The organism is Methylobacterium sp. Leaf465, assembly GCF_001424705.1.
Taxonomy (GTDB): domain Bacteria; phylum Pseudomonadota; class Alphaproteobacteria; order Rhizobiales; family Beijerinckiaceae; genus Methylobacterium.
Window position 1 is genome coordinate 55,086 of sequence record NZ_LMRA01000006.1, and the last position, 54,313, is coordinate 109,398.

The window sequence follows — 54,313 nt, forward strand, 5'->3', positions numbered from 1 at the left end:
GCGGCGGGCCGGCGAGGCGGCGGGAGAGGGTCGCCCGCAGGTTCATCAACCGGTGCGCCAGGGCGCCGATCGACAGGCCGAGGCGGTCGCCGCCGCGAACGGGGCGCGAAGGATCACGATGGGAGTAGGGGAGCCGTCCCGATGCGCGCATGATTGGCCGGATGTACTCAAAACGGGTCCGCCGCCGGGAGCGGCGCGGTTCAGCGCTGAGTTAGGGGCATCGTCGTTAACAGACGCTTGATTTGACCGCGCGACCGAGGCCCGATCGCCTGAACCGGGACCACCGAACCGCGCCCGTCGAACCCGGAGCCCCCTCGCCCGGCCCCTCGCCGGGCCCCTTGCTGGGCCCCTTGCTGGGCCCCTTGGCACGCCGCCGAACCCTTGCGCTGGAGGCGGATGGCGGCAGGGGTTAAGGTGCGGCGCGATCAGTCCGGAGCCCCGCCCCTTGCCCAGTCCCTCGGCGACCACGTCCGCCCCGGCCGATCCCGGCTTCCGCTCCCTCTACCGGCACGGCTTCGCCCGGGTCGCCGCCTGCACCACCCGCAGCCACCCGGCCGACCCGGCCCGCAACGCTGAAGGCATCCTCGCCCTCGCCCGGTCGTGCGACGAGGCCGGGGTCGCCGTGGCGGTGTTCCCGGAGCTCTGCGTCTCGGCCTACGCCATCGAGGACCTGTTCCTGCAGGTCACGGTGCTCGAGGCGGTGGAGGCGGCGGTGGCGCGCCTCGTGGCGGATTCGGCCGCGCTCCAGCCCGTCCTCGTCGTCGGCGCGCCCCTGCGCTGGGGCCACCGGCTCTACAACTGCGCCCTGGCCATCCACCGCGGCCGGCTCCTCGGGGTGATCCCGAAGAGCTTCCTGCCGACCTACCGGGAGTTCTACGAGAAGCGCCACTTCGCCTCCGGCGCCGGGATCGCGGGCGAGAGCATCCGGGTCGCCGGCCTGGAGGCGCCCTTCGGCACCGACCTGTTGTTCGCCGCCGCGGACGTGCCCAATCTGGTGCTCGGCGTCGAGGTCTGCGAGGACCTCTGGGTGCCCGCCTCCCCCGGCACCGACGCGGCCTTGGCCGGCGCCACCGTGCTCGCCAACCTGTCGGGCAGCCCGATCACGGTGGGCCGGGCGGACTCCCGCGCACTGCTGACGCGGGCCGCCTCGATGCGCTGCCTCTGCGCCTACGTCTACGCCGCCGCCGGCACCGGCGAATCCACCACCGACCTCTCCTGGGACGGGCAGACCAGCATCGACGAGAACGGGGAGCGCCTCGCCGAGGGGCCGCGCTTCGCGTCCGAGCCCGTGATGACCCTGGCCGACATCGATCTCGGCCGCCTCGCCCAGGAGCGGCTCCAGATGGGCAGCTTCGACGATTCGGGCCGTGCCGCGCCCCGCGGGCCGACCTATCGCCGGGTGGCCTTCCGGCTCGACCCGCCGGCCGGCGACCTCGGCCTGCGGCGCACGGTCGAGCGCTTCCCCTTCGTGCCCGCCGATCCGGCCCGCCTCGCCCAGGATTGCTACGAGGCCTACAACATCCAGGTGGCGGGCCTCGCCCAGCGCCTGGAGGCGACGGGGACGAAGAAGGTCGTCATCGGCGTCTCGGGCGGCCTCGATTCGACCCACGCCCTCATCGTCGCGGCCAAGGCCATGGATCGGCTCGGCCTCCCGCGAACAAACATCCTGGCCTACACCCTGCCGGGCTTCGCCACCTCGGAGGGCACCAAGACCAACGCCCACGCCCTGATGCGGGCGCTCGGCACCACCGCCCGCGAGATCGACATCCGCGAGGCCGCCACCGTGATGCTCACCGGGATGGACCACCCGTTCGGACGCGGCGAGCCGGTCTACGACGTCACCTTCGAGAACGTGCAGGCGGGCCTGCGCACCGACTACCTGTTTCGCCTCGCCAACCAGAACGGCGCCCTCGTGATCGGCACCGGCGACCTGTCGGAACTGGCGCTCGGCTGGTGCACCTACGGCGTCGGCGACCAGATGAGCCATTACGGCGTCAATGCCGGGGTGCCCAAGACCCTGATCCAGCACCTGATCCGCTGGGTCATCGCCTCGGGCCAGGTCGGGCCGGAGGTCGGCGTCACCCTGCGGGCGATCCTCGCCACCGAGATCTCGCCCGAGCTGGTCCCGGTGGACGCGGGCGCGACGCCGCAGAGCACGCAAGGGGTGATCGGCCCCTACGCGCTGCAGGATTTCAACCTGTCCTACACCCTGCGCTACGGCTTCCCGCCCGCGAAGATCGCCTTCCTGGCGCTGCACGCCTGGGGCGACGCGGGCACCGGGTCCTGGCCGCCGGACTTCCCGGACTCCGAGCGCGGCGCCTACGACCTGGGAGAGATCCGGCGCTGGCTCGCGGTCTTCCTGCAGCGCTTCTTCGGCTTCAGCCAGTTCAAGCGCTCCGCCCTGCCCAACGGCCCCAAGGTCTCGGCCGGGGGCTCCCTGTCGCCGCGCGGCGACTGGCGCGCGCCCTCCGATGGAAGCGCCCGGCCCTGGCTCGAAGACCTCGCCCGTAACGTTCCGGAGACCTGATCGACACAGTGCTGTCCGATTGCCCGCTTAGGGCGTAGCTTGGGTGGGCGAATCGGAGATTGACCGATGCAGAATTACAACGTTTTCTGCCTCAGGAGCATCGAGGGCCTGTGCTGCGCCGTGCCGGAGAGCCGCGCCGTGCCGCCCTTCCTCGGGAACGGCCGCTGGGCCTTCGGCGGCAAGCTCGCGGCGGTGGGCGACGCCCCGGCCGATTTCGACGACCGCGCGGCCGAGACCGCCGTGCGCTTCAACGGCTTCTACCTGTTCCAGACCATGGACAGCCGCTTCCATTGACCCGAAGGGAGAACGCGGCATCCGGTCCGCCGCCGCGCGCGCGCATCGCGGCGATCATTCCTTAAGGGGCGCCGTGCCAGGGTGCCCCGCATGGGACGCGGAGTCGGAGACCGCCCCAGGGTGGAGCAGCACGGCATGTCGGAGCATCGCAGGGAGTCGCGCCTGAGGACCTTCCTCAAGGGCCGGATCATCTTCAACAAGGGTGCCTCGACCATGGACTGCCTGGTCCGGGACCTGTCCGCCTCCGGCGCCCGGCTCGCCCTGACCGAGACCTCGACGCTGCCCGAGAGCTTCGATCTCTACATTCCGCAGAAGGACCGGACCTACCGCGCCACCCTGTGCTGGCGCCGGGCGGACGGCATCGGCATCACCTTCGTGGACGGGGCCGCGCCGGCGCCCGTGCCCGTGTCCGTGCCCGCCGCGGCTCCGCCCCCGGCGGACGAGGCCGCCGCGATGCTCGCCCTGGTGCGCCGGATCAGCGAACTCGAGGCCGAGAACGCCGCCCTGCGCCGGCTCCTCGCCAGCCCGCCGGTGAGCGGCGCCGCCTGACTCAGCCGGCCGCGAGGGCCGCCCGGATGCGGGCGGCGTGCTCCGCCAGGACCGCCCGGTCCGCCATGCCGCCCGTGTGGCGCTGAAGCGGCACGCCCTCGAAGCGCGGCACGATGTGGATGTGCAGGTGGAACACCGTCTGCCCGCCCGCCGGCTCGTTGTACTGGAACACCGTGAGCCCCTCGGCCGCGAAGGCCGCCTTCACCGCCCGGGCGACGCGCTGCACCGTCCGCGCCAGGGCCGCGAGGGCCTCCGGGTCGGCGTCGAGGAGGCCCCGCGCCGGGGCCTTGGGAATCACCAGGGTGTGGCCGTCCCCCTGGGGCATCACGTCCATGAACGCGAGGGTGTCGGCATCCTCGTAGACCCGCTCGGCGGGAATCTCCCCACGCAGGATCTTCGCGAAGACGTTGTCGGGATCATAGGCGGGCGTGACGGTCATGCGGCCGGCTCCGGTGAAGGTTCGACGGGGTCGGCGCGCACGATGCACAGGCCGACCAACCCCGTCCACCTCATCCCGGCCTCCTTCGTCCCAGACCTGGGCGGTCGCGCCGTGGGACCGCGCCGTTTCGGCGCTCACGGCGCTTCGCCCCCCGATCTCGCCGCACGGACGTCGCGTCGGACGCCTGCCGAAGGGCCGCTCCTTTGCAACCCAGGATCTTTCTTGCGCCTCCGCCGCAACGAATCGTTCGCACCCCCCTTGACCTTCCCACCATGGGAAGCCCCATCTACGCACCGGCTGCCGGTGCATCCCGCCGCGCGGCCGACCCGGCGGAGTTTCGAACCGCCTCCCGGGCCGGGTCACCCGTCGAGGAGCCCCAGATGTCGAGTCCCGCCCGGACGGCCACCCTGTTCCGCATGGTGATGCCGGAGCACACCTGCCCCTACGGCCTGAAGGCCAAGGACCTGCTCGAGCGCGAGAGCTTCGCGGTCGAGGACCGCTGGCTGACGACGCGGGAGGAGATCGACCGCTTCAAGGCCGAGCACGACGTGAAGACCACGCCGCAGACCTTCATCGCCGGCCAGCGCGTCGGCGGTTACGACGACCTGCGCCGGCACCTCGGCCGGTCCGTTCCGGACCCCCAGGCCACGACCTACACGCCCGTGATCGCGGTCTTCGCCATGACCGCGCTGATGGCGTCGGCCGCCAGCCACGCGGCCTTCGGCTCCCCCTTCACCGTGCGGGCGGCGGAATGGTTCATCGCCCTCAGCATGTGCGTGCTGGCGATCCTGAAGCTGCAGGACATCGAGCGCTTCTCGTCGATGTTCCTGGGCTACGACCTCCTGGCCAAGCGCTGGGTGCGCTACGCCTACGCCTATCCGTTCTGCGAGGCGCTGGCCGGGCTCCTGATGCTGGCCGGGGCCCTGTCCTGGCTCTCGATCCCGGTGGCGCTGTTCATCGGCACGGTGGGGGCGGTCTCGGTGTTCAAGGCGGTCTACATCGACAAGCGCGAACTGAAATGCGCCTGCGTCGGCGGATCGAGCAACGTGCCGCTCGGCTTCGTCTCGCTGACCGAGAACCTGATTATGGTCGGGATGGCCCTCTGGATGCTGGTGATGGCGTCCTGATCCTCCGGCCCCCCGATCCCTCGGTGGGGTGAGGCGTCGGCGGCTTGCCCCAGGAAGGGCCCGATGCGCGGAGCCGGGCCAGGGATCATTCCGCGCGGAACCGTCGGGGACGGAGAACCTTCCGAGGCTCCCGTGCGTTGGATGCGCTTCGCCCCAGCGGCAACGCTTGTCCGAACGCCGCGCCCTGGCGGCGGGTCGGGCCCGCGTCGCCGCAGGTCCGACCGATCCCCCCCGAGAGCATCGCCATCGCATGGCCCACGAGAGCACCAGCGCCATCTACACCGCGGCCGGGGCCAACCTCGCCATCGCGGCGGCCAAGTTCGTCGGCGCCTTCCTCACCGGCAGCTCGGCGATGCTGGCCGAGGGCGTCCACTCGGTGGTCGACACCACCAACCAGATCCTGCTCCTCATCGGCCTGAAGCGGTCGCAGCGTCCGGCCACGGCGAAGCACCCGTTCGGCTACGGCCGCGAGGTGTACTTCTACGCCTTCATCGTCGCGCTGTTCATCTTCCTCGGCGGCGGCGCCTTCGCGGTCTACGAGGGCATCCACAAGCTCCAGCACCCCGAGCCCTCGGTGGACGCCGTGGTCTGGGGCTACCCCGTCTCGGGCTTCTGGGTGAACGTGGCGATCCTGGGCTTCTCGGTGATGGCCGAGGGCTATTCCTGCTTCGTGGCCCTGAAGGCGTTCTGGGCGGAGAAGGGCCAGCGGCCGCCGCTCGCCGCCATCCGCCGGAGCAAGGACCCGGCCCTGTTCACCGTGCTGGCCGAGGACGTCGCCGCCCTGATGGGCCTCGTGGTGGCGCTGGCCGGCGTGATCCTGGCCCGGGTCCTCGACATGCCCGCCCTCGACGGCTGGTCCTCCATCGGCATCGGCCTGATCCTGATCGGGATGGCGGCCTTCCTGATGATCGAGACCCACGGCCTCCTCATCGGCGAGGCCGCCGACCCGGAGCTCGTGGCGGCGATCCGCGCCGTGGTGCGCGACGAGCCGGGCGTCCACCACGTCAACACCGTGCTGACCCAGCATCTCGGCCCGTCCGACGTCCTCGTGAACGTCAGCCTCGACATGGACGACGCCCTCAGCGCCGGTGCGATCGAGGCCATGGTCTCCCGGGTCGAGGCCCGGCTCAAGGCGCGCAGCCCCGACGTGACGCGGGTGTTCATCGAGGTCCAGGCCCGGGCGACCCCGGCCCCGGACGCCCTCGGCGCCGCCCCGGCCTCGGCCAACGCCTGACGGGGGACGTCAGCGGCCTTCTCGGCCGCCCCCGGTGATGGACCGGCGCCTTCGGGCCCGGAGCCGTGGCGCGCCTACGGCTCGACCGCGTAGGTGTCCGCCGTCACCTGGCGCAGAAACCGCTCTGCGATCTGGCCGATCAGGATGTCCGGCTTCACGCGGGCGAAATAGGCCCAATCCACCGCCGGCGACCAGATGAAGTGCACCTCCCGGAAGGTCTCGGCCAACATGACGACCAGGCTCGCGGCGGGAAAGTCCGCATAGGAATCGCCGACCAGCATCAACGTCCGGGGATCCGCGCGCGCACTGGAATTGCGATAGACGTGATGGATTCCCCGGTGCGAGGCGGTCTGCCGCGACTCGTACAGCAACGCCTTCGCGTTCGCGTAAACCCGCGTGGCCTCCGATTGCAGGCTGTAGAAGGTCCGATCTTCCGAGATCGCGGGCTCGAACTTCGATCCGAGATCACCGGCGGACCGCTCCTGGCGGCGCTCCCTGAGGTGGAAGTCGTCGACCGCCCTCGCCCGACAGGCCCGGCAGATCTGCCGATAGGCGATCTGGCAGCCCGCCAGCGTCCAGTGCGTATCCGTCCTCTGATACAGATCGCCGTCCGAGCGATGCGCGCGCAGGTGCGGAGACAGCTCGATATAGGATCGGCGCAGGATCGGATGGAACAGCAGCCCCCGGTGCAGGCGGTTGCAGAGAGACGATCGCGGATCGATCGACAGATCTCCGAGCTTATTGTCGTAGATGTAGATCTTTTCCGGCGCGATCATCGTGAAATACTCGCACCCTGCTTTTTTACAGGCACGATAGCGACGCGCGAAGACATCCCGCCAAGCTTGAAGCTGGATGTCGATGTGGGGATTTTTTCGGGTCTGGGCGAGGACCCTGTTGGTTCCGCCGACGAGAAAGAGCCATCCGTCGACACCGCGATGAACATCGTCCTCGGACATGGCTCGGGTCGGGCTTTCAGAACGTCGCGGGCACAGGATGGGTGGGAAGCCGGACGGCCGGGAGGCCCGCGGACCGCCCTCGACCGGCACGCCGCGCCCAGCGTCGAACGGCGACCCCGGCGTCGATCATTGCCAGCTCTTTCCGACGGCATGCCGAACGGCATCGGAAATCACCGTGTCGAACGCGACCATGTCCCGCGCGGCGTCGACCGATCTCAACAGGGCCGCGAGCGAGAGGACGTCCTCCGAAGGCTTCGGATGCGACATCGCGATGGGAGCGACCCCCAGGCGGTCGAGGAGCGCGGTATAATATTCGCTCGTGTAGTCGCTGTGCCCCACGACCTTGATCCGCGAGATGATCTCCATGGCGACGATGGAGTTGCCGGGCGCGAACGGGTCGCTCGGCGAGCGGGTTCCGAATTGCCGGCAGAGCGGGTTGTAGAGGAAGCGGTAGCACGGCTCGGGCAGCATCCGCAGGAAGCGCTTGATGTTTCGGCTGTTCGACAGATCGTACTCCGCCGCGAAGCGGACGGATTCCAGCATCCCGCCCAGGCGCCAGTTCTGCGCGGGGTCGTCCGTGATCGCCTTCTTCGACTGAAGCCACCGCATGCGGGCGGCCATTTCCTCGAAGGGGTCCTGGATGAGGACGCCGCTCACGCAATGGTCGTCCTGGAAGAACACCTCGTAGCGGGGAAAGATCACGGCCCCCGTGATGAGCGACGACGTCAGCCAGGGGCCCTGCATGATGCTCTGCACGACCTCTTCCGAAAGCCGGTCGACGTTGAAGTAGCTATACTGGAAGAGATCGAACAGGTTCTGTTCGACGAAGGTATTCTTCTGAACGGTCGTGGTGATGCTGATCAGCTTGGCCGGCAGGAAAACCTTCTCCCGAATGGACCGGTAGATCAGGATGTTCGTATCGGCATCGAAGATCTCGATCCGGTTCGCGGAAGCGAGCTCCGGCAATTCCTTCTCGGTGATCATGTAGACGCATTGACCGGTCGAGTGCCAGCCATTCGCGCGGATATTGTCGTCGGTGATCCAGGCCGACAGTTCCGCGGTCCGGCGCCCGTCGACGGAGACGAAAACCCTGCTGATCGCACGCGGATTGTCGGGCGCCAGCCAGAAGTGAATCCCTCCACTCACATCCTTGTTGACGAAAAATCTCATCGTTGGGTCCTAAGGAACACCCGCTCGGATCGCCCGGCCGGCAGGCCTGACACATGCCTGTACCAAGGAAGACACCGCGACCTTCCGAACCCTTCGCAGCGGACCGTCGCGCCGAGCCGGATGCCTGGGCAGGCCCGTCCGATCGATCGAGGGGCCCGGGCCCCGGGTCCCGCGGCCAGCACGAACGATCAACCGGACCCGTCGCCGGACGGCCACCCCGACCCGCCTCGGCATCGGGGGCCGCGTTCTCGCATACCCGGAATTCTTTCGTCCAGCGCCATCGGGTCTCACGGACCATCCGGGCGGCGGGCGCCCCGCTCAGGCGAGCTCGAGTTCGAGGGCGACGTCGGTCAGGTAATAGGCGATGCGGCGGCGCGCCTCCGGGTCGGTGCAGGCGACGCTGAAGCCGACGGTGAGGGTCTGGCCCGCGTAGCGACGCAGGACGGATTCCGCCATCAGGGCCGCCTCCCGCTCGGCCATCGCGGTCAGGACGCGGCGCCCGTCGCGGGTCTCCAGGGTCACGCGGTAGGTCTGGGCGTTCATCATGGATCAGTCCCTGCGAACGGGAACGGTGACACCGACCGGGTCCGCGTAACGGCCCGAGCAACGGCGGAGACGGCAAGACCGATCCACGCAGATCGATCACCGCAGACCGATCCACGGCGATGCAGACGGTGATGCAAGGTTCGAACCTCCGGCCGCGCCCCCGGTTCGCGGACTCTCGACCATGTGAACTCGGGGCGCGGCGCTCCGCGCCGAGACGGACGGGCCGGGGCCGCCCGGGCGGGCGAAGGCGGCCGGAACCGTCGCCGAGACCCCGGCATTACGCTTTTCCGCGCCGCTCCCGGCCTGCGGGGCAGGGCCCGGGCCGTGCGGGCGAACGGAGGTGAGCGCATGACGATGTCCCGATGGACGGCGTCCGGATTCGTGGCTTCGGCCCTGGTGGTGGCCTGCCTTTCGGCACCCGCCCGCGCACAGGCCGACGCAGGCTCCGGGGCGTCGCCCCCCACCAAGCCGCCCGTCCCCACCAAGACGCTGCTGCACGGCAATTACTGCGGGCCGGGCAACAACGCCCCGCTCGCACCCATCGACGCCCTCGACGCGGCCTGCGCCCGGCACGATGCCTGCACGCCGGATGAGGGCCTGCCCGCGCGGGCGTGCAACCTGCGCCTCCAGGCGGAGGCCGAGGGCGTCGCCCAGGATTCCCGGCAGCCCGCGCCGTTGCGGGCGCTGGCCGGCGTGGTCGCCTCGGGGGCCGCGATGATGCCCTTCGACCCGGCCCGGCCCACCCTCGCCCCCGCCCGGGTCCAGCCCGAGGGGCGCGCGCCCCTCGTGCGGGAGCCCTACCGGTCGGGAGACGATGACGGCGAGGCCGACGAGGCGGCCCCCGAGTAAGGGGCGCCGCCCGCGCCGGTGCCCCCGCAATGCCGGTTCAGGACGCCGCCTCGCGCGCCTCCATCCCGAGGGACCCGACGAGGAAGGCCCGGGCCCGGCTGACGCGGCTCTTCATGGTCCCGACCTGGCAGCCGATCAGCGCGGCGGCGGCCTCGTAGGTCATCCCCTGCGCCGCCACGAGCACCAGCGCCTCCCGCTGGGCGGGCGGCAGCTTGCCGAGATGCTGCCAGACCCGGCGCAGATCGCTGCTCGCCTCCTGCGCGGCCGGCGCCACGACCTTCGCGGCGAAGGCACCGTCCGCATCCTCGACCTCGCGCTTGCGCTTGCGGCACTCAGTGTAGAACTGGTTGCGCATGATGGTGCAGAGCCAGGCCTTCAGGTTGCTGCCGGGCTCGAAGCGGTGCCGGTTGGCCCAGGCCTTCAGCAGCGTCTCCTGCACGAGGTCGTCGGCCGCATTCGGCGCGACGGCGAGCGACAGCGCGAAGGCGCGCAGGCCGGGCAGGGCGTCGAGCAGCGCGGCGCGGAAGTCCGCGGCCGCGGGCGGGTGGACCTCCAGCCGGACGATCAGGTCGAGCAGGGCCGTCGGCGGCGCCTCGGCGAGAACCGCGGCGTAGAAGGCCTTCAGCTCGGATCCGAGATGCAGCCGCACCGCCTCCGGCATGGCCCGGCCCGGAGCCGCAGCGCCCGCCTCCCCGTTTGCCGATGCCGATCGCCCCGCGCCTGCAGCCATGTCGTGTCCCCACCTCTCCGAATCGCACCGCAGCCGGGACGATCCGGCAAGTCCGTCGGGAGCTTCTGGCATGACAAGGCTGAACGCCGGCTAACGAATTCTTTACCGGATCGTTGCGGGCGCGGGCCGGACGGGCCGGCATCGGGGCCCGGAGAGCCGCCGGTCGGCCGGTCGGACCGGCGCGACCCCTGTCGGGTCAAGCGGTTCCGGCGCCTGTGGGATTTGGCCAGGACTTTCCTAACCCTGGCCGCCGATCGCGCCCATCCGGCTGGGGATCGTGGCGGCGGGGCCGGCGCGTTCCGGCCGGCGGGACGGCGCGGGGCCCGACGCGGCCGGTCCGATCGCCCCGTCGCGCGCCCTCCGCCGGGGCGGGTCGCCTCTCAGGAGGCGGGCGCGGGCTCCGCCAGGGCGGCCGCGATGGCGGCCTCCAGGGCCTCCGGCTTCGTGGAGGGCGCGTAGCGGGCGATCACCCGACCGTCGCGCCCGACGAGGAACTTGGTGAAGTTCCACTTGATGGCGCGGCTGCCGAGGAGGCCGGGCTTCGCCTGCGTCAGATGCGCGAAGACCGGGTCGGCCGCGGGGCCGTTCACCGCGACCTTGGCGAGGACCGGGAAGCTGACGTCGTAGGTCAGGCTGCAGAAGCGGGCGATCTCGGCCGCATCCCCCGGCTCCTGGGCGCCGAACTGGTTGCAGGGAAAGCCCAGCACCACGAGGCCGTCCGCCCGGTGCTTCTGCGCCAGGGCCTCCAGCCCGGCATATTGCGGCGTGAACCCGCATTTCGAGGCGGTGTTGACGATCAGGATCACCTGCCCCCGGTGCTGGGCCAGGGGGTAGGGCGACCCGTCGGCCGCCCTCGGACTCAGGTCGTGCAATTCGTTCATGGACATCGACCGTGCGGCGTGCGGGAGGCGGGCGCCTTTCCTAAGGCCCCGCCACCCCGATCCGCAATGCCCCATGACCGCCCGTGTCAGGCGGCGGTGCGCCGCTCGACGAGGCGGGCGAGGAAGGCCGAGCCGAGGGGAATGATGCTGTCGTCGAAGTCGAAGCTCGCATTGTGCAGGCCGGGACCGGGATTCGAGCCGATCCACGCATAGGCGCCGGGCACCCGCGCGACCATGTCGGCGAAGTCCTCGCTGCCCATGCGCGGCTTCGACTGGTCGTCGACGCCCTCGGGGCCGAACAGCTCGCGGGCGATGTCGGCGGCGGCGGCCGCGTGCTTCGGGCTGTTCATCAGCACCGAGAACACGTCGCGGATGTCGACGTCGATCGTCGCCCCGTAGGCGGTCGCGAGGCCCGCGGCGATGGCCCGGATGCGGGTGGTGACGAGGGTGCGCAGGTCCGCGTCGAAGGTCCGCACCGTACCGGTGATGTGCGCGCCCTCCGGGATGACGTTGTAGGCGGCGCCCGCGTGGAACTGCGTCACCGACAGGACCGCGCTCTTGAGCGGGTCGGCGTTGCGCGAGACGATCGACTGCAGGGCCTGGACCAGGGTGGCGCCCACCACGATGGGGTCGATGCCCTGCTGCGGCTGGGCCGCGTGGGCGCCGCGCCCGGTGATGCGGATGTCGAAGAAGTCCGCCGCCGCCATGGCCGGGCCGGGGCGCAGCTTGATCTTGCCGTGCGGGCCGTTGGGCTGGTTGTGGATCGCGTAGATCTCGTCGCAGGGGAATTTCTCGAACAGGCCGTCGGCGATCATCGCGCGGGCGCCGCCCTGGCCTTCCTCGGCCGGCTGGAACACGAACAGGGCGGTGCCGTCGAAATCCCGGGTCTCGGCGAGGTAGCGCGCGGCGCCCAGCAGCATCGTGGTGTGGCCGTCATGGCCGCAGGCGTGCATCTTGCCCGGCACCGTCGAGCGGTAGGGCAGGTTGGTCTCCTCCTCGATCGGCAGGGCGTCCATGTCGGCGCGCAGGCCGACCCGCCGGCCGGAGCCAGTGCGGCCCTCCAGCACGCCCACCACTCCGGTGCCGCCGATGCCGCGATGGACGGTCACGCCGTAGCGCGCCAGCTCGGCGGCGACGATGCCGGAGGTGCGGACCTCCTCGAAGCCGAGCTCGGGATGGGCATGGAAGTCGCGGCGGAGGGCCACGAGGTCGTCGGCGAAGGTCTTGATGCGGTCGATGGGGCTCACGGATCGTCCTTGGGCTCTCGCGCCTCTTTGGGGCGGGCTGTGCTGGGTCGGAGGGGCGTCCTCAACCGGAAGGATTCGCCTCCGGCTCGGCCCCAGGCAAGTCGGATGCCGGTTCTTCGGACGCTTCCGGCAAGGCTTCGCGCCGGAAGGGCGTCAGCGTGTCCAGGACTTCGGCGGCCTCCAGCACGTGTTCGCGCTCGCGCCTCAGGTAATCGGCCACCGCCCGGCGCAGGGCCGGGTCGGCGATGTCGTGGGCCGAGTGCATGAGGACCGGGCGGTAGCCGCGGGCGAGCTTGTGCTCACCCTGCGCGCCCGCCTCGACGCGCTTCAAGCCCTGGGCGATGGCGAAGTCGATGGCCTGATAGTAGCAGACCTCGAAATGCAGGAACGGGTGGTCCTCGACGCAGCCCCAGTTGCGGCCGTAGAGGGCCACATCCCCGATGAGGTTGATGGCGCCGGCGACGTAGCGCCCCGCGCGCTTGGCCATCACCAGCAGCACCCGCTCGGGCATGCGCTCGCCGAGGAGCCCGAAGAACCTGCGGTTCAGGTAGGGCCGGCCCCACTTGCGCGCGCCGGTATCGGCGTAGAATTCGTAGAACGCGTCCCAGTGGGCGGGGGTCAGGTCGGCGCCGGTGACGTGCTCGATGGTGAGGCCGGGCGCCAGGGCGTCGCGGCGCTCGCGCCGGATCGCCTTGCGCTTGCGCGACGCCAGCGCCCCGAGGAAATCCGCGAAGGTCCCGTACCCGGCATTCTCCCAGTGGAACTGCTGGTCGACGCGCTGGAGGAAGCCCAGCGCCCCGGCCTGGTCCCACTCGCGCGCCTGCATGAAGGTGACGTGGATCGAGGAGGCCTTGGTCTCGGCCCGCAGGGCGCGCAGGCCCGCCACGATCGCGGAGGCCGCCTCGTTCACGTCCTGCCCCGGCGCGATGAGGAAGCGCGGGCCGGTGACGGGGGTGAAGGGCACGCTGACCTGGAGCTTCGGGTAGTAGCTGCCGCCCGCCCGCTCGTAGGCGTCGGCCCAGCCGTGGTCGAAGACGTACTCGCCCTGGCTGTGGGATTTCAGGTAGCAGGGCGCCACCCCGACGAGGCGGCCCTCGCGCTCCACCGCCACGTGGAGGGGGAGCCAGCCGGTCTTGCGCGAGACGCAGCCCGAATCCTCCAGCGACGACAGGAAGGCGTGCGAGAGGAAGGGATTGTGGGTCTCGTCGCCGCCCGAGAGGGTCTCGGCCGAGGTGGCGCAGGCATCCCACTCGGCCGCCGCGATCCCGGCCAGGCCCGGCACCGCGCGCACCTGCAGTTCCGTCACGGTCTCGGCCGGGGCGCCGGGGCCTTCGCCGGAACGCTGTGTTTCGCCGGGAATGTCCATCGCGGGGCAATCTAGTCCCCGGAGCCCGGCGGGCCAAGGGCGGCGCGGGGCCGCGCGCCGTCGCAGGGGGCGAGCGGCGCCCTACGGGCAGAACCCCTCGAACACCATCTGGTCGGCGTGGATCGCGGCGTGCCGGCGCTGGTCCGGATTGCGCACGGTCCAGGTCATCACCGGGCGTTGCCCCAGGAGCCGGCACAGGACGGTGGGCGCGCAGGGCAGGTCGTCCACCCGCCAGGACAGGAAGTCCGGCCGGGTCTCGTCGAAATGCAGCAGGCCCGGGAGGGCGCGCCGCAGGCTCGGGGGCAGGGTGGCGTAGGCCGGGTCGTCCTGGCGCGTCTCGGCGACGATGCCGCGCGGGAGCCCGGGCGCGAGCGTCCGCAGGGCGGTGACGATCTGCGGATCGAAGGATTTCAGCGCCACGGGGCCGTCATAGGCGGTCGCGAGGGCGGCCACGCGCTCGGCGAGCCGCAGGTCGCCGGTGTAGCGCGACTTCACCTCGATCACGAGGGGCGTGCGCCCGCCGATCCGGGCCAGGAAGGCCGGCAGGGTCGGGATGCGCTCGGCGCTGCCCGCCACCGTCAGGGCGCCGAGATCCGCGGCGGAGCGCGCGCCCACCGCCTCCCCGGCCGCGGTCAGGCGGCCCAGGGTCTCGTCGTGGAACACCATCGCCTCGCCGTCGGCGCTGAGCTGGACGTCGCACTCGATGGCGTAGCCGCCCCGGATCGCCGCCTCGGCGGCCGCGAAGGTGTTCTCGGGCACGCCGCCCGCCCGGTCGTGCAGGCCGCGATGGGCGATGGGCCGGGCGGTGAGCCAGTCGGGGGCGTTCAGGGCCGTGGGCAGGCTCATTTGACCTCGAACATCGCCTCGACCTCGACGGCCGCGTCGAGGGGCAACTCGGCGACGCCGACGGTGGAGCGGGCGTGGCGGCCGCGGTCGCCCAGGATCTCCACCATGAGGTCGGAGGCACCGTTCATGATGCCGGCGAGTCCCGCGAAGGTCGGCACCGCGTTGATGAAGCCGCCGAGGCGGATGCACTGCACGACGCCGCGGTCGAGGTCGCCCACCGCCGCCTGGAGCTGGGCCAGCACGTTGAGGGCGCAGAGCCGGGCGGCGGCGATGCCGTCCTCGGCCGAGACCTCGGCCCCGAGCTTGCCCGTGTGGGCGCCGGCGATTCGGCCGTCGGCCCCGAAGCAGATCTGCCCGGAGATCACCACGAGGTTGCCGCTGCGCACGAAGGGCACGTAGTTCGCGACGGGGGCCGCGGCCTTGGGCAGGGTCAGGCCGAGGGCCTCCAGGCGTTCCGTGACGGTGCTCATGCTGCGTCGTTCCTCTGCTGGGCGGCCGCGGGTCGTCCGGCCGGCGTGACGCGGCTCTGAGCACTTCCGGGCGCAGGGTGCAAGGCAGGACCCGAGGCGGGCCGCACAGCGCGCGCGCAACAGCCTAATGGGCAGGCATGTCAGGGCTGTGAACCCGGTCTGTCGTTGACAGAATTGGCCATTTCTCTAGTAATCGCGCGCGTGCCGCCCCATCCGAGGCGGCACTTTCATTTGGTGCGGTCGCGTGTCTCGCGTGCCCGCGAGACACACGGGAAGACGGGATCGTGACATCCGCCCTTCTGCCGACCTATGCCCGGGCTCCCATCGCCTTCGAACGCGGCGAGGGCGCATGGCTCGAGGCGCGCAGCGGCGAGCGATACCTCGATTTCGGCGCCGGCATCGCGGTGAACGCCCTGGGTCACGCCCATCCGCACCTCGTCCAGGCCCTGACCGCGCAGGCGCAGAAGCTCTGGCACACCTCGAACCTGTTCGAGATCCCGGAGGGCGAGCGGCTGGGCCGGCGCCTCGTGGACGCCACCTTCGCGGACGTGGCCTTCTTCGCCAATTCGGGGGCGGAAGCCAACGAGGCCGCCATCAAGATGGCGCGCAAGTACCACGCCGCCGACGGCCACCCGGAGCGCTTCCGGATCCTCACCGTCGAGGGCGCCTTCCACGGCCGGACCCTGGCCACCATCGCGGCCGGCGGCCAGCAGAAGTACATCGAGGGCTTCGGCCCGAAGGTCGACGGCTTCGACCAGGTGCCCTTCGGCGACCACGAGGCCCTGCGGGCCGCCATCGGCCCGGAGACGGCCGCGATCCTGATCGAGCCGATCCAGGGGGAGGGCGGCGTGCGCCCGGTGCCGCCGCAATGCCTGCGCGGCCTGCGCGAACTCTGCGACGCGCACGGCATCCTGCTCATCATGGACGAGGTCCAGACCGGGGTCGGACGCACGGGCAAGCTGTTCGCGCACGAGTGGGCGGGGGCGGCCCCCGACATCATGAGCGCGGCCAAGGGCATCGGCGGCGGCTTCCCCCTCGGCGTCTGCCTCGCCACGGCGAACGCCGCGCGCGGCATGACGGCGGGCAGCCACGGCACCACCTTCGGCGGCAACCCGCTGGCCATGGCGGTGGGCAACGCCGTCCTCGACGTGGTGCTGGCGGACGGCTTCCTCGACCATGTCCAGCGCATGGGCCTGATCCTGAAGCAGCGCCTCGCCGCCCTGCAGGACCGGCACCCGGCCGTCATCGCGGACATCCGCGGCGAGGGCCTGATGCTCGGCCTCAAGCTCCACGTGCCGAACACCGAATTCGCCGCCGCCGCCCGCGACGCGCATCTGCTGGTGATCCCGGCGGGCGACAACGTGGTGCGCCTGCTGCCGCCGCTCATCATCACCGAGGCCGACGTGGCGGAGGCGGTCACCCGCCTCGACACGGCGGCCGGCCGGCTCGGGACGCGCCTGCGCGGCGCCGCCGAGTAACCGCCAGGAACCGGGCGCGTCACCGGACGGCCGCACCGGCCGCGACGCCGCCCCGCCCCGACCGAAACTGCCCTGACCGGGACCACGCACACGAAGAACGGACCGATGACCACGACACTGAACGGGACCGGCCACGGAACCCGCCACTTCCTCGACCTCAAGGACTTCTCGGCCGAGCAGCTGCGCACGGTGCTGGACGCCGCCGCCCGCATCAAGGCGCGCCGCCGCAAGGGCACGCTGGCCGAGGACCGCCCCCTCATCGGCAAGACCCTGGCGATGGTGTTCGACCGGCCCTCGACCCGGACCCGGGTGTCGTTCGACGTCGGCATGCGCGAGCTCGGCGGCGAGACCCTGATGCTGACGGGGAGCGAGATGCAGCTCGGCCGCGGCGAGACCGTGGGCGACACCGCCCGGGTGCTCTCGCGCTACGTCGACGCGATCATGATCCGCATCCTGGACCACGGCCTGATGCTGGAGCTGGCCGAGTACGCCACCGTGCCGGTGATCAACGCCCTGACCAAGGTCTCGCACCCGTGCCAGATCATGGCCGACCTCCTGACCTTCGAGGAGCATCGCGGGCCGATCCGGGGCCGCACCGTGGCCTGGTCGGGGGACGCCAACAACGTGCTCGCCTCCTGGGTGCACGCCGCCGCGCGCTTCGACTTCACCCTCAACATCGCGGCCCCGCCGGAGCTGTCGACGCCCCAGCCGCTCCTCGACTGGGCGAAGGCGCAGGGCGCCACCGTCAACGTCACCACCGACGCCTACGAAGCGGTGGACGGAGCGGACGCGGTGGTCACCGATTGCTGGGTCTCCATGGGCGACGAGGACGACCAGCACCGGCACAACCTGCTGGTGCCCTACCGGGTCGATGCCCGCCTGATGGCCGCCGCGGCCCAGGACGCGATCTTCATGCACTGCCTGCCGGCCCATCGCGGCGAGGAGGTCACCGCCGAAGTGATCGACGGCCCGCAATCGGTGATCTTCGACGAGGCCGAGAACCGCCTGCATGCCCAGAAGGGCATCCTCGCCTGGTGCCTGCAGGCCCACGGCCTCTGACGGCCGGGAACGCCCCCGGGGGGTGGCCTGGTGCGGGACCACCCGTGCACGGGCCGCATCCCCGCCCCGTCGCGCCGCCGCGCCCGGATCCCTATATGGGGACCATTCTTCCCTGAGGGTTGGGCGCGGCCGCGCGACGCGCGCGGCCGTTCCGACCGGTACGCCGCCGAGACCGTTCGGCGATCTCACGGCCCCGCCCCCGAGGGGTCGCGCGGTCCGTGGCCCAGCCCTCGCGTTCGTCGAGCCCGATCGGAGCTGCCATGACTTCTGGAATGCCTGCTGGAACGACCACGGGATCCGTCCCGCCGCTCCTCATCGAGGGCGATGACGACGTGGTGCTGCCCTTCGCCGTCGAGGCCCTCGACGTGCGCGGCCGCGTGGTCCGCCTCGGCCCGTCCGTCGACACCATCCTGCGCCGGCACGGATATCCCGATGCGGTGGCCCGCCTCCTCGGCGAGGCGGCGGCGCTCACCGTGCTCCTCGGCTCGTCCCTGAAGTTCGAGGGCCGCTTCCAGCTCCAGACCAAGACCGACGGCCCGGTGGAGATGATCGTGGTCGACTTCGAGGCGCCCGACCGCCTGCGCGCCACGGCGCGCTTCGACACCGCGCGGGTGGACGCCCTCGGGGCCGGCCCGCTCCAGGACCCGGACCTGATCGGGCAGGGGCACCTGGCCATGACCATCGACCAGGGTCCCACCAGCAGCCGCTACCAGGGCGTCGTCGCCCTGGAGGGCCAGAGCCTCGAGGAGGCGGCGCACCAGTACTTCCGCCAGTCCGAGCAGATCCCGACCCAGGTCCGCCTCGCGGTGGCCGAGCAATATGCCGGCGGCGCCCGGACCTACCGGGCCGGCGGCCTCCTGGTGCAGTTCCTGCCGCAATCCATCGACCGGGCCCGGCTCGCCGACCTGCCCCCGGGCGACATCCCCGAGGGCCACGTCCACCTCGACGCGAACGGCGTGCCCGAGGACGACGCCTGGGTCGAGGCGCGCAGCCTCGTCTCCACCATCGAGGACCACGAGCTCGTCGACCCGGAGGTCTCGGCCGAGCGCCTGCTCTACCGCCTGTTCCACGAGCGCGGCGTGCGGGTGTTCGAGGCGCAGGCGGTGCACGAGCAGTGCCGCTGCTCGCCCGAGCGGGTGATGGGCATGATCACCTCGTTCTCGCCTCAGGAGCGCCGGGACATGATCGCCGATGACGGGCGCATCGGCATCACCTGCGAGTTCTGCTCACGGCGCTACGACCTCGATCCGGCGGCGGTGGAAGCCGAAGTCGCAGCCCAGTCGGGCCCCTGATCCGGGGCTGCCGCGACAGGCGTCGCGGCAGCATCGCCAAGCTTGACCTTTGACGAGGACAAGACGCCGCAAATGCTCGCGCCCACAGCCGGGCCTCGCATTTGAACCGTTTCTCAGGTTTCGACGTTTGGGGTTTCTCAAGAGTGCTCGACAAGAGCTCAGGAGGAACGTCGATGAAGACATTCGTGGTCGGCAAAAATCTGGTCAGCAAGAATATCGTCGTCGGTCTGACGGCACTGCTGATGACGACGTCAGCCTACGCCCAGGGCGCGGGCCAGGCCGGCACCGCCGGCGGCAGCGAGGCCGGCGGCCGTGGTGGGGCCGCCGCCCGCAGCCAGGGCGGCGCCGAGGGCGCTTCGGGCGGCGCCCGCAGCGAGATGGGCGGACGGGCCGAGGCGGGCGGACGCCGCGAGGGCAGCCGCATGGAGAGCGGCGGGCGCGGCGACACGGCGGCCCGCGAGTCCCAGGGCCGGGATTCCCAGGCCCGAGATTCGCAGAACAAGGATTCGCAGGCCCGCAGCGCGGACCGGGGCGGCCGCGACGGCGCGCGCGGCGACCGGGCGACCCGGACGTCGTCCCGGGAGGACCGGGTCGGCGGCCGCGAGCAGCGCGACCGCGTCTCGGTCAACACCCGCAGCGAGTCGCGCAGCGAACGCTTCGAGGGCGGACGCCGCTCGGGCCGCTTCGTCTTCATCGGCGGCCAGCGCGTGGTCTACGGCTCGCCGGAATATCGCCGCCTCGTCACCATCGAGCATCGCGGTGGCGACCGCGTGGTCGAGCGCGCACGCCGGCGCTACGTCACCATCCGCGGTCAGCGCGTCCTCTACGGCTCGCCCCAGTACCGCCGCCTCGTCCGCGTCGAGGAGACGACCACCCGCCGTCCCGGCACCCGCTATGTCGTGGTGCGCGGCCAGCGCGTGGTCTACGGCTCGCCCGAGTATCGCCGCCTGACGGTGACCGAACGCCGGGGCGGCACCGTCGGCGCCCGCTTCGAGGAGCGGGGCTTCCGCGGCAAGGCCGTCTCGTCCCGCACCGACGCTCGGCGCGACACGCGCAACGTCCGCTCGACCGAGACCACGTCGCGGGATGGCATCCGCAACGCCGACACCCGCCAGCAGGGGGACCGCAACGGTGCCTCGGCCGAGCGCGACACGAACCGCGACCGCGGGACCGAGGGCTCGGGCATCCGCAACGCGGCCGACCGCTCGGGCGGCGCCGAGCGCGGCACCATGAACACCGGCAACCGGACCGGCGGGGCCGAGCGCGGCCCGAATGCCGGCGCGCAGGGCGGCAAGGCCGGCAGCATGGGTGGCGGCGAGCGCAGCGGCGGGCAGGGCGGCGCGGGCCGCAACTGATCGCGAAGGCCGATCGCAGGACCTGAACGCGGCGCCGGACCTCCTCGCGGGGGCCCGGCGCTCAGGCCTTCAGGACGGGATCGGCGATGTCGCCGCCGCCCCGGCGGGCGAGGTAGGCGGGCTGGAACAGGCACATCCGCACCGCGTCGCGGTACTTGCCGTTGACGAAGAACTCGTCCTTCAGGATGCCCTCGGGCTCGAAGCCGCAGCGCTCGTAGATCCGCACCGCGCGGGCATTGTCCTTGTCCACGTGCAGGTAGAGCTTGTGGATGTTGAGGACGCTGAAGGCGTAGTCCATGGCGATGCGCGTGGCCCGCGGGGCGTAGCCCTGGCCCTGGAAGGCCGGGTGGATCGCGATCTGGAATTCGCAGCGCCGGTGCAGGTGGTTGATCTCCACGAGCTCGACGAGGCCGGCGGGGGCGCCGTCCGCATTGGCGATGATGAAGCGCCGCTCGGTCTGGTTGTGGATGTTGCGCTCGTAGAGCTGCGCCAGTTCGGCGAAGGACTCGTAGGCCTCCTCGAACCAGTAGCGCATGATGCTGTCGTTGTTGTTGAGCTGATGCACGAACATCAGGTCCTCGCGCTCCAGCGGGCGCAGCTTCACCGGCCCGTCCGCCGCGATGGTGCGGGGCACGAAGGCGGTCATGGCGTCACGCACGCCGCCGCGAGGCGGTCCATGAAGGCCTCGCCGGCCCTGAGCGCCGCGAGCGTGATGTACTCGTCCGGCTGGTGCGCCTGGTCGATGGAGCCGGGGCCGCAGACCACGGTGGGGATGCCGGCGAACTGGAAGCGCCCGGCCTCCGTGGCGTAGGGCACCGAGATCGTGTGGTTGCGCTCCGCCACCCGGAGGGCCAGCCGCTCGGCCGCCGAGCCGGGCTCCGGCGCGAGGCCCGGCACCGCCACCTCCTCCAGCGTCTCAATCCGCCCGTAATCGCCGTAGCGGTTGAGCCGGTCGCGCAGCACGGTGCGCACCTTGGCCTCGAACAGGGCCGGGATCTCGCCCATGTCGAGGTCGGGCAGGCCGCGGAACTCCCAGTGGAAGGTGCAGACCTTGGGCAGGATGTTGCGGGCCGTGCCACCCGCGATGGTGCCCACATGCACGGTGGTGGCGGGCGGGTCGAAGCGGCCCGAGGCGTCGCCCCGGGCGATCATCGCGTCGGCGATCCGGTTCAGCTCCGAGACGAGGTCGGCCGCCGCCATCACGGCGTTGGCCCCGAGCATCGGCTTGGCCGAGTGGGCCTCGTGCCCGTGCACGGTGGTGAGATAGGTGACGATGCTCTTGTGCGCGTCGGCCACTTCGAGGTCGGTGGGCTCGCCGACGATCACCGCGCCCGGGCGCGGCAGGTCGGCCCCGAACCGCGCGATCGTGTCGGCCACACCCAGGCAGGTGGTCTCCTCGTCGTAGGACAGGAGGATGTGGATCGGACGCTCGAGGCCGGCGGCCTGGAAGCGCGGGATCGCCGCGAGCGCCAGGGCGCAGAAGCCCTTCATGTCGACGGCGCCGCGCCCGTAGGCACGCCCGTCCGCCACCCGCAGGGTGAAGGGGTCGGCGCTCCAGGCCTGCCCCGTCACCGGCACCACGTCGGTATGGCCCGAGAGCACGATGCCGCCGTCGACCATCGGGCCGATGGTGGCGAACAGGGCCGCCTTGTCGCCGGCCGCGTTGGGCACGCGGACGAAGGGCACGCCGAGGTCGTCGAGGGCGGCCGCCACGCAGTCGATGAGCGCGAGGTTCGATTTCGAACTCTCGGTGTCGAAGGCCACGAGCCGCGCCAGCCAGTCGAGGGTCTCCGGGCGCGGGCCTTCGGTGGACATCGCCCTAGTGCACGCTGCGGCGGACATGGGGCGAATCGAGCGAGAAGGCCGGGATCTCCGCCTCGAAGCTCTCGCCCCCATGGGTCGCCATGGTGTAGCTGCCGGCCATCAGGCCGTCCGGCGTGGTGAGCGGGCAGCCGCTGGTGTAGCTGAACGATTCGCCCGGCTCGAGCACCGGCTGCTTGCCGACCACCCCGGCGCCGCGGACCTCCTGGGTCTCGCCGCGCCCGTCGACGATGCGCCAGTGGCGGGAGCGCAGCTGCACCTGCTCGGGGCCGTTGTTCACGATCTCGACCGTGTAGGCGAAGAAGTAGCGGCTCTCGGCCGGCGACGATTCTTCCTCGACGAAGCGAGGCATCACGGTCACGCTGATCCCGCGCGTCTGGGCCTTGTACATCCCCGTCATGCCTCCCTGGCCGGACCTGAACCCCGAGCGCGCTGCGTTCGCGACAAGCACAGGGCGTCGTGGTACGGCCCTCGCAAAACCGCGTCAATCGTGGCGAATGCGGGGGTGCCCGCGCAAGAACGAGGTCCGTGCCCCGTGGTCGAGGAGACCGTTTCGCGCCCGTCCGTCCGGTCCGCCGGCCGGGCCCTCCTCGCCAGCCTCGCCCTCGCGGGCCTGACCGCCGCCTTCGCCTGGGCCGCGCCGGAGCGCAACGGCTGGGCCGCCCTGGCGCTGGCCGTGGCGCTGGCCCTCGACGGGCTGGCGCAGGGGGCGGGGGCCTGGCTGGCCCGCCGCGGAGGCGGGCCGCCCCGGATCGCCGGCCTGCCCTCCCTGGTGCTGGCCTTCGGACCGGCCGCCGGCCTCGGCACGGTCCTGTTCGCCGTCGCCCTGGCGGCCTGGCCCGCCGGCTTCCCGATCCTCGCCAGCGCGCTCGCGGGTCTGATCGCCATGGGCGCCATCGCGCGCCTCGTCCTCGCCTGGATCGTCCTGCGGATCGCGCAAGACCCGGAGGCTTAACCGGACCTTAGGCGATCCGGCCGCATTTCGTGCAGAATGCGGCGTTCCCGCCCCGGCCGCCGGGGTGGTGCCCGATCGACGAGCGGGTGGTGCGAGCGGATGCAAGACGGGATTCGGGCCGCGATGCAGGACGGGGCGGACAGCCGCCAGCACGGGATTCTGGCCGCGGCCGGGATCGCAGCGCTGACGCGCGCGGGCGCGATCCGGCCCGACACGCCCTACGCGCCCGACCAGATCCAGCCCGCGAGCCTCGACCTGCGCCTCGGCGCCCGGGTGTTCCGCGTGCGCACCAGCTTCCTGCCCGGCACCCGCACGGTCTCCGCCTGCATCGACGCCTTCGCCCTGCACGAGATGGACCTTCGCCACGGGGCCGTGCTGGAAACGGGCTGCGTGTACATCGCCGAGCTGCAGGAGCATCTCGCCCTGCCGGGCGACCTCGCGGCCAGCGCCAACCCGAAGAGCTCCACCGGCCGCATCGACGTCTTCACCCGCGTCATCACCGACCGGGGCGCCGCCTTCGACCAGGTCGAGGCCGGCTATCACGGGCCGCTCTATGCGGAGATCTCGCCCCGCACCTTCCCGGTGAAGGTCCGCACCGGCTCGCGCCTGTCGCAGATCCGGTTCCGGCGCGGCGAGCCCCGCCTCACCGACGCCGACCTCGCGGCCCTGCACGCGGCCTCGCCCCTGGTCGACGCCCCGAACCCGACCTTCCAGGGCGGCATCGGCGTCTCCATCGACCTTGCGGGCTTCTCCGGCCTCATCGGCTACCGCGCCCGGCGCCATACCGGCCTCGTCGACGTCGACGCCCCGGGCACGCACCGGGCAGCGGATTTCTGGGAGCCCCTGCACGCCGACCCGTCCCGGGCCCTGATCCTCGATCCCGGCCAGTTCTACATCCTGGCCTCCAAGGAGGCCGTGCAGGTGCCGCCCGACTTCGCCGCCGAGATGGTGCCGTTCGACCCCCTGGTGGGCGAGTTCCGGGTCCACTACGCCGGCTTCTTCGATCCGGGCTTCGGCTTCGCCGCCGCGGGCGGGGCGGGGGCCCGCGCCGTCCTCGAGGTGCGCTCGCGCGACGTGCCGTTCCTGCTCGAGGACGGCCAGATCGTCGGCCGCCTCGTCTACGAGCGCATGGCCGAGCGCCCCGCCACCCTGTACGGCGCGGGCGCGGGCTCGAACTACCAGGCCCAGGGGCTGAAGCTCTCCAAGCACTTCGTCTGAGACAGGCCCTTCCTCCGAGAGGGCCGTTCCGCCTGACGGACGAGCGGCGGCCGGATTCGGGCCGCCGCCGGGGACCCGCTCAGGCGATCCCGAGGGCCCAGATCAGGGACAGGCTGACGACCAGGAGGACGACGAGGGAGCCGGTCACCGCCAGGGTGACCCGGCCGCCCACCCGCGCCAGCACCCGCACGTCGACGCCGAGGCCGAGCGCCGCCATCGACACCACGGTGAGGAGGCCCGCCAGCCGCGTCACCGGCTGGGAGGCCGCGTCCGGGATGAGCCCGGCCGAGCGCAGGGTCGCGAGCGCCAGGAAGCCCAGGATGAACCAGGGCACGATCTTGAAGAAGCCGAGGCGCCCGGGCCGGCCCTTGGCCGACGCGCCCTCCGCCGGCAAGTGCGGCGCGATGAACGAGAAGGCCACAACCACCGGCCCGAGCATCAGGACGCGCACGAGCTTGACCAGGGTGCCGACCTGGGTCGCCAGGATGCCCACCGGCACCGTGGCGGCGAGCACCTGCGGCACCGCATAGACGGTGAGGCCCGCCAGGGTGCCGTACTGGTGCTCGGACAGGCCGGCGAGGGGGATGAACAGGGGCAGGCCCAGCACCATCAGCACGCCGAGCACCGCCGTGAAGGCGATGGCGGCCACCACGTCCTTGCTGTCGGCCCCGATCACCGGCGCCACCGCGGCGATGGCGGAGTTGCCGCAGATCGCGTTGCCGCAGGCCACCAGGATCGCCATGCGGGACGGCAGGCCGAGCACCCGGCAGATGGCGTAGCTGGCCACGATCGCCAGCACCACCGTGGCGACGATGCCCACGAGGAGGCTCGTGCCGGAGGCGACGATGGCCCCGAGGCTGATCGAGGCGCCGAGCAGGGTGACGGCCAGTTCGAGCACCTGCTTGGCCGAGAAGGCGATGCCGGCCCGGAAGCGCTCGCCCGGGCTCCACAGGGTGCGCAGCGCGATCCCCAGCAGGATCGCGATGACCAGGGCCTCGACGTAGGGGTGGCCCGTGGCGCGCTCCTCCAGGGCCTGGACGGCCAGGGCCGCCGCCGTGACGGCGAGGCAGACGCAGAGGCCGGGCACCAGGGAGGCGATCCGGCCACCGGCGGCCTCCGGCTTGCCTGCTCCGGCGGGGGCCGTCGTGATGCTCTTGGTGCTCATGCTGCCTTTCCGCGAGGCAATCGGAAGGAAATTCTGCCCCGGGCGCGGCCGCGAGAACAATGCTCTCCCGTGGCGAAAATCTTCGCAAAACCCATCCATTGATTGGGCAGGGTCGAAGCGCGACATTCATCCCCATGAGCAACCGGTTCGACAACCCAGCGATGGCCTACGATCCCTTTGGCGAGCCCGTCGAGATCGCGTGCCAGGGCGCCCCCACCGCGGGCGACCGTCGGGCGCGCAGCATCGCCGTGATCGGCTTCTGGCTGGTCGCCGCGACTCTGACGGCGAGCCGCGTCTACCTGGCCGACGAGCCGGTGGCGCAGATGGTCGCGAACGCTCATGCGCAGGTTGCCGCCTTCATCACCGCCATCCTGTAAGGGTCCGGCGCCGCCCGGTGCGGCGTCCGTCATTCGGTCCGACGCCTAGTACGCCGCCGCGAGGTAGTCCGCGATGGCCTTGCCGTCCGCCTCGTCGACCGGGGCGTGATAGACCTTGCGCATCTTCGTCACCTCGCTTGTCCAGAAGGCCGCGCCCTGGCCCGGCGGCTGCATCGCGATGTAGTCCACCCCGTGGCAGCTCTGGCAATGGGCCTCGGCTGACGCGCGGCCGGCCTCGTGGCCGGGGGCCGAGCGCAGCTGCGCGGTCGGCTCCGGCCGGTCGTAGGTCCGGGGCGCGGCGGCGGCCGGCAGGCCGGCCCAAAGTCCGGCCAGGAGGCCGGTGGCGGCCAGCGCCGCCGCGCGGGAACGCACGGTCATCCTGTCTCTCCTCATGCGGCCTGCACCCGGACGGTCTCGACGACGTTGCGCATGTAGCCCGGCGGGTTCCAGCGCGGTTCCATCGGCTGGGTGGCGCCGTCCTGGCCCGTCGCCCGGACCCGGAGGGCATGCGCCCCCGCGGGGAGGTCGACCGACAGGGTCCAGGGCCGGAACGCATAGCGCCCCAGATCGGGGCCGAGGTGCGCCTCCGTCCAGCTTCGCCCGTCATCGGTGGAGACCGCCACCGCCCGGATGCCCGAACCGCCGTCGAAGGCGATGCCGCGCAACGCCGTCCGGCCGGCCGGGATCGCGGCCCCGTCGGCGAGGTTGGTGACGAAGGAGCGGATGGCGAAGCGGTTGATCGGCACGGTGGCCTTGGGGGTCTGGCCGGGCTCGACGCAGGCGCAGGCATTGTCCGGGATGCGGTAGGCCGCGCGCATCCAGAATCCCTCGTAAGGCTTGTCCGTCACCGTGATCGCGTTGAGGTGCTTGACCCAGTAGGTGCCGTAGAAGCCCGGCACCACGAGGCGCAGGGGATAGCCGTTGAGCCAGGGCAGGTCCTCGCCGTTCATGGCCCAGGCCAGCATCACCTCGCCGTCGCGGGCATGGTCGATGGCGAGCGCCTTGGCGAAGTCCGGGGTCTCGGGCAGGACCGGGCCGTCGAGGCCCTCGAAGACGACCTGCACCGCCCCGGCCTTCACGCCCGCCCGGTCGAGCACCGCCTTCAGGGGCACGCCGGTCCAGCGGGCGTTGCCCATGGCGCCGTTGGCGAGCTGCCCGCCGGCGACCCGCGGCGCGACGAAGCCACGCGAATTGCCCGAGCACTGGTTGACCGCGACGATCTCGACGGACGGCATCGCCTTCAGGGCGGCCAGCGACAGCCCGACCGGTCCGTCCACATGCCCCGACACCGTCAGGCGGAAGGCCTCGGGATCGATCGCGGTCGGAATGTCGGCCAGGTGGTAGCGAACGAAGAAGGCGTCGTTCGGCGTAATCACCCCTTCGTCGAACACCGCGAAGGGCGTCTCGAGCTGCGGCGGCCGCGCCGTCATCTGCAGGAGCGGGCGCTTGCCCGGATAGGCCACCAGGGGGCGCTCGCCGTTGCCGAAGGGCAGGGTGACGACCTCGCCGGCCCGGGCCGCCCAGGGCGCCAGGGCAGCGCCGGACGCCGCGAGCAGGCCGGCCCCGGCCTGCCGGAGGAGCGTTCTGCGATCGGTCTCGGTCATCCCGGTCTCTCCCGTCCGGCTGAAGCCGTCCCGCGCGGTCAGCGCAGGACGGAGGCGTAGTGGATGTCCTCGGTGAGGCAGGTCGACAGGCGCCACTCCACCGGCCGGTCCTCGAGATCGACGGCGACCCGGTCGACCTCGAGCACCGGAATCCCCGCCGGCACCCCCAGCAGGGGCGCCTTGTCGGGGGCCAGGGCGATCGCCTTGAGGCGCTCGTGCGCGGTGGCGATCGTGATGCCGAACCGGGTCGCGTAGAGGCTGTAGAGCGTGTTCGGGAGCTCCATCGCGGCCAGGCCGGGGAACAGGCTCGACGGCACGGCGATCGTCTCGACGAGGCAGATCCGTCCGTCGAGGGCGCGCACCCGCTCCAGCCGCACCACGCGCGCGTTGCGCAGGAGGGCGAGCCGGTCGCGCTCGTCGATGGTGGCCGCGGCCTCCGCGATCGCCACGACGCGGCTGGTGGGGGTGCCGGCCACCGCCCCGTCGGGGCGCAGCTTGAAGAAGCGGAAGACGCTCTGCTTGTCGTCGTGCTCGGCCACGAAGGTGCCGCGCCCCTGGCGGCGCACCAGCAGGCTGTCGGCGGTGAGGGCGTCGAGGGCCTTGCGGACCGTGCCCTGGCTGACGCCGAGCTCGGCCGCCAGCACGCCCTCGCTGGGCAGGATCTGGCCCGGCTGCCAGACGGCGTCGGCGAGGCGGCGCAGGAGCGTGTCGTAGACCTGCCGATAGAGCGGCCGGAAACCCACCGCATTCCCACCTGTGCGTTCCATGTCGGTGCGCCGCTGCTCCCCGGGCGTGGGCGGAGGAAAGGAGAGGTTTCCCAGCACGGTGTCCCGTCCCTCGTTAAGGCCGAGCCCCGCTCCGGGCAATCGGTCGATCCGCAGGGCCGGCGGCCGGGGGCGGGTCCCGCTCGGGAGGGCGGCCTTCATCGTCAGAGCGCCTCGATCTCGGCCACGAGGGCGTCCGGGACGGCGAGCCCCTCGGCCTCGGCCCGGGCCCGGAGGGCGAGGCGGCGGGCCCCGGGCAGGCGGGCCCCGTCCTGCGCCTCGATGGAGCCGGCGAGCTCCGCGAACCGGGTCAGCGCCCCGGGGCCGAAGGCATCCGCCGCGAGGGCGATGACGAGCTGCCCGGTGCCCGGCGGATCGCCCTCGGCGTCGAGGAACGAGCTCGCCTCGCCGGCGAAGCGCCCGCCGGTCAGGCCGGCCGCGAGGAGTTCCACCATCAGGGCCAGCGCCGTGCCCTTGGCGTCGCCGAGCGGCACCATGGTGCCCTTCAGGGCCGCGGCCGGGTCGGTGGTCGGCGCGCCCGCGGCATCGAGGGCCCAGCCCTCGGGGATGGCCTCGCCGCGCTGGCGGGCGGCCATGATCGCGCCGCGGGCCACCTTCGAGAGGGACAGGTCGACCACGATCGGCGCGCGGCCGGGCAGGGGGCAGGCGAAGGCGAGGGGGTTCGTCCCGAACACCGCCCGGGATCCGCCCCAGGGCGCCATGGCGGCGGGGGTGTTGGCCAGCAGGATCGCCACGAGCCCGGCCTCGGCCAGGGCCTCGACGGGACGGCCGGCCGCGCCGCAATGGTGCGAGCGCCGGATGCCGGCCGCCGCGACGCCCTGCGCACGGGCCACGGCCGGGAGTTGCTCCACCACCGCGTCGAGGGCCGGGTAGGCGAAGCCGTGGGCGGCATCGACGGCGAGGAGCCCGGGCCGGGGCCGGCTCACCGCGACCGCGGCGTCGCCCACCACCTTGCCGGCCCGGACCTGGGCCGCATAGGCGGCCACCCGCGAGAGCCCGTGGCCCTTCAGCCCGTCGGCCTCGGCGCCCACGAGGGCGCGGGCGACGCTGCGGGCAGCGGGCGCGCGGGTTCCGCAGCGGACCAGGGCCTCGCTGACGAGGGCGTGGGCGGCGGCGAGGCTCAGGGTGGTCATGGCGTTTCAGTCCTCGGAGAGGTGGCGGCGCACGGCCTGGGCCGTGACGCGGGACACGCGCACGTTCGATTCCCGGGTCACCCCGGCGATGTGCGGCGTCAGGATGAGGTTGGGCACGTCGCGGAAGAGGGCGCCCGCGGCGGCCGCGAGGGGTTCCTGCGGGAAGACGTCGAGGGCGGCCCCGCCGAGATGCCCGGCCCGCAAAGCCGCCGCCACGGCCGCGCCGTCGACCACCTCGCCCCGGGCGGCATTGATGAGCACCGCCCCGGCGGGCATCCGGGCGAGGGCGTCCGCATCGATCATCCCCCGGGTCTCGGGCGTCAGCGGCACGTGCAGGGACAGGACGTCGCTTTCGGCGATGAGCCCGGCGAGATCGGCGCGCGCCACCGGACCGCAATCCGGCCGCCAGGCCGGGTCGTCGGCCGGCAGGAAGGGGTCGTGGGCCGAGACCTCCATCCCGAGGGCGAGGGCACGGCGGGCGGTCTCGCGGGCGATGGCGCCGAAGCCGACGAGGCCGAGGCGCTTGCCCGAGATCTCCCGGCCCATCAGGGCATTGCGCGGCCAGGTCCCGGCCGCCACCGCGGCGCTGGCCCCGTAGGCGCCGCGCAGGAGGAGCATGGCGGTGCCGATCACGTACTCGGCCACCGCGACGTCGTTGGCGCCGGTGGCGGGATAGACGGCGACGCCGCGGGCCCGGCAGGCCGCAAGGTCGATGTTGTCGAGGCCGACGCCGAGGCGCCCGACCACCTTCAGGTCGGGGGCGGCGGCCAGGAGGGCCGCGCTCACCTGGGTGCGGTTGCGGACCACGAGGGCGTCCGCATCGGCCAGCGCCGCCCGCAGGTCCTCCGGCCGGTCGACCAGGGCCGGGTCGTACAGGGTCGCGAACCCGCCGAGCTCGGCTGCGATGGCGGCCTCGTCCATGAACTCGGCGATCACGACCTTCGGCACGCGGCCGGTTCGGGATGTCGTCGTCTCTGAGGTCGTCAGGGTGGATGGTGTCACGGCGCTGGGCCTCCGGTTTGCGGGGACGCGGCCCGTCAGGTGGCGGGGATCGCGGCGGGCATCGCCCGGTGGCGGGCCGGGCTCGGGCCGGTGGGGGCGGGCGCCTCCGCCATCGCCTCGTCCGGCTCGTCCAGGCTGTCGAGGTCGGGCTGGATGCGTCCGTCGAGGACGGCGCGGGCATGGGCGAGGTCGATCTTGCCCTCCCAGCGGGCGATCACCAGGGTGGCCACCATGTTGCCGATGGCGTTGGTGATGCAGCGCAGCTCGTTGAGGATGCGGTCGACGCCGATGATCAGCGCGATGCCGGCGACGGGAAGGAGCTGGGACGCCTGCAGGGTGGCGGCGAGCACGAACAGGATGGCCCCGGCGACCCCGGCCACCCCCTTCGAGGTCACCAGCGCGATGGCGAGGATCCCGAGCTCCTGCTCCCAGGTGAGCGGGATGTTGAGCGCCTGGGCGATGAAGCCGATCGCCATGGTGAGGTAGATGCACGAGCCGTCCATGTTGAAGGACAGGCCCGCCGGCATCACCAGGCCGGTGACGCCCTTCTCGACGGAGAGTCCGCCGAGCTTGGCCATCAGGCGCGGTAGGACCGATTCCGTGCTGGTCGTGCCGAGCAGGATGAACATCTCCTCGCGGACGTAGAGGAACAGCTTCCACAGGCTCAGGCCCACGTAGAACCGCATCACGCCGCCGAGGAACAACACGATGAACACGAAGAAGGTCAGGTAGAGGGACAGGATCAGCATCCCGTACTGGGCCAGGATGCCGAGGCCGAACTTGCCGATGGTGAAGGCCATGGCCCCGAACGCCCCGATGGGGGCGAAGCGCATGATGATGCCCACGACCTTCATCAGGATCTCGCCGAAGGCGTGGATGACCCGGAGGGGGAACTGCCCCTTCGGCCCCATGGCGGCGAGGCCCATCCCCACCAGCACGGAGAAGAACATCACCTGCAGCAGGTCGCCCTTGGCGAAGGCGTCGACAGCGCTGTGCGGGATGATGTTGGCGATGATCTCCATCACGCTCTGGGCGTGGGCCTTGCCGGCGATCGTGGCGACGCTCTGGGCGTCCAGGCTCTCCACCGTGGCGTTGATGCCGTCGCCCGGCCGCAGCAGGTTGACGAAGAGGAGGCCGGCGCCGAGGGCCACGGTGGTCGAGACCTCGAAGTACACGAGGGTCTTCAGGCCCATGCGGCCGACGCTCTTCATGTCGCCCACATGGGCGATGCCGACCACCACCGTGCAGAAGATCACCGGCCCGACGACCATCTTGATCAGGTTGATGAACATGTCGCCGAGGATCTTCAGGCCGACGGCGAAGCCGGGGGCCAGCACGCCCACGACGATGCCGAGGGCGATGCCGATCAGGACCTGGCCGTAGATCGATCGCAAGAATTTCATTGGCGCGAACCGCATCGGCATTCCTCCCACGCGCGCTTCGAACGGGATGCGCCGCTGCGCGGTCTTCATCCCTTCGCGAAAAACTCCGCCTTCGCGAAAACCCCGATGGCGTCGGGGCGGGACGCCGCGTTCCAGGCCGGAACGCGGCGGGAGAGGCCGCCGGTCAGGCGCTCCGGTACAGCTTCGTCATCACGAACTCACGGTGGCCGAGGGATTCGGCGGCCGTGAGCCGTCCGTTCGCGGTCCGCACCACCATGTCGATCAGGGCGTCGCCGGCCTGCGGGATGGTCATCTCCCGGGTGAGCACGCCCGAGACGTCGACGTCGATGTGCTCGCCCATGGTGCGCACCGTGCGTGGGTTGCCGGTGATCTTGATCACCGGGACGATCGGGTTGCCGATGACGTTGCCCTGGCCGGTGGGGAAGGTGTGGACCACGTAGCCCGCCGCCGCCATCAGGGTCACGCACTCGGCCGCCGCCGAGGAGGTGTCCATGTAGTACAGGCCCGGTCCCCGGGCGGGGGACTCGGCCGGCTGCAGCGCGTCGATGTAGCGGCAGTCGTGGCCGATCTTCTCGAGGTTGCCGAGCGCCTTCTCCTCGATGGTGCTCAGGCCGCCGAGGATGTTGCCCTTGGTCGGCTGGGAATCCGAGAGGTCGTCCGTCTTATGGGCCTCGATGACGTCGTCCTGGTAGGACTTCCACATGGCGAACCACTTGTCGCCGATCTCCGGCGTGGCGGCGCGCTCGCGGCAGAGGTGCTCGGCGCCGGTGATCTCCGAGGTCTCGCCGAACACGCCGTAGATCCCCTGCGGGATCAGCTTGTCGTAGAGGTTGCCCACGGTGGGGCAGGAGGACAGGCCGGTGGTGGTGTCGGACTCGCCGCACTTCGTCGAGATCCAGAGGTCCGAGATCGGGCATTCCTCGCGGGGCAGCTCGGTCGCCCACTGCACGAAGCGCTTGGCCTGGTAGCTCGCCTTGGCGATGGTGGCGATGTCGCCGTGCCCCTCGATGCCGAAGCCGACCACGGGCTTGCCGGTCTTGGCGATGCCCTCGACGATCCGGTTGGTCCACTGGTCCTCGATGCCGATCACCACCACGGCGGCGACGTTCGGGTTGGAGCCGATGCCGATCAGGGTGCGGAAATGGAGCTCGAGATCCTCGCCGAACTGCAGGCGGCCATAGGCGTGGGGCAGGGCCATCGTGCCCTTGACGAGGTTGGCGACCGCCTCGCAGGAGGCGTTCGAGAGATCGTCCAGGGGCAGGAGGACGACGTGGTTGCGCACGCCGACGCGGCCGTTCTCGCGGCGCCAGCCCATGAAGGTGGCGGCCGCGATGTCCGCCGAGGGGCGGGCGGCGCCGAGGGCGCCGGTGGCGAACTGGTCGGGGGCTCCGCCGACGAAGGGGGAGGTGGTCTCGGGGGCGTTCATGATGGTCTCTCCGGGCATCGCGACCTCACCAGCGCTTCGTCTTGAGGTTCTGGACATGGACGTGTTCGCCCTTGGCGACGTCCTGGACGATCTTGCCGATGTCCTGGCCGTACTTGATGGCCGTATCGCCGGCCTTCAGGTCGGTGAGCGCCACCTTGTGGCCGATCGGGATGTCGTGGCGGACATGCACCGCGAAGGTCGAATCGTCCTCGGTGATGACGCCGAACGCATCGGTGTCGGCACGCAGGCCCTCGATGACCGCGACGGCGACGTTGTCCAGCGGGCTGTGGGCGAGAAGGTGCGGCTTCGTCCGCCCCTCGCCCGATCCGGCGTGGCTGTTCATTCCGAGATCCTCCTGGGTGAAGCCGTCGGCTCTTTGCGGCGACTGAGTCTTATATAAGACATGAGATTTTCCGGCGTCAATCCGCGAGGCGAATCTGTCTCGACCGGGGATCCGGGCGGGGGGAACGAGCTCCAGCCTATCGCCTCAGCATCCGGAGCCCGCCGTCCAGGCAGGCACCGGCTTGATCCCACGGTAATCTTATATAAGACATAAGTACTCACGTCGTGCGGTCCGGCCGTCACGCACCCCGACGATTTCCCGGCAGACCGAGACGCAGCGTGAGCGAGACCCTCCAGATCGTCCTGTGCCTGAGCTGCGCCGGCCTCATCTCCGGCCTGACGGGCTTCGCCTTCGCCCTGGTGGCCTCCGGCACCCTGCTGTCGATCCGGGCGCCCGTCGAGGCGACGGCCCTGGTGCTGACCTGCAGCATCCTCTCGCAGGCCCTGTCGGTGATGCGGCTGCGGACCCTGCCGCCGCGGGCGACGGCCCTGGCGATGATCGGCCCCGGCCTCCTCGGGGCGCCGATCGGCATCTACCTCCTGAACGATCTCAATCCCGCTCTGATCAAGGTGCTGATCGGGGTCTTCCTGATCCTCTACAGCGCCGGCGTGGCGCTGCTGCGCAGCGACTTCCGGGTGTCGTTCGGCAATGCCTGGAGCGACGGCGCCGTGGGCTTCCTCGGCGGCATCCTCGGCGGCATCGCCGGGCTGTCGGGCGCGCTTCCCACCGCCTGGAGCCTGGTGCGCGGCTGGGACCCGCGCATGCAGCGGGCGGTCTACCAGAGCTTCACCCTGGTCCTGCAGGTCTGGTCCCTGGCGATCCTGGCCGTGCTCAACCCGTTCCCGCCCGAGCTCCTGGGGGACCTCGCCCTCGGCCTCCCCATCGTCCTCGTCAGCGTGCTGGCCGGGCTGTCGCTGTTCGCGCAGATCGACCAGCGCCGGTTCCGCGCCCTCGTCCTGGCGCTGCTCGCCGCCATCGGCGTCACCACCACCGCCCTGGCGCTCCCCGGCCTGCTGTCCTGAGGCGCGCCCCCGACGGCGGAGATGGCGGGCCGCGAAGCGATTCGGCCTTGACGGGATGCGCCGCCAGGGCGCCCGCTCAACATTGCGCGTATCACGCAAAATTGTTGACCTCATGCGCGTTATGCGCAGAATGAGCGAATCGTTGCGGTCGATCTCCGGTCGCGTGCGACGAAAAAAATCGTCAAAAGCGAAAAAATTGCGCGAAACGCGCACGGAGGAGACGCGCATGCAGATTCCGATCAAGCGGGCCATCGAGGCGGTGCCCGGCGGCATGATGGTGGTGCCGCTCCTGGCCGGCGCCCTGATCGCCACCTTCTTTCCCGGCACCCCGAAGCTGTTCGGCTCGTTCACGGGCGCGCTCTTCTCCGGCGCCCTGACGATCCTGGCGGTCTTCTACGTCTGCATGGGCGCCAGCATCGACTTCCACGCGACGCCGTACATCATGAAGAAGGGCGGCACCCTGCTGGTCGTGAAGGTCGGCATCGCCATCCTGCTGGGGCTGGTCTTCGGGCAGGTCCTCGGCGAGGCGCCCGTCGCGGCCGGCATGTTCGCGGGCCTCTCCACCCTGGCGGTGGTCGCCGCCATGAACGACACCAACGGGGGCCTCTACATGGCCCTGATGGGCCAGTACGGCCGCCCCCGCGACGTCGGGGCCTACACGGTGATGTCCCTGGAGAGCGGGCCGTTCCTCACCATGGTGACCCTCGGCGTCGCCGGGCTCTCGGCCTTTCCCTGGCAGACCCTGGTGGGCGCGATCCTGCCGCTCCTCGTCGGCATGATCATCGGCAACCTCGACCGGGAGATGCGCGCCTTTCTCAGCCGGGCGATCCCCGTGATGATCCCGTTCTTCGCCTTCGCCCTGGGGGCCGGCCTCGACCTGACCAAGGTCTGGCAGGCCGGCCTGCTCGGCCTCGCCATGGGCGTCGCCGTGGTGGTGGTCACCGGCATCCCGCTGTTCTTCGCCGACCGGCTCACGGGGGGGACCGGCGTCGCCGGGATCGCGGCGGCCTCGACGGCGGGCAACGCCGCCGCCGTGCCGGCGATCGTCGCCTCGGCCAACCCGGCCTATGCCGAAGCCGCCGGACCGGCGACGATCCTGGTGGCGGCCTGCGTCGTCGTGACGGCGATCCTGGTGCCGATCGCCACCGCCTGGGCGTCCCGGCGCTTCGGCGGCGGCGAGGCCGAGGCCGAGACCGGGAGCCCGGAGGTCGCGCCCCCCGCGCAGCCCGTCGCCGGCCGCTGACATGACCGCCGCCGATTCGGCCCGCCGCTGGCTCATCCTCGCCGACGACCTGACGGGGGCGGCCGACTGCGCCATCGCCTTCGGGCGGCGCGGCCTCGACGCGGCGGTGACCTGGGGGGAGGCCGCGGGCATCGCCGACCGGGACCTCGCGGTGCTGGCCTACGACGCCGACAGCCGCGGCCTGTCCGGGGACGCGGCGGCGGCGCGGCACGCCGCTCTGCTGGCGCGCTGGTTCGCGCCGGACCGGGTCCTGTTCAAGAAGATCGATTCGACCCTCCGGGGCCAGCCCGCCGCCGAGACCGCCGCCACCCTGGCGGTCCTGGCGGCCCGGACCGGGTCCGCCTTCGGGATCTGCGCCCCGGCCTTCCCGGCCACCGGCCGGACCACCCTGGAGGGCCGGGTCCGGGTCGACGGCCGCCCCCTGGAGGCGGCGGAGGTCTGGCGGCGCGACCACACCTACGCGAGCGCCGACCTCCGGGCCATCCTCGCCGGCGCGGGGATCCGCAGCGAGACGGTGTCGCTCGCTACCGTGCGCGGGACCGGCCGCGGCGGCGACTTGGTCGCCGACTTGGTCGCCGACTTGGCCGCGGAGCTGGCCCGAATCGCCGCGACGGGGCCGGCCGTCGCGGTCTGCGATGCCGAGACCGAGGCCGACCTCGACCGGATCGCGGCGGCGGGCCTGTCCCTGGCGCCGGCCCCGTTCTTCATCGGCAGCGCGGGCCTCGCCCATGCGCTCGCCGCCCTCCCGGCGGCACCGGCGATGCAGCCCCCGTCCCACGCGCCGAGCCGCTTCGGCAGCCTGATCGTGGTCGGCTCGCTGGCCGCCGCCAGCCGCGCGGCCGCCCGCCGGCTTGCCGGACGGGACGGCGTCACCCACCTGCCCGTGGACCCGGGGACGCTGCTCGTCGACGGCCCGGCCCGGGCCGCCTTCGCCGGCCGCGTCGCCGCCATCCTCGAGGCCGGGGGCGACGCCCTGGTGGAGATCACCACCGCGGGCGAGCCCGACATGGCCCTCGGACCGCGCCTGGCCCGGGGCCTCGCCGAAGCCCTCGACCCGGTGGCCTGCCGGATCGGTGCCGTGGCGGCCACCGGCGGCGAGACCGCCGCGGCGCTGCTGGCGCGCTTCGGCGTCGACGGCATCCGCCTCGTCGACGAGATCGAGCCGGGGGTCTCCCTCGGCCTGACCCTGGGGCGCCTCGCCGTGCCGGTCGCCACCAAGGCCGGCGCCTTCGGCGACGCCGACTCCCTCATCCGCATTCGCGAGCGCCTGCGCGCCGCCCGACTCGAAGGACGCTTCTCATGACCCGCCCCACGCTCGCGATCACCATGGGCGACCCCGCCGGCATCGGGCCGGAGATCATCATGAAGGCGCTGGGGCATGCCGACGTCCAGGCGACGTGCCGGCCCCTGGTCATCGGCGACGCCGAGCGCCTGCGGCAGGCCGGCCGGATCGTCGGCTCCGGCCTGACGGTCGATGCCCTGTCGGCGGCCGGGGAGGCGGATTTCGACGGCGGCGCTGTGCAGTGCCTCGACCTCAAGGTCGTGCCCGCCGACCTGCCGTTCGGGCAGGTCTCGCCGGTCGCCGGCGAGGCGGCCTACCGCTACATCGAGAAGGCCGTGGCGGTGGTCCAGGCCGGGCAGGCCCAGGGCATCTGCACGGCGCCCCTGTCCAAGGAGGCGCTCCACGCCGCCGGCCACAGGTTCCCCGGCCACACCGAGCTCCTCGCCCACCTCACCGGCACGCCGGAGGTCTCGATGATGCTGGTCTCACCCAAGCTGCGGGTGATCCACGTCACCACCCATATCGGCCTCATCGACGCCATCGCGAAGATCGAGCCCGGCCTCGTCGAGCGCGTCATCGCCCGCGGCCACGCCGTCCTGGTGAAGGCGGGCCTCGCCGATCCGAAGATCGGCGTCTGCGCCATCAATCCCCATGCGGGCGAGAACGGCCTGTTCGGGCGGGGCGAGGAGGCGGAGAAGATCGCCCCGGCCATCGCGGCCTGCCGGGCGAAGGGCTGGGACGTGCGCGGACCGCTGCCCGCCGACACGCTGTTCTTCCTCGCCGGGCGCGGCGACTACGACATGGTGGTGGCCATGTACCACGATCAGGGCCACGGCCCGATCAAGGTCCTGGGACTCGAGGCGGGGGTGAACATCACCGTGGGCCTGCCGGTGATCCGCACCTCCGTGGACCACGGCACGGCCTTCGACATCGCCGGCACGGGGATCGCGGACGAGCGCAGCCTGATCGAGGCCCTGCGCCAGGCCGTCGACCTCGCGCCGAAATCGATCGCCGCCTGAGACCGCGTGGGTCCTGTCGCGTCGCCGCCGATCCGGGCGAAACGCCCTGGCCAGCGGCCGCGACCTCGGCCATGACGAGGGATCGAAGCCGGGAGAGCCACGAACCCATGTCGATGCGCAGCCAGGAGCGTCGGGCGTTGCTGCTGGAGGCGCTGAGCGTCGGCGAGATCGACGTCGACGACGTGGCGGCCCGCCTGAAGGTCTCCGCCTCCACGGTCCGCCGCGACCTCCAGCACCTCTCCGCCACCCGGGCCGTGCGCCGGACCTATGGCGGGGCGATCCTGACGCGCCACCCGCCCGAGACCACCCTGACCGAGCGGCTCGCCGTGAACGGCGCGGAGAAGCGGGCGATCGCCCGCGCCGCCCTCGACCTCGTGGCGGACGGGGACACGCTGATCCTCGACGCCGGCTCGACGGTGGCGGCCTTCGGCCAGCTCCTGGCCAAGCGGCGGCTGCGGATCATCACCAACAACCTCGCGCTGCTGCCCTTCCTGGCCGAGGCGCCGGACCTCGACCTCGTCGTCCTCGGGGGGGCGCTCCGGGCCACCAGCATGAGCACCGTCGGCCCCCTCGCCATCGAGGCCCTGCGCCTGATGACGGCGGACCGGGCGATCGTCAGCGCCGACGGCGTCGTGGCCGGGCGCGGCCTGTGCGAGGCGAGCCTCGACCAGGTCGCCCTCAAGTCCCTCATGATGCGCCAGGCGCGCGAGGTGATCGTGCTGGCCAATGCGGGCAAGCTCGGCCGGGCCGAGCAGACCGCCTGGGCGCCGCTTCCGCGCGACTGGACCCTGGTGACGGATTCGCCGGAGCCGCGCGAGGAGCTGCGGCGCCTGGCCGAGGCCGGCGCCCGGATCCACGTGGCGCCCGACCGGGACGGCTGATCCGGGCTCCGCTCGATCGAAGCGGTGCCCGGATCGGCAAGCCGGCGCGGCGCGTGCGCGAAGCCCACATCCGCCATCCCGAAGGGATCCGCCGGATTGGGTAGTAGGCGCGCGCCGGCTACCGCCGCGCCGTCCGTCCGGGCTAGGATCGGTCGATCCTGAGCCGGGGGCCGGACGCGTGACGCGACGCCTGATGAAGTTCCTCCACACGATGGGGTCGACCGGCCTTCTGGGCGCGATGGCGGCCCTCGTCGTCATGCTCGGCGCGGCGCCGCCGCCGAGCGCCCTCGACGGCTACGCCGCGGCACGGGCCGCCATGGGGGCGGTCGCCACCTGGATCGTCCTGCCGAGCCTGGCGCTGACCCTGGTCTCCGGGCTGCTGGCCATGACCCTGAACCGCGGCTTCCTCAACGCGGGCTGGGCCTGGCTGAAGCTCGCCACCGGGGTGCTGATGTTCGAGGGCGTGCTCGTCTACGTGCAGGGGCCGATGCGCCAGGAGGCGGAGCAGAGCGCCCTGGCGCTGGCGGGACGGGTCGATCCCGCCACCCTGGCGGCCAGCCTCGGGCCGGAGCGCGGGACGCTCTGGGTGTTGCTGGCGGTGGCCACGGCGAACGTCGTCCTGGGCATCTGGCGGCCGCGGCTCCTGCGCCTGCCCCGCTAGGGATCCGCGGCCGGACCGCGCGGCCTCCAGCCTCTTTCGAAGGCTTTCCCGGGAAAAGCCGCCGTCACGACAGGCACAGGACAGCATTGTGCCCCGCCGCCAGCGATGATCCGCCGGCCAGCCGCGTCCTAATCAGGAACGGATTCCGCACAACCTCGGTCAGAGGCGATAAACGCGCCCAGCGGCCCGTTTAATCCCGAAAAATCCCGCCCCGTCGTAGCATTATTCTGCTTGCACCGATCCGTGGCATACCAAATAATGCAGGTGTGCTGCCCGACAAATGAACCATAGGATTCGCCTCAGGCGTGCGGGCCGCAATCGAGCATTCCAATCGGGATCTTCAACACAACGCATCCCGTCCCAAGCAGAACGAGGAAACGAGCTCATGGCGATGACTGCTGCCGCGCCCCCCGCAACGAAACCATCCGTCAATCGATGGTTGCAACTGATTCTCGGCGTGGCCTGCATGGTCGCCGCTGCCAATATACAATATGCCTGGACACTCTTCGTCCCCGAGATCCAGAAGACCTTCGGCTGGGATCGCGCGGCGATCCAGGTCGCGTTCACGATCTTCGTCGTGGTCCAGACCTGGCTGACTCCGATCGAGGGCTACTTCATCGACAAGTACGGCCCGAGCCGCGTGGTGATGTTCGGCGGCCTGATGACGGGCCTGGCCTGGGTCATCAACTCCTACGCCACCTCGCTCACCGGCTTCTATGCCGGCTCGGTGGCGGGCGGCATCGGCGTCGGCTGCGTCTACGCCACCTGCATCAACAACGCCCTGAAGTGGTTCCCGGACAAGCGCGGCCTCGCGGTCGGCCTGACGGCGGGCGGCTACGGCGCGGGCTCGGCCCTGACGATCATCCCGATCGCCAACATGATTTCGCAGGGCAGCTACGCCCAGGCCTTCTTCATCTTCGGGCTGATCCAGGGCGGCATCATCATGCTGGCGGCCATCGGCCTGCGCGCACCGTCCAAGGGCGAGGTCACCTTCTCCACCAAGGTGCTGCAGACCCGGCGCGACTACACCCTGCGCGAGGCCCTGCGCACGCCGGTGTTCTGGGTGATGCTGCTGATGTTCACCTGCACGGTCACGGGCGGCCTGATGGCGGTGGCCCAGCTCGGCGTCATCGCGCAGGATCTCGGCGTCAAGGAATTCCAGGTCAACCTGTACTTCTTCGCCATGGCCGCGCTGCCCTTCGCGCTGATGCTCGACCGGATCATGAACGGCATCTCGCGTCCGCTCTTCGGCTACGTCTCCGACCGGATCGGGCGCGAGAAGACGATGTTCATCGCCTTCACAATGGAGGGGATCGGCATCGTCGCGCTGGGCTACTTCGGCACCAACCCGTGGGCCTTCGTCATCCTCTCGGGCATCGTGTTCCTGGCCTGGGGCGAGGTCTACTCCCTGTTCAGCGCCACCGCCGCCGACACCTTCGGCTCCAAGCACATCGGCAAGATCTACGGCGTGCTCTATTGCGCCAAGGGCTTCGCCGCGCTGTTCGTGCCGGTGGGCAACCTGCTGATGCAGGCGACCGGGACCTGGGCGACGGTGCTCTACACCGTGGCGGTGATGGACCTCGTCGCGGCCTTCCTCGCCATCGCCGTGCTGCGGCCGATGCTGAAGCGCCACCACGCCGCGCAAGGCGTGGCCCAGCCGGCCGGCGCCCTGGCACACGCCTGACCCGCCCGCGCCCCGGCCCCCGGGCCGGGGCATCCCCGGGCGTCCCGCCGCGCCCGGCCCGACGCGACGTCCCCCTCTCGAGCCGGGCCCGGAGCCCGGCTCGAAGCCGTCCGCCCCCGGGCGATCCCGAGCGGTGTCGGGCGGGCCCCCACCGGGCAAGGTTTCGAGCAAAGGTTCCGCGATGGTCCTCTCCGTCCTCCTCGCCCTGGTGAGCATTCCCTTCGCGATCGTCGTGCTGCAGACGGCGGACTTCAATCGCGACGTGTTCGCCGTGCTGTACGTCTCCTCCCTCGGCCTCGTCCTGTCGGCCATCCTGCTGGTCGGCGGCTACTACCTGCTGCCGCTGCCGCCGATCGTCCCCGAGCCGCTGCACCGATGATCGCGGGCTCGGGGCCGCGGAAGCGACCGGCCTCGTCCGATCGATCGTCCCGACCTTCGCGGCCCCACCGTCGCTTGCCGGCCGTCGAGGCCGGCCCCGGTTGCATGACCGCCTTGCGGTATGTGGCATACCAAATCCCGTTGTGCAGCGCGATAATCCTCCGTCGCACCGCAACCGGGATACTTCGATGCTCTCTCTGTTCGTTCTCGGCCTGGCCGCCGTCGCCATCGGCCCGATGCTGGCCCTGCTGGTGGACGAGGAGGCCTCCGGACCGGCGGCCGCCGACACGGGCTCCGCCGGCATGTTCGTCGCGCTCAACGACAACGCCCTGTCGACGGCCCGGCGCGCGGCCTGATCGAGGCCTGCTCCCGACGTTTCGACCCGCCCGACGCCCGTCGCGGCGGGTCTTGTCATGCACCGGCCTGGGCGGACGGCGTCAGGGCGTTCTGGGAGGCTTGGCCGCGGCGGCGCGGGCCGGCCGCGCCGGCCTGGCTTCCGGCGCCGTCGGATCCTCGATCGTGAGGGCCCCGCTCGGGTCGTCGAGCACCGGGATCCGGTCGAGGCTGAGGGCCGAGCGCGCCCCGTCCCCGCGCCCCGAGGTCGGCGGCGGGGCGGCGGGGCCCGGGCCGCGCGCGTCGCGGCTCGACCCGGCGTCGACCCCGGCTCCCGCCGTCGCGGCCGGCCGCCTGGCGGGCGCGAGAGGGGGCGCGGGCTCGGCCACGGCCCGGGCGACCGGCTCGGCGGCCCAGACCCGGGCAGCGGCGGGCGCCTCGTCCAGGGCCGGGGAGGGCGCCTTCACGGTGAGAACCAGCAGGATGGGCAGGCCGAGGCCGGCCACCAGGGCGAGGCCCGCGATGGCGCCGGAGCGCATGCCGCGCAGGATCGGATGCGGCGCGGCCTCGGAGATCGAGCGCAGCGGTCCGATGCGGTGCCGGGCGGTGCGGCGCCACCGCCGGGGACGGGCGGGGCGGCGGGACAGGCCTGCGGAAGACTCCACGCCCAAGACTCCCCGCTCATGACACAGCGTTGCGAAACCGGGCCAGTCCGGCAATTCGAAAGTGTTCGCCTACCGATACCGACAAATCAACATCTTTTGTCAGTGAAGCGTCGGCCGGGACCGACGCATTTCTGATGTCGCGCAGATCAGGCGCCTGCCGCCTCCTGGTCGACCAGCCAGACCAGGCGGCCAACACTGCGCAGGTGCCGGACGGGCAGGTCCTCGCCGCGGGCGAGTCGGCGCAGGGGTTCCTGCTTCCCGGCCCCCGTCACGAGGACCAGGGTCTCCCGGGCCGAGGCGAGGGCCGGAAAGGTGAGGGTGATGCGCGGCACGAAGGGGGCGAGCCCCGCCTCCGGCACCGGCGCCGTCCAGGCCTGCCGCTCGGCCAGGGCCGGCTTGGCCGGAAACAGCGAGGCCGTGTGCCCGTCCTCGCCGAGGCCGAGGAGGACGAGGTCGAACAGGGGCCGGGCGGGATCGAGGACGGCGGCGCCGTAGAACGCCCGCAGGGTCTCGGCATAGGCGCGCGCCCCGGACTCCGGGGTTCCGCCCGTGTCCATCCCGTGCAGGTGGCCCTCCGGGATCGGCGCGTCGCCGAAGGCCTCGCGCGCCATGCGGACATTGCTCGCCGCATCCGTCCACGGCACCATCCGGTCGTCGCCGAAGAACCAGTGCAGGCGCTCCCAGGGCAGTTGCGCCCGGTAGTCCGGGCCGCTCAGCCGGGCGTAGAGGCGCTTGGGCGTGGAGCCGCCGGAGAGGCAGACCGCGATGGTCGGACGCGGCGCCGAGCCGCACAGGGCCACGAGGCGGGCGGCGGCGGCCTCCGCCACCGCGTCGGCATCGGGCAGGATCTCGGCGGCCTCGGGCAGGGGGATCATCGGCGCGGAACCTCGATGGGGACGGGACGGGTCCGGGGGCGGCCCCCCGGACGCGCGGGCGACCGCCGCGGGGTTATTTCGGCTCCTGGTGGCCGCCGAAACCCTTGCGCATGGCCGAGAGCAGCTTGTCGGCGTAGCTCGCCTCCTCGCGGGAGCGGAAGCGCGCGTAGAGGGCGGCCGAGAGCACGTTGGCCGGCACGGATTCCTCGATGGCGGCGTTCAGGGTCCAGCGGCCCTCGCCGGAATCGGCGACGAAGCCGGAGAAGTCCTCCAGGTGCTCGTCCCGGGCCAGGGCCCCGGCGGTGAGGTCGAGGAGCCAGGACGAGACGACGCTGCCGCGGCGCCAGACCTCGGCGATGTCGCCAATGTTCAGCCGGAAGCGCTGGGCCTCGGGCAGGTCCTCGGAATCGGCGTGCCGGAGGATGTCGAAGCCCTCGGCATAGGCCTGCATCAGGCCGTACTCGATGCCGTTGTGGACCATCTTGACGAAGTGGCCGGCCCCGCTCGGACCCGCATGGATGTAGCCGGCCTCCGCGCGGGGATCGCGGCCCTCGCGCCCCGGGGTCTTCGGGATGGTGCCGAGGCCGGGCGCCAGGGTCCGGAAGATCGGGTCGAGGCGCTCCAGGGCGGCCGTGTCGCCGCCGATCATCATGCAGTAGCCGCGCTCCAGGCCCCAGACGCCGCCGGAGGTGCCGACGTCGACGTAGTGGATGCCAGCGCCCTTCAGCGTGGCGGCGCGGCGGATGTCGTCCTTGTAGAAGGAATTGCCGCCGTCGATGATGACGTCGTCCGGGGCCATCAGGCCCCCGAGACTCGTCACCGTGGCCTCGGTGATGGCGCCAGCCGGGAGCATCACCCAGGCGGCCCGGGGCACGGAGAGCCTGGCGACGAAGTCCTCGAGGCTGTCCGCCCCCGTGGCGCCCTCCGCCACCAGGGCGGCGACCGCCTCCGGGTTCTGGTCGAAGACCACCGCCTGGTGCCCGTCCCGCAGGAGCCGGCGGACGATGTTGCCGCCCATCCGGCCGAGGCCGATCATGCCGAGTTGCATCCCGTGTCTCCCGTGCCCGCGACGGCGCGCCGGATTCGCGCCCGGCCGTCGCACGCTCCCTCGTGCGAAGGGCTAGCGCATTTGGCCTGCCAGGGCGAGGCGGCGGACCGGCCGCCGCCCCTGCGTCCGGCGCGCGGGTCTCGCCCTTGCCGGACGCCGCCGCCGCCCTCAGGCGGAGGTCGGCCCGACGCCGGGTTCGGCCAGCACCGGGCTGGCGCCGACCTCGGCCGCCTGCGCCTCGACCACGGCGGCGGCCGTGACGTTGACGATGCCGCGGGCGGTCACCGAGGGCGACAGGATGTGGGCGGGCTTGGCCGGGCCGATGAGCAGGGGCCCGACGGGCAGGGCGTCGGCCAGCACCTTGGCGAACTGGAAGGCGATGTTGGCCGCATCCAGGTTCGGCAGGATCAGCACGTTGGCCGCGCCCTTCAGGCGCGAGGCCGGCATCACCCGGTCGCGGATCAGCTCCGACAGGGCGGAATCGGCCTGCATCTCCCCGTCGACCTCAAGGTCGGAGCGACGCTCGCGGATCAGGCCCAGGGCGGTGCGCATCTTCACCGCCGAACGCGAATCCGACTGGCCGAAATCCGAGTGGCTCAACAGCGCGATCTTCGGGGTCAGGCCGAAGCGGCTGACATGCTCGGCGCAGGCCACGGCGACGTCGGCGATCTCCTCCGCGCTGGGATCCGGCCGCACATGGGTGTCGGCGAGGAAGTAGGCGCCCTCCTTGGTGACGATCAGGCTCATGGCGGCGAAGTCGAGTACGCCGGGCGCGAGGCCGATCACGTCGCGGATCACCCGCAGGCGGGTCTCGAAGCGGCCCTCGAGGCCGCAGATCAGCGCGTCCGCCTCGCCGCGGCGCACCGCGATGGCGCCGATCACCGTGTTGTTGGTGCGCACCAGGGTGCGGGCGGCGTCGGGCGTGATGCCGCGCCGGCCGGCGGCCTCCAGGTAGGTGGCGACGTAGTCGCGGTAGCGCGGATCGTCCTCGGGATCGATCAGGTCGAAATCGACGCCCTGCTTGAGGGAGAGGCCGAAGCGCTTGATCCGGGTCTCGATCACCCGGGGCCGGCCGACGAGGATCGGGCGCGCGACCTTGTCCTCGCAGATCGCCTGGGCGGCGCGCAGCACGCGCTCGTCCTCGCCCTCGGTGTAGATGACCCGCTTGGGGTTCTCCTTCGCCTTGGAGAAGATCGGCTTCATGATGAAGCCCGAGCGGTGGACGAAGCGGTCGAGGCTGTCGGTATAGGCCTGGATGTTCTCGAGCGGCCGCCCGGCGACGCCCGAATCCATCGCGGCCTGGGCCACGGCGGGGGCGATGCGCAGGATCAGGCGGGGGTCGAACGGGCTCGGGATCAGCGAGCGCGGGCCGAAGGGCCGGGCCTCGCCGCCATAGGCGCGGGCGACCACATCGGAGGGCGTCTCGCGGGCGAGCGCGGCGATCGCCTTCACGGCGGCCTGCTTCATCTCCTCGTTGATCGAGGTGGCGCCGACGTCGAGGGCGCCCCGAAAGATGTAGGGGAAGCACAGGACGTTGTTGACTTGGTTGGGGAAGTCCGAGCGCCCGGTGCAGATCATCGCGTCGGGGCGCTTCTCCTGCGCCAGGTCCGGCATGATCTCGGGGTAGGGGTTGGCCAGCGCCATGATCAGCGGCTTGTCGGCCATCGTTTCCAGGTATTCGGGCTTCAGGACGCCGCCGGCCGAGAGGCCGATGAACACGTCGGCGCCGGGGATCACCTCGGCCAGGGTCCGGGCCTGCGTCTCCTGGGCGTAGACGTCCTTCCAGCGGTCCATCAGCTCGGGCCGGCCCTTGTAGACCACGCCCTTGATGTCGGTGACGGTGATGTTCTCGACGCGGGCGCCCAGCGACACCAGCAGGTTGAGGCAGGCGAGCGCCGCCGCACCCGCGCCCGAGGTGACGATGCGGACGTCGGAGAGCTGCTTGCCGGCGAGCTCCAGGCCGTTGAGGACGGCGGCCGCCACGATGATCGCGGTGCCGTGCTGGTCGTCGTGGAAGACCGGGATGTTCATCCGGGCCCGGCACTGCTCCTCGACCTCGAAGCACTCCGGCGCCTTGATGTCCTCGAGGTTGATGCCGCCGAAGGTCGGCTCCAGGGCGCAGACCACGTCGACGAGCTTGCCCACGTCGTGCTGGGCGACCTCGATGTCGAACACGTCGATGCCGGCGAACTTCTTGAACAGGACGGCCTTGCCCTCCATCACGGGCTTCGAGGCGAGCGGCCCGATGTCGCCGAGGCCGAGCACGGCCGTGCCGTTGGTGAGCACCGCGACGAGGTTCTGCCGGATGGTGAGGGTGGCGGCCTCCTGCGGATCCTCGTGGATCGCCATGCAGGCGGCGGCGACGCCGGGCGAGTAGGCCAGCGCCAGGTCGCGCTGGTTGCCCAGCGGCTTGGTCGCCTGGATCTCCAGTTTCCCGGGCCGCGGCAGTCGGTGATAGACGAGCGCTCCCGACTTGAGATCGTCGGACATATTGTCGCCCATGGTCGTCCTCCTGAGGATTGCGCGCTGCCCCGGCGTCGGAGCGCGTCTCCCATCATCGGCGGGATCTTCGCTGGGGGCTCCTGTTGCACCGGCTGCCGGATGGGCGCAACCCGCGCGCGGAGACCCCGAATCGACCGTGCCCGCCCGCTCTTCGGGCCGGTTTTCCCTTCGGCACAAACTCCTACGGCGGGGCATTCCTGTCGCGTCCGGACCGCGGCCCGACGCTGACGATCGGCGGATTTTGTTCCATCGCGACGGGGATTGCGTTCCTGGCCGCCCCCGCGACGCGCGCTCCGGACGGCCCGGCGTTGCGGCCTCGCGCCGAATCCCGTACCCGCTAGCGCTCGCCGTCCCCACCGCACGACGTGAAACGATCCAAGGCCCGCGACGATGTCCGACACGCCCCCCGACCGCCTCGCTGTGAATCCCAACAGCCCGTACTACGACGAGAAGATGCTCGAGCGCGGCATCGGCATCCGCTTCAAGGGCGTCGAGAAGACCAATGTCGAGGAATACTGCGTCAGCGAAGGCTGGGTCCGCCTCTCGGCCGGCAAGACCCTGGACCGGGCCGGCAACCCGATGACGGTGAAGCTCAAGGGCCCCGTGGAGCCCTACTTTCGCGATGACGCGCCGGCCGAAGCCTGAGGCTCAGGAGGCCGACGCCGCCTCCAGGGGGAACGGCGTCGGCGCCCCGTAGGGCGCGATCCTGGTGCCGCGGCTGTTGTCCGCCTCCCAGCCGTGCAGGATTTTCGCAAGCGCGGCCCGGTCGCCGGCGCGCAGCGGTTCGGCGACGCTCAGGACCATCCGGCGGCGGCGCCGGAACCCGTCGATGTCGGGGGACCGGTCTTCGCGAAGCTCCGGCTCCAGGGTTTCGCAGAGCGCCCCCGCCGCATCCAGGAGGCTCGTCAGAAGATCGGCCCCCGGCAGGAAGGTCCGCACCATCCTCCCGTGCGGGGTACGGAAGTCCTCGTGGGAACCGCGGTCGATCAGGACGCGCAGGGCCACGTGGCGAACCGGACGAAGCCAGAGACAGTCAGATCCGATCTGAATCAGGTCGTCGTATCGCACCGTCAGCGGTCCGCTCGTCCGATCTCGCCGCTGCAGGGACCATACATCCTCAAGTTGCATTCTTTCGCGCTTGGGGAAGTCGGGAATCGCGCCTCGGGCGTCCCGATCAGGCCGGACCCGCCCGCTCCCGCTTCGCCCGCTCGCCGTTGAAATTCCGCACCGCCACGGCGACCGCCTCCGCCAGAGCCGCCTCGGAGGTCGGGTCGCGCAGGACGAGGCTGGTGATGGCGTCGGGGTGGTTCTTGCGCTGCTTCGGTGTGCGGGCGTGGTTCGAGACCCGTAGGGCGAAGGCACAGGCCGCGGGCTTGAGATAGACGCTGTCGCCCCGGGTGTTGCGCGCCACCACCGCGAAGCCCTGCGCCGCGAGAATCGCGACGGCGCGGGCCAGGGCCTCGGCGGGCCGGAGGACGGTCATGCGCGCGACGTCCCGTGAGCCCACGGCTTCGGGCCGCTCCCCCTGCGGGGACGGCCCGAGGACGGCCGCCTCAGGCGCCCTTCTCGGGCAGGTTGAGGCGGATGTGGAGCTCGCGCAGCTGCTTCGGCGTGGCCTCGGCCGGGGCGCCCATCATCAGGTCCTCGGCGCGCTGGTTCATGGGGAACAGCACGACCTCGCGCAGGTTCTGCTCGCCGCAGAGCAGCATGACGATGCGGTCGATGCCCGGCGCGATGCCGCCGTGCGGGGGGGCGCCGAGCTTCAGGGCGTTGAGCATGCCGCCGAACTTCTCCTCCAGCACCTCGACGCCGTAGCCGGCGATGCCGAAGGCCTTCTCCATCACGTCGGGGCGATGGTTGCGGATCGCGCCCGAGGACAGCTCGGTGCCGTTGCAGACGATGTCGTACTGGAACGCCTTGATGTTCAGGATCGTCTCGGCATCCGCCGGGTCGAGGGCCAGGAACGCCTCCCGGTCGAAGTTCGGCATCGAGAACGGGTTGTGCGAGAAGTCGATCCGCTTCTCGTCCTCGTTCCACTCGTACATCGGGAAGTCGGTGATCCAGCAGAACGCGTACTGGTCCTTGTCGGACAGGCCGAGCTCGTCGCCGATGCGGATGCGGGCCTTGCCGGCGAGCGCCGCCGCCTTGGCCTCGGTGCCGGCCGAGAAGAACACCGCGTCCCCGGCCTTGGTCCCGGTCTTCTCCGCGATCAGGGCCTGGACTTCGGCGGGGATGAACTTGGCGATCGGGCCCTTGCCGGTGAGCGTGCCGTTGTCGTCCTCGAAGATGATGTAGCCGAGGCCCGGCGCGCCCTCGGCGCGGGCGAAGTCGTTGAGCTTGTCGAAGAACGAGCGCGGCTGGGTCGCCGCCCCCGTGGCCGGGATGGCCCGGACCACGCCGCCGGAGGCGATCACGCCCTTGAAGGCCTTGAACGCCACGTCCTCGCGGGCGAACGCGGCCGTCACGTCGGCGATGATCAGCGGGTTGCGCAGGTCCGGCTTGTCGACGCCGTATTTCAGCATCGCCTCGGCATAGGGGATGCGCGGGAAGGTACCGGTGACGCGCTTGCCCTCGGCGAATTCCTCGAAGACCGAGCGCAGCACCGGCTCCACCGCCTGGAACACGTCCTCCTGCGTGACGAAGCTCATCTCGATGTCGAGCTGGTAGAACTCGCCCGGCGAGCGGTCGGCGCGGGCATCCTCGTCGCGGAAGCAGGGCGCGATCTGGAAGTAGCGGTCGAAGCCCGCGATCATCGTCAGCTGCTTGAACTGCTGCGGGGCCTGCGGCAGCGCGTAGAACTTGCCCGGGTGGACGCGGGACGGGACGAGGTAGTCGCGCGCGCCCTCCGGCGAGGAGGCGGTGAGGATCGGCGTCTGGAACTCGAAGAAGCCGCCGTCCCGCATGCGTCGGCGCAGGCTGTCGATGATCGCGCCGCGCTTCATGATGTTGGCGTGCAGCTTCTCGCGCCGCAGGTCGAGGAAGCGGTACTTGAGCCGCGTCTCCTCCGGGTAGTCGAGTTCGCCGAAGACCGGCATCGGCAATTCGCCCGCGGGGCCGAGCACCTCGAGGTCGTCGATGTAGACCTCCAGCGTGCCGGTGGGCAGGTCCGGGTTCTCGGTGCCGGCGGGGCGGGTGCGGACCCGGCCGTCGATGCGGATGACCCATTCCGAGCGCGCCGCGTTGGCGGCCTGGAAGGCCTTCGAATCCGAATCCACCACGCACTGGGTCAGGCCGTAATGGTCGCGCAGGTCGATGAACAGCACGCCGCCATGGTCGCGGATGCGGTGGCACCAGCCGGAGAGGCGGACGCTCTCGCCGACGTCGGACGGCCGGAGCGCCCCGCAGGTATGGGTCCGGTAACGGTGCATGACGGGCTGCTGCATAACGGGCTGACGGATCACGGGCTTTGGGGATTGAGCGGCGCACCATTCACGCGGGGGAGGTGAAGTCAAGGCGACGGCGATGCGCGGGGGAGGCCCGAAGACCGCCGAAACCCGGCGGATCCAGGCCCGGAACCCTTCCGGAATCGCCCGGTGATTCCCATATCAGGCCTATGAATTCAAACGCTTTTTTCGACATTCTGCGTCAGGCGGGAGCGACTCACGAGGCCGCGACCGCCGCATCCGCGACGGGCGAGCGGCAGGAGGGCCGGTGGCGCGTCCTGCCCCTCGAGGGCACCTTCGAGATCGTCTACGAGGATTCGCGCGGGGCTTGGAGCACCCGGCGGGTCGAGGCGCGCGAGCTGAAGCTCGGGCCGGGCCGGACGCTCTTGGGCGGCATCGACCGGGGGCGGGGCGGCTACCGGGGATTTCGCGCCGACCGCATCCGCCGGCTCGTCGATCCGGCGAGCACCACGCGGCTCGAGGCCGGCATTCTCGACTGGCTCCTGGCCCGGGCCGAGGCACAGCGCCGGGAGCGCGCGGCCCAGATCCGAGCGCTGGCGACCCGGCGCCGCCCGGTGAAGACGCGCGCCGGGCCGCGCGAGGTCGCCGCCTAGGGGTATTCGCGGCTTCGAATTCTGGTGACCGGGTCCGGCGTCCCTCGCCTGGGGCGAGAACCTTCGGTATAGCCGATTCATGGATCTGATCGCCACCACTGCGGCCCTGGCCGAGGCCTGCACCCGCCTGTCCGCCCATCCCTTCGTGACCGTCGACACGGAGTTCATGCGCGAGACGACCTACTATCCGAAGCTCTGCCTCATCCAGATGGCGGCGCCCGACGGCACGGGCGTGCTCGTCGACCCCCTCTCCCCCGACATCGACCTGGCGCCGTTCTTCGCCCTGATGGCCGACGAGGGCGTGGTGAAGGTGTTCCACTCCGCCCGCCAGGACCTGGAGATCATCTGGCTCCTCGGGGGCCTGCTGCCGCAGCCGTTCTTCGACACCCAGGTCGCCGCCATGGTCTGCGGCTACGGCGACTCGGTCTCCTACGAGCAGCTGGTCAACGACGTGGCCAAGGCCAAGATCGACAAGTCCTCGCGCTTCACCGACTGGTCGCGCCGGCCGCTCTCGGACGCCCAGCTCAGCTACGCCCTCTCCGACGTGACGCACCTCGTGAAGGTCTACGAGGTGCTGGCGGGCCAGCTCCTCTCCACCGATCGCGGCGAGTGGCTCGACGAGGAGATGAGCGTGCTCACCTCGCCGGAGACCTACCGGGCCGATCCGGCCTCCGCCTGGCGCCGCCTGGCGGGGCGGATGCGCAAGCCCCGCGAGATCGCCGTGCTGATGGAGGTCGCCGCCTGGCGCGAGCGCGAGGCCCAGAGCCGCAACGTGCCGCGCGGGCGCATCCTCAAGGACGAGGCGGTGATCGACGTGGCGACCTCGGCGCCCCGCAGCGTCGAGGCGCTGGGGCGCCTGCGCTCGATTCCCGCCGGCTTCGAGCGCTCGCGCACCGGCACCGACATCCTGGCGGCGGTGGAGCGGGGCTTCGCACGCGACCTCTCGGACATCGCCCCGCCCGAGCGCACCCGCAGTCGGGGCGGCAACGGGGCGCTGGTCGAGCTGCTTAAGGTCCTGCTGAAGGCCGTATGCGAGACCGAGGGCGTCGCCCCGAAGATCATCGCCACGGTGGACGACCTCGAGGCCATCGCGGAGGACGACGCGGCCGACGTGGCCGTGCTGCACGGCTGGCGCCGGACGCTGTTCGGCGAGAAGGCCCTGGCCCTCAAGAGCGGCCGCCTCGCCCTCTCGGCCGAGCGCGGCCGGGTGGTGGTGCGCGACCTGGCGTGAGTCCGTCCGGCGCGAGTCTTTCGGGCGCGACGCGCCGCGGCGGAGGCCCGGTCGGGCGGCCGTCGTGGAGCTGAAGTGGCTGGAGGATTTCCTCAGCCTCGCCCAGACCCGCAGCTTCTCCCGCTCGGCGGAAGCCCGCCACGTCACCCAGTCGGCCTTCAGCCGGCGCATCCGGGCCCTCGAACTCTGGCTCGGGGTGGCCCTGGTCGACCGCAGCACCTACCCCACCACCCTGACCCCGGAGGGCCGCCGCTTCCGCGACACCGCCGAGGAGAGCGTGCGGGTGCTCCTCGGCGCCCGGGCGGACCTGCGCGCCGGCCTCGACTCCCCCGAGCCCCTGGTGCGGATCGCCGGGCTGCACACCCTGGCCCTGACGTTCTTTCCCGCCTGGTTCCGGACCCTCGCCGCGCGCACCGGACCGGTGGCGACGCGGCTCCTGCCGGACGACTTCCACGACTGCCTCCAGGCCCTGGTGGAGGGCGGCGCGGACTTCCTCCTGACCTTCCACCATCCGGGCGTGCCGATCCCCCTCGACCCGGCGCTCTACCCCCACCGGGTCGTCGGCGCCGACGCGCTGGTTCCGGTGCGGAGCCCGGACCTCGCCGCCGGGGCGGAGGGCCGGCCGGTGCCGCGCCTCGACTACGGACGGGATTCCTTCCTCGGCCGCGTCAGCGCGCTCGCGCAGGCCGAGCTCGGCCTGCCGCCGGGGCCGGTGGTCCACGCCAACCCCATGGCCGAGGCCCTGAAATGCATGGCCCTCGAGGGACACGGCCTCGCCTTCGTGCCGCGCAGCCTCGTCACCCGGGAACTCGCCGAGGGCCGCCTCGTCGCCGCCGGGCCGGCGGTGCCCCTGGAGATCCGCCTCTACCGCAACGGCGCCCCGGCCCACGGCCCCCGGGCACGCGCCGCCGTGGCGGCGATCTGGGCGGCGGCGTCCGAACCCGCCTGACGCTCGGGACAGGTTCGTCCGAACCCGCGTGACGTTCGGGGCGGGTTAGTCCGAACCCGCATGGGCCGTTCCGACACGGCATTGGCCCCCGCGCCGGTCTTCGCGCATCCCGTCCGCGGGACGCGCGACGGGGATCGGGACGATGGCGGGGAGCGAAGGGCCGGACGTGCGATTGCTGGGCGTGCCATTGCTGGGCGTCCTGGGCGGCATGGGGCCGATGGCGACGGTGGATTTCCTGCGGAAGCTCGTGGAGGCGACGCCGGCCGCCCGCGACCAGGACCATCTCGCCGTGATGGTGGCCCAGGCCGCCGACATTCCCGACCGGACCCGGGCCATCCTGGGGGAGGGGCCCGACCCGCTGCCGGCGATGACCCTGGCCCTGCGCCGCCTCGAGGCCGCCGGCGCCACCCGCCTCGCGATCCCCTGCAACACCGCCCATCACTGGCACGGCGCGCTCCAGGCGCTGACCCCCGTCCCGATCCTGCACATCGTCGATGCGGTGGCGGCGGGGCTCGCCCGCCGGGGCCTCGCGGGCGGCCCGGTGGGGCTGCTCGCCACCGACGGCACCCTCCGGTCCGGGCTCTATCCCCGGCACCTCGGCCGCCACGGCTTCACCTGCCGCGTGCCCGCGGACCAGGCGGCGGTGATGCGGGCGGTCCGCCTCGTCAAGGCGGGGCAGGGGGCGCAGGCCCGGCCCCTGCTGGAGGCCGCGGCCGCGGGGCTGGTGGCGGAGGGGTGCCGGCAGGTGGTGATGGCCTGCACCGAGATCCCCCTCGCCCTGGCCGATCCGGCCGGTCCGGCGAGCGCGGTCCTGCTCGACGCCACCGACGCCCTGGCGCGGGCCTGCGTGGCGGCGGCCGCGCCGGCCCGCCGGGCGGCGTGATCCGTCCGGCCGG

General features: G+C 71.9%; 56 protein-coding genes and 1 pseudogene (1 of these 57 running past the window's edge). 27 read left to right on the forward strand and 30 right to left on the reverse strand.

Features of this window, described 5'->3' with window-relative positions; translation table 11 throughout:
- Positions 1–151 (reverse strand): annotated as a pseudogene (locus ASG51_RS05810) (DNA translocase FtsK); it reaches 3,126 nt to the left of the window's first position.
- A gap of 294 nt (positions 152–445) precedes the next feature.
- Between ASG51_RS05810 and ASG51_RS05815 the strand changes: the two are divergent.
- The 3 genes from ASG51_RS05815 to ASG51_RS05825 all read left to right on the forward strand — a co-directional run bounded on the left by ASG51_RS05815 (position 446) and on the right by ASG51_RS05825 (position 3,370).
- A complete protein-coding gene (locus ASG51_RS05815; protein ID WP_056379679.1) occupies positions 446–2,527 on the forward strand; it encodes an NAD(+) synthase in 2,082 nt (693 codons plus the stop codon).
- Between the two features lie 66 nt (positions 2,528–2,593).
- Positions 2,594–2,821, forward strand: coding sequence for a hypothetical protein (locus ASG51_RS05820; RefSeq protein WP_056214039.1), 228 nt, complete (start codon positions 2,594–2,596; stop codon positions 2,819–2,821).
- A 135-nt stretch (positions 2,822–2,956) separates the two neighbouring features.
- Positions 2,957–3,370 (forward strand): PilZ domain-containing protein, encoded by a 414-nt coding sequence (locus tag ASG51_RS05825; protein WP_056379682.1) that lies wholly within the window; start codon positions 2,957–2,959, stop codon positions 3,368–3,370.
- Between the two features lies 1 nt (position 3,371).
- On the opposite strand, the gene ASG51_RS05830 is transcribed toward ASG51_RS05825, so the two are convergent.
- Entirely contained in the window at positions 3,372–3,809 is a 438-nt protein-coding gene (locus tag ASG51_RS05830; protein WP_056379683.1) for an HIT family protein, read from the reverse strand.
- Between the two features lie 380 nt (positions 3,810–4,189).
- Here ASG51_RS05830 and ASG51_RS05835 point away from each other — a divergent pair, with 380 nt between their 5' ends.
- Both ASG51_RS05835 and ASG51_RS05840 read left to right on the forward strand, forming a co-directional pair.
- Positions 4,190–4,936, forward strand: a complete 747-nt coding sequence (locus tag ASG51_RS05835; protein ID WP_056379685.1) for a glutaredoxin — start codon at positions 4,190–4,192, stop codon at positions 4,934–4,936.
- Between the two features lie 250 nt (positions 4,937–5,186).
- On the forward strand, positions 5,187–6,170 hold the full coding sequence (locus ASG51_RS05840; RefSeq protein ID WP_056214052.1) for a cation diffusion facilitator family transporter: 984 nt from the start codon (positions 5,187–5,189) through the stop codon (positions 6,168–6,170).
- A gap of 74 nt (positions 6,171–6,244) precedes the next feature.
- Here ASG51_RS05840 and ASG51_RS05845 read toward each other — a convergent pair whose 3' ends face one another.
- The 3 genes from ASG51_RS05845 to ASG51_RS05855 form a co-directional block, all read right to left on the reverse strand.
- The gene (locus ASG51_RS05845; RefSeq protein ID WP_082501493.1) at positions 6,245–7,126 is read right to left on the reverse strand and encodes a hypothetical protein; all 882 of its coding nucleotides are present in this window, start codon (positions 7,124–7,126) and stop codon (positions 6,245–6,247) included.
- A 126-nt stretch (positions 7,127–7,252) separates the two neighbouring features.
- On the reverse strand, positions 7,253–8,296 hold the full coding sequence (locus ASG51_RS05850) for a hypothetical protein (protein WP_056379687.1): 1,044 nt from the start codon (positions 8,294–8,296) through the stop codon (positions 7,253–7,255).
- Positions 8,297–8,614: 318 nt separating this feature from the next.
- A complete protein-coding gene (locus ASG51_RS05855; RefSeq protein ID WP_056214060.1) occupies positions 8,615–8,842 on the reverse strand; it encodes a hypothetical protein in 228 nt (75 codons plus the stop codon).
- A 348-nt stretch (positions 8,843–9,190) separates the two neighbouring features.
- On the opposite strand from ASG51_RS05855, the gene ASG51_RS24935 reads away from it, so the two are divergent.
- On the forward strand, positions 9,191–9,691 hold the full coding sequence (locus ASG51_RS24935) for a hypothetical protein (RefSeq protein ID WP_244476518.1): 501 nt from the start codon (positions 9,191–9,193) through the stop codon (positions 9,689–9,691).
- A 37-nt stretch (positions 9,692–9,728) separates the two neighbouring features.
- On the opposite strand, the gene ASG51_RS05865 is transcribed toward ASG51_RS24935, so the two are convergent.
- From ASG51_RS05865 to ASG51_RS05890, 6 genes are all read right to left on the reverse strand, one after another.
- Positions 9,729–10,421 (reverse strand): sigma-70 family RNA polymerase sigma factor, encoded by a 693-nt coding sequence (locus tag ASG51_RS05865; protein ID WP_056379688.1) that lies wholly within the window; start codon positions 10,419–10,421, stop codon positions 9,729–9,731.
- A 380-nt stretch (positions 10,422–10,801) separates the two neighbouring features.
- Entirely contained in the window at positions 10,802–11,302 is a 501-nt protein-coding gene (locus ASG51_RS05870; protein ID WP_056214253.1) for a glutathione peroxidase, read from the reverse strand.
- Positions 11,303–11,388: 86 nt separating this feature from the next.
- On the reverse strand, positions 11,389–12,549 hold the full coding sequence (locus tag ASG51_RS05875; RefSeq protein WP_056379690.1) for a M20 aminoacylase family protein: 1,161 nt from the start codon (positions 12,547–12,549) through the stop codon (positions 11,389–11,391).
- Positions 12,550–12,610: 61 nt separating this feature from the next.
- A complete protein-coding gene (locus ASG51_RS05880; RefSeq protein WP_156389586.1) occupies positions 12,611–13,915 on the reverse strand; it encodes a GNAT family N-acetyltransferase in 1,305 nt (434 codons plus the stop codon).
- Positions 13,916–13,996: 81 nt separating this feature from the next.
- Entirely contained in the window at positions 13,997–14,761 is a 765-nt protein-coding gene (locus ASG51_RS05885) for a glycerophosphodiester phosphodiesterase family protein (RefSeq protein WP_056379692.1), read from the reverse strand.
- Positions 14,758–15,231, reverse strand: coding sequence for a RidA family protein (locus tag ASG51_RS05890; protein WP_056214073.1), 474 nt, complete (start codon positions 15,229–15,231; stop codon positions 14,758–14,760). Before ASG51_RS05890 ends, ASG51_RS05885 begins: the two co-directional genes overlap by 4 nt.
- 284 nt (positions 15,232–15,515) lie before the next feature.
- Between ASG51_RS05890 and ASG51_RS05895 the strand changes: the two genes are divergently transcribed.
- The 4 genes from ASG51_RS05895 (at position 15,516) to ASG51_RS05910 (ending at position 20,415) form a co-directional block, all read left to right on the forward strand.
- The gene (locus ASG51_RS05895) at positions 15,516–16,709 is read left to right on the forward strand and encodes an aspartate aminotransferase family protein (RefSeq protein ID WP_056214077.1); all 1,194 of its coding nucleotides are present in this window, start codon (positions 15,516–15,518) and stop codon (positions 16,707–16,709) included.
- A 105-nt stretch (positions 16,710–16,814) separates the two neighbouring features.
- On the forward strand, positions 16,815–17,768 hold the full coding sequence (gene argF / locus ASG51_RS05900; protein ID WP_056214080.1) for an ornithine carbamoyltransferase: 954 nt from the start codon (positions 16,815–16,817) through the stop codon (positions 17,766–17,768).
- Positions 17,769–18,040: 272 nt separating this feature from the next.
- Positions 18,041–19,060 carry an Hsp33 family molecular chaperone gene (locus ASG51_RS05905; RefSeq protein WP_056379695.1) on the forward strand — a complete coding sequence of 340 codons (1,020 nt, stop codon included), beginning with the start codon at positions 18,041–18,043 and terminating at the stop codon, positions 19,058–19,060.
- Positions 19,061–19,233: 173 nt separating this feature from the next.
- The gene (locus ASG51_RS05910) at positions 19,234–20,415 is read left to right on the forward strand and encodes a hypothetical protein (RefSeq protein ID WP_056379697.1); all 1,182 of its coding nucleotides are present in this window, start codon (positions 19,234–19,236) and stop codon (positions 20,413–20,415) included.
- Positions 20,416–20,476: 61 nt separating this feature from the next.
- On the opposite strand, the gene speG is transcribed toward ASG51_RS05910, so the two are convergent.
- Genes speG through apaG form a run of 3 tightly spaced genes read right to left on the reverse strand, consistent with a single transcriptional unit; the run spans position 20,477 to position 22,627 of the window.
- Complete coding sequence (gene speG / locus ASG51_RS05915) at positions 20,477–21,061, reverse strand: spermidine N1-acetyltransferase (protein WP_056277728.1); 585 nt, start codon at positions 21,059–21,061, stop codon at positions 20,477–20,479.
- Positions 21,058–22,230, reverse strand: a complete 1,173-nt coding sequence (gene argE, locus ASG51_RS05920) for an acetylornithine deacetylase (RefSeq protein ID WP_056379699.1) — start codon at positions 22,228–22,230, stop codon at positions 21,058–21,060. Before argE ends, speG begins: the two co-directional genes overlap by 4 nt.
- A gap of 4 nt (positions 22,231–22,234) precedes the next feature.
- Positions 22,235–22,627: a Co2+/Mg2+ efflux protein ApaG gene (apaG, locus tag ASG51_RS05925; protein WP_055950877.1), complete on the reverse strand. Its 393-nt coding sequence runs from the start codon at positions 22,625–22,627 to the stop codon at positions 22,235–22,237.
- A 144-nt stretch (positions 22,628–22,771) separates the two neighbouring features.
- On the opposite strand from apaG, the gene ASG51_RS05930 reads away from it, so the two are divergent.
- Together ASG51_RS05930 and ASG51_RS05935 are read left to right on the forward strand one after the other, a co-directional pair.
- Positions 22,772–23,191 (forward strand): hypothetical protein, encoded by a 420-nt coding sequence (locus ASG51_RS05930; RefSeq protein WP_056379702.1) that lies wholly within the window; start codon positions 22,772–22,774, stop codon positions 23,189–23,191.
- Between the two features lie 123 nt (positions 23,192–23,314).
- Positions 23,315–24,409, forward strand: a complete 1,095-nt coding sequence (locus ASG51_RS05935) for a 2'-deoxycytidine 5'-triphosphate deaminase (RefSeq protein WP_156389593.1) — start codon at positions 23,315–23,317, stop codon at positions 24,407–24,409.
- Positions 24,410–24,488: 79 nt separating this feature from the next.
- Here ASG51_RS05935 and ASG51_RS05940 read toward each other — a convergent pair whose 3' ends face one another.
- Positions 24,489–25,574, reverse strand: coding sequence for a putative sulfate exporter family transporter (locus tag ASG51_RS05940; RefSeq protein WP_082487065.1), 1,086 nt, complete (start codon positions 25,572–25,574; stop codon positions 24,489–24,491).
- Between the two features lie 134 nt (positions 25,575–25,708).
- On the opposite strand from ASG51_RS05940, the gene ASG51_RS05945 reads away from it, so the two are divergent.
- Positions 25,709–25,951: a hypothetical protein gene (locus ASG51_RS05945; protein WP_056379705.1), complete on the forward strand. Its 243-nt coding sequence runs from the start codon at positions 25,709–25,711 to the stop codon at positions 25,949–25,951.
- Positions 25,952–25,996: 45 nt separating this feature from the next.
- Here the strand turns inward: ASG51_RS05945 and ASG51_RS05950 are convergent, their stop codons facing one another.
- From ASG51_RS05950 to ASG51_RS05985, 8 genes are all read right to left on the reverse strand, one after another.
- The gene (locus tag ASG51_RS05950) at positions 25,997–26,329 is read right to left on the reverse strand and encodes a hypothetical protein (RefSeq protein ID WP_056349853.1); all 333 of its coding nucleotides are present in this window, start codon (positions 26,327–26,329) and stop codon (positions 25,997–25,999) included.
- A gap of 11 nt (positions 26,330–26,340) precedes the next feature.
- Positions 26,341–27,555, reverse strand: coding sequence for a molybdopterin-dependent oxidoreductase (locus ASG51_RS05955; protein WP_056379708.1), 1,215 nt, complete (start codon positions 27,553–27,555; stop codon positions 26,341–26,343).
- Positions 27,556–27,593: 38 nt separating this feature from the next.
- Positions 27,594–28,322 carry a GntR family transcriptional regulator gene (locus ASG51_RS05960; protein WP_056214262.1) on the reverse strand — a complete coding sequence of 243 codons (729 nt, stop codon included), beginning with the start codon at positions 28,320–28,322 and terminating at the stop codon, positions 27,594–27,596.
- Between the two features lie 161 nt (positions 28,323–28,483).
- Complete coding sequence (locus ASG51_RS05965; protein ID WP_056379710.1) at positions 28,484–29,473, reverse strand: Ldh family oxidoreductase; 990 nt, start codon at positions 29,471–29,473, stop codon at positions 28,484–28,486.
- Positions 29,474–29,479: 6 nt separating this feature from the next.
- Complete coding sequence (locus ASG51_RS05970) at positions 29,480–30,421, reverse strand: NAD(P)-dependent oxidoreductase (RefSeq protein WP_200941328.1); 942 nt, start codon at positions 30,419–30,421, stop codon at positions 29,480–29,482.
- Between the two features lie 89 nt (positions 30,422–30,510).
- Entirely contained in the window at positions 30,511–31,878 is a 1,368-nt protein-coding gene (locus ASG51_RS05975; protein WP_056214268.1) for a cation:dicarboxylase symporter family transporter, read from the reverse strand.
- 163 nt (positions 31,879–32,041) lie between these two features.
- Positions 32,042–33,193, reverse strand: a complete 1,152-nt coding sequence (locus ASG51_RS05980) for a UxaA family hydrolase (RefSeq protein ID WP_156389594.1) — start codon at positions 33,191–33,193, stop codon at positions 32,042–32,044.
- A gap of 136 nt (positions 33,194–33,329) precedes the next feature.
- Complete coding sequence (locus tag ASG51_RS05985) at positions 33,330–33,647, reverse strand: UxaA family hydrolase (RefSeq protein ID WP_056214120.1); 318 nt, start codon at positions 33,645–33,647, stop codon at positions 33,330–33,332.
- A 278-nt stretch (positions 33,648–33,925) separates the two neighbouring features.
- Here ASG51_RS05985 and ASG51_RS05990 point away from each other — a divergent pair, with 278 nt between their 5' ends.
- The 9 genes from ASG51_RS05990 to ASG51_RS23920 all read left to right on the forward strand — a co-directional run bounded on the left by ASG51_RS05990 (position 33,926) and on the right by ASG51_RS23920 (position 42,173).
- Positions 33,926–34,669 carry a sulfite exporter TauE/SafE family protein gene (locus ASG51_RS05990; RefSeq protein WP_056214123.1) on the forward strand — a complete coding sequence of 248 codons (744 nt, stop codon included), beginning with the start codon at positions 33,926–33,928 and terminating at the stop codon, positions 34,667–34,669.
- A 226-nt stretch (positions 34,670–34,895) separates the two neighbouring features.
- A complete protein-coding gene (locus ASG51_RS05995) occupies positions 34,896–35,912 on the forward strand; it encodes a 2-keto-3-deoxygluconate permease (protein ID WP_056379712.1) in 1,017 nt (338 codons plus the stop codon).
- A 1-nt stretch (position 35,913) separates the two neighbouring features.
- Positions 35,914–37,215, forward strand: coding sequence for a four-carbon acid sugar kinase family protein (locus ASG51_RS06000; RefSeq protein ID WP_056379714.1), 1,302 nt, complete (start codon positions 35,914–35,916; stop codon positions 37,213–37,215).
- A complete protein-coding gene (gene pdxA / locus ASG51_RS06005) occupies positions 37,212–38,213 on the forward strand; it encodes a 4-hydroxythreonine-4-phosphate dehydrogenase PdxA (RefSeq protein WP_056214133.1) in 1,002 nt (333 codons plus the stop codon). Before ASG51_RS06000 ends, pdxA begins: the two co-directional genes overlap by 4 nt.
- Before the next feature lie 107 nt (positions 38,214–38,320).
- The gene (locus ASG51_RS06010; protein WP_056214136.1) at positions 38,321–39,094 is read left to right on the forward strand and encodes a DeoR/GlpR family DNA-binding transcription regulator; all 774 of its coding nucleotides are present in this window, start codon (positions 38,321–38,323) and stop codon (positions 39,092–39,094) included.
- A 193-nt stretch (positions 39,095–39,287) separates the two neighbouring features.
- Complete coding sequence (locus ASG51_RS06015) at positions 39,288–39,755, forward strand: hypothetical protein (protein WP_056214274.1); 468 nt, start codon at positions 39,288–39,290, stop codon at positions 39,753–39,755.
- Positions 39,756–40,140: 385 nt separating this feature from the next.
- A complete protein-coding gene (gene oxlT, locus ASG51_RS06020; RefSeq protein ID WP_200917506.1) occupies positions 40,141–41,439 on the forward strand; it encodes an oxalate/formate MFS antiporter in 1,299 nt (432 codons plus the stop codon).
- 181 nt (positions 41,440–41,620) lie between these two features.
- Positions 41,621–41,818, forward strand: a complete 198-nt coding sequence (locus ASG51_RS06025) for a hypothetical protein (protein ID WP_056214138.1) — start codon at positions 41,621–41,623, stop codon at positions 41,816–41,818.
- 187 nt (positions 41,819–42,005) lie between these two features.
- Positions 42,006–42,173, forward strand: coding sequence for a hypothetical protein (locus ASG51_RS23920; protein ID WP_156389587.1), 168 nt, complete (start codon positions 42,006–42,008; stop codon positions 42,171–42,173).
- A gap of 81 nt (positions 42,174–42,254) precedes the next feature.
- Here the strand turns inward: ASG51_RS23920 and ASG51_RS06030 are convergent, their stop codons facing one another.
- From ASG51_RS06030 to ASG51_RS06045, 4 genes are all read right to left on the reverse strand, one after another.
- A complete protein-coding gene (locus ASG51_RS06030) occupies positions 42,255–42,815 on the reverse strand; it encodes a hypothetical protein (protein WP_156389588.1) in 561 nt (186 codons plus the stop codon).
- A gap of 146 nt (positions 42,816–42,961) precedes the next feature.
- A complete protein-coding gene (gene pgl / locus ASG51_RS06035; protein ID WP_056214145.1) occupies positions 42,962–43,690 on the reverse strand; it encodes a 6-phosphogluconolactonase in 729 nt (242 codons plus the stop codon).
- A 73-nt stretch (positions 43,691–43,763) separates the two neighbouring features.
- Positions 43,764–44,738: a phosphogluconate dehydrogenase (NAD(+)-dependent, decarboxylating) gene (gene gnd / locus ASG51_RS06040; RefSeq protein WP_056214148.1), complete on the reverse strand. Its 975-nt coding sequence runs from the start codon at positions 44,736–44,738 to the stop codon at positions 43,764–43,766.
- Positions 44,739–44,906: 168 nt separating this feature from the next.
- Positions 44,907–47,240 carry an NADP-dependent malic enzyme gene (locus tag ASG51_RS06045; RefSeq protein ID WP_056379718.1) on the reverse strand — a complete coding sequence of 778 codons (2,334 nt, stop codon included), beginning with the start codon at positions 47,238–47,240 and terminating at the stop codon, positions 44,907–44,909.
- Between the two features lie 390 nt (positions 47,241–47,630).
- On the opposite strand from ASG51_RS06045, the gene ASG51_RS06050 reads away from it, so the two are divergent.
- A complete protein-coding gene (locus tag ASG51_RS06050) occupies positions 47,631–47,885 on the forward strand; it encodes a DUF3297 family protein (protein ID WP_056214155.1) in 255 nt (84 codons plus the stop codon).
- Positions 47,886–47,888: 3 nt separating this feature from the next.
- Here the strand turns inward: ASG51_RS06050 and ASG51_RS06055 are convergent, their stop codons facing one another.
- The 3 genes from ASG51_RS06055 to aspS form a co-directional block, all read right to left on the reverse strand.
- Positions 47,889–48,245 carry a hypothetical protein gene (locus ASG51_RS06055; RefSeq protein ID WP_056379720.1) on the reverse strand — a complete coding sequence of 119 codons (357 nt, stop codon included), beginning with the start codon at positions 48,243–48,245 and terminating at the stop codon, positions 47,889–47,891.
- A 169-nt stretch (positions 48,246–48,414) separates the two neighbouring features.
- A complete protein-coding gene (locus ASG51_RS06060; protein WP_056214162.1) occupies positions 48,415–48,723 on the reverse strand; it encodes a hypothetical protein in 309 nt (102 codons plus the stop codon).
- Between the two features lie 70 nt (positions 48,724–48,793).
- On the reverse strand, positions 48,794–50,608 hold the full coding sequence (gene aspS, locus ASG51_RS06065; protein WP_056379755.1) for an aspartate--tRNA ligase: 1,815 nt from the start codon (positions 50,606–50,608) through the stop codon (positions 48,794–48,796).
- Positions 50,609–50,793: 185 nt separating this feature from the next.
- Here aspS and ASG51_RS06070 point away from each other — a divergent pair, with 185 nt between their 5' ends.
- The 4 genes from ASG51_RS06070 to ASG51_RS06085 all read left to right on the forward strand — a co-directional run bounded on the left by ASG51_RS06070 (position 50,794) and on the right by ASG51_RS06085 (position 54,300).
- Positions 50,794–51,237, forward strand: coding sequence for a hypothetical protein (locus ASG51_RS06070; RefSeq protein ID WP_056379722.1), 444 nt, complete (start codon positions 50,794–50,796; stop codon positions 51,235–51,237).
- Positions 51,238–51,316: 79 nt separating this feature from the next.
- Positions 51,317–52,468, forward strand: coding sequence for a ribonuclease D (gene rnd, locus ASG51_RS06075; protein ID WP_056379724.1), 1,152 nt, complete (start codon positions 51,317–51,319; stop codon positions 52,466–52,468).
- Between the two features lie 64 nt (positions 52,469–52,532).
- A complete protein-coding gene (locus tag ASG51_RS06080) occupies positions 52,533–53,417 on the forward strand; it encodes a LysR family transcriptional regulator (protein WP_056277670.1) in 885 nt (294 codons plus the stop codon).
- A 142-nt stretch (positions 53,418–53,559) separates the two neighbouring features.
- Positions 53,560–54,300: an amino acid racemase gene (locus ASG51_RS06085; RefSeq protein ID WP_347379728.1), complete on the forward strand. Its 741-nt coding sequence runs from the start codon at positions 53,560–53,562 to the stop codon at positions 54,298–54,300.
- Positions 54,301–54,313: the final 13 nt, after the last annotated feature.

What these genes read in the sequence shown, in the direction of transcription:
- ASG51_RS05820 (WP_056214039.1), top strand. Translation starts at nt 2,594, where the DNA reads ATGCAGAATTACAACGTTTTCTGCCTCAGGAGCATCGAGGGCCTGTGC.
- ASG51_RS05825 (WP_056379682.1), top strand. Translation starts at nt 2,957, where the DNA reads ATGTCGGAGCATCGCAGGGAGTCGCGCCTGAGGACCTTCCTCAAGGGC.
- ASG51_RS05830 (WP_056379683.1), bottom strand. Translation starts at nt 3,809, where the DNA reads ATGACCGTCACGCCCGCCTATGATCCCGACAACGTCTTCGCGAAGATC.
- ASG51_RS05835 (WP_056379685.1), top strand. Translation starts at nt 4,190, where the DNA reads ATGTCGAGTCCCGCCCGGACGGCCACCCTGTTCCGCATGGTGATGCCG.
- ASG51_RS05840 (WP_056214052.1), top strand. Translation starts at nt 5,187, where the DNA reads ATGGCCCACGAGAGCACCAGCGCCATCTACACCGCGGCCGGGGCCAAC.
- ASG51_RS05845 (WP_082501493.1), bottom strand. Translation starts at nt 7,126, where the DNA reads ATGTCCGAGGACGATGTTCATCGCGGTGTCGACGGATGGCTCTTTCTC.
- ASG51_RS05850 (WP_056379687.1), bottom strand. Translation starts at nt 8,296, where the DNA reads ATGAGATTTTTCGTCAACAAGGATGTGAGTGGAGGGATTCACTTCTGG.
- ASG51_RS05855 (WP_056214060.1), bottom strand. Translation starts at nt 8,842, where the DNA reads ATGATGAACGCCCAGACCTACCGCGTGACCCTGGAGACCCGCGACGGG.
- ASG51_RS24935 (WP_244476518.1), top strand. Translation starts at nt 9,191, where the DNA reads ATGACGATGTCCCGATGGACGGCGTCCGGATTCGTGGCTTCGGCCCTG.
- ASG51_RS05865 (WP_056379688.1), bottom strand. Translation starts at nt 10,421, where the DNA reads ATGGCTGCAGGCGCGGGGCGATCGGCATCGGCAAACGGGGAGGCGGGC.
- ASG51_RS05870 (WP_056214253.1), bottom strand. Translation starts at nt 11,302, where the DNA reads ATGAACGAATTGCACGACCTGAGTCCGAGGGCGGCCGACGGGTCGCCC.
- ASG51_RS05880 (WP_156389586.1), bottom strand. Translation starts at nt 13,915, where the DNA reads ATGGACATTCCCGGCGAAACACAGCGTTCCGGCGAAGGCCCCGGCGCC.
- ASG51_RS05885 (WP_056379692.1), bottom strand. Translation starts at nt 14,761, where the DNA reads ATGAGCCTGCCCACGGCCCTGAACGCCCCCGACTGGCTCACCGCCCGG.
- ASG51_RS05890 (WP_056214073.1), bottom strand. Translation starts at nt 15,231, where the DNA reads ATGAGCACCGTCACGGAACGCCTGGAGGCCCTCGGCCTGACCCTGCCC.
- argF (WP_056214080.1), top strand. Translation starts at nt 16,815, where the DNA reads ATGACCACGACACTGAACGGGACCGGCCACGGAACCCGCCACTTCCTC.
- ASG51_RS05905 (WP_056379695.1), top strand. Translation starts at nt 18,041, where the DNA reads ATGCCTGCTGGAACGACCACGGGATCCGTCCCGCCGCTCCTCATCGAG.
- ASG51_RS05910 (WP_056379697.1), top strand. Translation starts at nt 19,234, where the DNA reads ATGAAGACATTCGTGGTCGGCAAAAATCTGGTCAGCAAGAATATCGTC.
- speG (WP_056277728.1), bottom strand. Translation starts at nt 21,061, where the DNA reads ATGACCGCCTTCGTGCCCCGCACCATCGCGGCGGACGGGCCGGTGAAG.
- argE (WP_056379699.1), bottom strand. Translation starts at nt 22,230, where the DNA reads ATGTCCACCGAAGGCCCGCGCCCGGAGACCCTCGACTGGCTGGCGCGG.
- apaG (WP_055950877.1), bottom strand. Translation starts at nt 22,627, where the DNA reads ATGTACAAGGCCCAGACGCGCGGGATCAGCGTGACCGTGATGCCTCGC.
- ASG51_RS05935 (WP_156389593.1), top strand. Translation starts at nt 23,315, where the DNA reads ATGCAGGACGGGGCGGACAGCCGCCAGCACGGGATTCTGGCCGCGGCC.
- ASG51_RS05940 (WP_082487065.1), bottom strand. Translation starts at nt 25,574, where the DNA reads ATGAGCACCAAGAGCATCACGACGGCCCCCGCCGGAGCAGGCAAGCCG.
- ASG51_RS05945 (WP_056379705.1), top strand. Translation starts at nt 25,709, where the DNA reads ATGAGCAACCGGTTCGACAACCCAGCGATGGCCTACGATCCCTTTGGC.
- ASG51_RS05950 (WP_056349853.1), bottom strand. Translation starts at nt 26,329, where the DNA reads ATGACCGTGCGTTCCCGCGCGGCGGCGCTGGCCGCCACCGGCCTCCTG.
- ASG51_RS05955 (WP_056379708.1), bottom strand. Translation starts at nt 27,555, where the DNA reads ATGACCGAGACCGATCGCAGAACGCTCCTCCGGCAGGCCGGGGCCGGC.
- ASG51_RS05960 (WP_056214262.1), bottom strand. Translation starts at nt 28,322, where the DNA reads ATGGAACGCACAGGTGGGAATGCGGTGGGTTTCCGGCCGCTCTATCGG.
- ASG51_RS05965 (WP_056379710.1), bottom strand. Translation starts at nt 29,473, where the DNA reads ATGACCACCCTGAGCCTCGCCGCCGCCCACGCCCTCGTCAGCGAGGCC.
- ASG51_RS05975 (WP_056214268.1), bottom strand. Translation starts at nt 31,878, where the DNA reads ATGAAATTCTTGCGATCGATCTACGGCCAGGTCCTGATCGGCATCGCC.
- ASG51_RS05980 (WP_156389594.1), bottom strand. Translation starts at nt 33,193, where the DNA reads ATGGGCTGGCGCCGCGAGAACGGCCGCGTCGGCGTGCGCAACCACGTC.
- ASG51_RS05985 (WP_056214120.1), bottom strand. Translation starts at nt 33,647, where the DNA reads ATGAACAGCCACGCCGGATCGGGCGAGGGGCGGACGAAGCCGCACCTT.
- ASG51_RS05995 (WP_056379712.1), top strand. Translation starts at nt 34,896, where the DNA reads ATGCAGATTCCGATCAAGCGGGCCATCGAGGCGGTGCCCGGCGGCATG.
- ASG51_RS06000 (WP_056379714.1), top strand. Translation starts at nt 35,914, where the DNA reads ATGACCGCCGCCGATTCGGCCCGCCGCTGGCTCATCCTCGCCGACGAC.
- pdxA (WP_056214133.1), top strand. Translation starts at nt 37,212, where the DNA reads ATGACCCGCCCCACGCTCGCGATCACCATGGGCGACCCCGCCGGCATC.
- ASG51_RS06010 (WP_056214136.1), top strand. Translation starts at nt 38,321, where the DNA reads ATGTCGATGCGCAGCCAGGAGCGTCGGGCGTTGCTGCTGGAGGCGCTG.
- ASG51_RS06015 (WP_056214274.1), top strand. Translation starts at nt 39,288, where the DNA reads ATGAAGTTCCTCCACACGATGGGGTCGACCGGCCTTCTGGGCGCGATG.
- oxlT (WP_200917506.1), top strand. Translation starts at nt 40,141, where the DNA reads ATGGCGATGACTGCTGCCGCGCCCCCCGCAACGAAACCATCCGTCAAT.
- ASG51_RS06025 (WP_056214138.1), top strand. Translation starts at nt 41,621, where the DNA reads ATGGTCCTCTCCGTCCTCCTCGCCCTGGTGAGCATTCCCTTCGCGATC.
- ASG51_RS23920 (WP_156389587.1), top strand. Translation starts at nt 42,006, where the DNA reads ATGCTCTCTCTGTTCGTTCTCGGCCTGGCCGCCGTCGCCATCGGCCCG.
- pgl (WP_056214145.1), bottom strand. Translation starts at nt 43,690, where the DNA reads ATGATCCCCCTGCCCGAGGCCGCCGAGATCCTGCCCGATGCCGACGCG.
- gnd (WP_056214148.1), bottom strand. Translation starts at nt 44,738, where the DNA reads ATGCAACTCGGCATGATCGGCCTCGGCCGGATGGGCGGCAACATCGTC.
- ASG51_RS06045 (WP_056379718.1), bottom strand. Translation starts at nt 47,240, where the DNA reads ATGGGCGACAATATGTCCGACGATCTCAAGTCGGGAGCGCTCGTCTAT.
- ASG51_RS06050 (WP_056214155.1), top strand. Translation starts at nt 47,631, where the DNA reads ATGTCCGACACGCCCCCCGACCGCCTCGCTGTGAATCCCAACAGCCCG.
- ASG51_RS06060 (WP_056214162.1), bottom strand. Translation starts at nt 48,723, where the DNA reads ATGACCGTCCTCCGGCCCGCCGAGGCCCTGGCCCGCGCCGTCGCGATT.
- aspS (WP_056379755.1), bottom strand. Translation starts at nt 50,608, where the DNA reads ATGCACCGTTACCGGACCCATACCTGCGGGGCGCTCCGGCCGTCCGAC.
- ASG51_RS06070 (WP_056379722.1), top strand. Translation starts at nt 50,794, where the DNA reads ATGAATTCAAACGCTTTTTTCGACATTCTGCGTCAGGCGGGAGCGACT.
- rnd (WP_056379724.1), top strand. Translation starts at nt 51,317, where the DNA reads ATGGATCTGATCGCCACCACTGCGGCCCTGGCCGAGGCCTGCACCCGC.
- ASG51_RS06085 (WP_347379728.1), top strand. Translation starts at nt 53,560, where the DNA reads ATGGCGGGGAGCGAAGGGCCGGACGTGCGATTGCTGGGCGTGCCATTG.